Here is a 49,670-nt window from a genome sequence, read left to right as displayed (position 1 = left end):
AAAAATATTAATGGTGGAGACTAGCGGGATCGAACCGCTGACCTCCTGCGTGCAAAGCAGGCGCTCTCCCAGCTGAGCTAAGCCCCCATTATTCAAATAAGAGTCGGGAAGACAGGATTCGAACCTGCGACCCCTTGGTCCCAAACCAAGTGCTCTACCAAGCTGAGCTACTTCCCGTATATAAAATGTAATTAAAAATATAAAATGGCGCGCCCGATAGGAGTCGAACCCATAACCTCTTGATCCGTAGTCAAACGCTCTATCCAGTTGAGCTACGGGCGCATTTTTTATAATATATATGGTGCCGAGGACCGGAATCGAACCGGTACGGTAATCACTTACCGCAGGATTTTAAGTCCTGTGCGTCTGCCAGTTCCGCCACCCCGGCAACATAAAAATAAAATGGAGCAGAAGACGGGATTCGAACCCGCGACCCCAACCTTGGCAAGGTTGTATTCTACCGCTGAACTACTTCTGCATTATTAAAATTGGAAAACTGATGAGCCATAGAGGATTCGAACCTCTGACCCTCTGATTAAAAGTCAGATGCTCTACCAACTGAGCTAATGGCTCATAGCTTTAAGATGGTGCCGGCCAGAGGACTTGAACCCCCAACCTACTGATTACAAGTCAGTTGCTCTACCAATTGAGCTAGGCCGGCTCCTAAATGGTGGAGAATGACGGGTTCGAACCGCCGACCCTCTGCTTGTAAGGCAGATGCTCTCCCAGCTGAGCTAATTCTCCGAATTATATTGCCTGGCAACGTCCTACTCTTGCGGAACGTAAGTCCGACTACCATCGGCGCTAAAGAGCTTAACTTCTGTGTTCGGCATGGGAACAGGTGTGACCTCTTTGCCATTGTCGCCAGACAATATATTACTTATTTAATTAAGCGGTTTTCAATAACTCACTTAAATTATTTTAACTTGTTTTGTTAACATTTGCAATGGTCAATTTTACACTCAGTTAAAATCTTTTTTACAAATGTGTAACGCGTTCTTTTTGACGACCCTTTAATATTACTACTTTATGAATCGTTTGTCAACACTTATGTATCATCTTTTTTGATTCTTTTATAATCATACAAAATCTCTCATAAAACGTTGCTTTATTTCGTAGAACAATTAACAATTATACAGGGTTTTCAAAATAATGCAAGTGGTTTTTCAAACTTTTTTAAAGTTATTTACATTCACTGCCTCTTTCTCATCTGATTGCTCTATATTACCGCTTTTCAATGCATTATAAAAGCAGGCGGCCTTCTGTTTAAAAGGCTGCCTGCTTCTTGATTTCAATATTAATTTCATCTTAATATCGCTGCTGATCTTATTTTTGACGCATGTATGGGAATAATAATACGTCGCGAATAGATGGTGAGTTTGTTAACAACATTACTAATCTGTCGATACCGATACCTAGTCCGCCTGTTGGAGGCATACCGTATTCAAGTGCTTCGATGTAATCTTCATCCATCTCATGCGCTTCGTCATTACCTTGTTCTTTTTCTTTTAATTGTGCTTCGAAACGTTCTCTTTGATCGATTGGATCATTCAACTCAGTGAACGCATTCGCATGTTCGCGTCCGACAATGAATAATTCAAAGCGATCTGTAAAACGAGGATCTTCTGGATTTTTCTTAGCCAATGGTGAAATTTCAATAGGGTGACCATACACGAATGTAGGTTGAATTAAAGTTTCTTCTACTTTTTGTTCGAAGAATTCATTTAAAATATGACCGTACGTCATGTGATCTGTAATTTCGATACCATGTTCTTTTGCTAATGCACGTGCTTCATCGTCAGATTTAACATCATAGAAGTTTACACCTGTCGCTTCTTTAACAGCATCTACAATATGCACACGTTTCCAGTCAGATTCTAAGTCGATTTCATAATCTCCGTAAGGTACAACTGCTGTACCTAATACTGCTTTAGAAATATGACGGATTGTACCCTCAGTAATATCCATGATGTCATGGAAGTCTGCATATGCTTCGTATAATTCAATCATAGTGAACTCAGGGTTATGTCTAGTTGACACACCTTCGTTACGGAATACACGTCCGATTTCATATACTTTTTCTAAACCGCCGACAATCAAACGTTTTAAGTGCAATTCGATTGCTATACGCATATAAAGTGTCGCATCTAACGCATTGTGATGTGTTACGAATGGACGTGCTGCTGCACCGCCAGGAATTTGATGCATCATCGGCGTTTCAACTTCTAAGAAACCTTTGCTGTTTAAGTAATTACGCATTTCTTGAATGATTTTACTGCGGTTGATAAATGTTTGTGTACTTTCTTGGTTAGTAATCAAGTCTAAATAACGTTGACGATAACGTTGTTCAATATCTTGAAGACCATGGAATTTGTCCGGTAACGGACGTAATGATTTTGTAAGCAAGATGAATGATTTAGCTTTTACGCTTAATTCACCTGTGTTTGTTTTGAACATAACACCTTCGATACCGATAATGTCGCCAAGGTCAGCCATTTTCCAAATATCGAATTGTTCTTCTCCGACTTGGTCTTTACGTACATAAATTTGGATTTGTCCTGATAAATCTTGCACATGCGCAAATCCTGCTTTACCTTTACCGCGTTTTGTCATTAAACGGCCAGCAATCGCTACATGGCTTTCATCTTCTTTTTCTTTTAATTCATCTTTAGAGAATTCTTCCCATTTTTCATGTAATTCAGCCGCACTTGCTGTACGATCAAAGCGTTGGCCGAAAGGATCAATTCCTAAATCGATTAATTCTTGTAATTTTTGACGACGGACCTGCATTTGGTCATTCATTTCTTCTGACATGTTATCTCTCCTTTAAGCTTCTTGAGTTGCTTTAGCTGCAGTGGCTTCTTTTTGGAAATCCTGCAGTATATCAATCATTTCTTGTTCAGTGTTGGCTTGATTCAATGCTTTACGCGCTTTCCCGTTACCTTTCACACCTTTAAGATACCAAGATGCATGCTTGCGCATTTCCATAACGCCAACCTTCTCACCTTTTAATTCTACTAGTCGGCGCAAATGTAATAAAGCAATTTCTACTTTTTCTTTCACTGTAGGTTCATCCATCAGCTCGCCAGTCTCTAAATAATGCACTGTACGATAAATCATCCAAGGATTACCTAAAGCTTCGCGGCCGATCATTACCGCATCTACACCTGTTTCTTCCAGCATTTTTTCAGCAAGTTCCGGACTTGTGACATCTCCGTTGCCGATAACAGGAATATTAACCGCTTCTTTCACTTGTCTGATAATATCCCAGTCTGCTTTGCCTTCATACATTTGGACACGTGTACGGCCATGCAGCGAAATCGCTGATGCTCCGGCACGTTCTGCTGCTTTAGCATTCTCCACTGCATAAATATGGTCTTCGTCCCAGCCGATACGCATTTTGCATGTCACAGGTTTGTTTACTTTCTCTACTACGGCTGAAACCATCTCATATATCTTATTAGGGTCAAGCAGCCATCTTGCTCCGGCTTCGCAGCGGATAATCTTATTAACAGGGCAGCCCATATTAATATCGATAATATCTGCTGTCGTATTCTGATCGACATAAACTGCCGCTTCAACTAAACTTTCCTTTTCACCGCCGAAAATCTGCAATGATAACGGTCGCTCGTTTTCATCGATATACAACATATTCATTGTTTTCGGGTTATTGAATAAAATGGCTTTGTCGCTTACCATTTCGGCACATACTAATCCTGCGCCGAACTCTTTAACCGTCAGTCTGAATGCAGAGTTGCACACACCCGCCATAGGCGCAAGCACGACTCTGTTGTCGATTTCGACATCTCCAATCTTCCACATAATAATTACCTCTCAATCTATCTCTCGCATTTAATGAAATTTCTTCACAGTTTCGTCTGGAACAGTTATCTCTTTAATCTTTTTCTGCGTTCTCGGCTCTACCTTGTCCGGCGCAATCTCTTGCAGCGGAATCAAGACAAAAGCACGTTCTGTCATTCGCGGATGCGGAATACTCAAATCTTTTGTTTCAATAATCTCATCGCCGTATAATAATATATCAATATCTAAAGTACGCGGACCCCAACGTTCTTTGCGTACACGATGCAATTGCTGTTCTATCGCTAAACCGCGTTCTAATACTTCATGCGGTGATAGTTCTGTTTCTATTTTTATACATAAATTCAAAAAGTCAGGTTGATCCACATATCCGACAGGTGCTGTTTCATAAAATGAGGAAACTTTGATAACTTCTATATCTTGCTGTTCATCCAGCAAATCGATGGCTGCTTTTAATTGCGCTTCTCTATCTCCGACATTGCTGCCGAGTCCTAAAAATACTTCAGTCATTTTGATTCACCCTTGTTATCTCTATTCCCACTCCGTCATAATGGCCTGGAATAGGTGGTGTTTCTTTCGTAATTCTCACTTTAGTTTCCAATACCCGATTATAGTGTGAATTTATACGTTTTGCAATAAGTGCTGCGAGATGTTCGAGCAATTTTTTAGGTTCCCCTTCCATCACAGACTTAACATCATTATAGACTTCAGCGTAATTCACAGTATCCATAACATCATCTGATTCTCCTGCTGCTGTTAAATCTGTCTTCAACTCGACATCCACTACAAAGATTTGTCCGATTTCATTTTCTGCTGCTAAGACACCATGATAACCATAGAATCTCATACCGTTTAAAAATATACGATCCTTCATCGTTCATTCTCCTTTAAGTAATCGATACCGTGCGCAATACGGGCATTCATTTTCACATTATGTACGCGCACCGCTTGCACACCTTTCATGACACCATAAGCTGTCGTTGCTGCAGTCATTTCATCTCGATCTTCTGGCCCGTCATCTTCCCCCATCATTTCTTTGATGAAACGTTTGCGGCTTGTCGCTAGCAAGACTGGATATTCCGTCGCAACTAATTCGTCCAATCTTTCCATTACTTCACGTTCTTCTGCTCTGCTTTTCGCAAAACCGATGCCTGGATCCAACCAGATTTTATCAGTCGCAATACCAGCTGTTTCAGCTCTATGCGCTTGTTTTAATAAATAGACCAGCATTTCATCCATAATCGGCGTTTCTCGTTTGCCATCGCCGTTATGCATCAATACAATTTCAGCATCATATTGTGCCACAGTCTCAAACATTTTAGGGTCGTATAAGCCTGCCCATTGATCATTAATCATCGTAGCACCAGCTTCCAATGCCTGTTTTGCGACTTCACTGCGAAAAGTATCGACAGACAATTGAACATTCAGCTCAGAGAGTGCTTTCACTACAGGAATCACACGTTCCAACTCATCTTCAAGTTCTACCTCGCTGTGGCCTGGACGTGTAGAAACACCACCGATATCAATGATATCTACCCCTTCATCCATCATAACCTTAGCGCGTTCAACCGCCGCATCAACAGAATTATATTTTCCGCCGTCAGAAAATGAATCAGGTGTTACGTTTAAAATACCCATTATTTTTGTATGTGCCATGTCTATCTCCCTTTCACCATAACTGTGTTATATTATATCAAATTTTTGATTAATGACCGACCCCGAGTGTTCGATCAAGACCTTCAATAAAAAAACTGCCGTGCAATTCCTCAAAGAGGAATTTAACCGGCAGTTGTGATACTATCTCATTATTTTTCTTCGAAAGAATATAAAGGTGTTGATAGGTAACGTTCACCATTACTTGGTAATACAGTTACAACTGTTTTGCCTTTACCTAATTCTTTTGCTTTTTGAATTGCAGCATGGATTGCAGCACCAGAAGAAATACCTGCTAAGATACCTTCTTCTTTCGCAACTTTGCGTGCAGTTTCCATCGCAATATCGTTGCCTACTTTAATTACTTCGTCATAAATTTCAGTGTTCAATGTGTCAGGAACAAAACCTGCACCTAAACCTTGTAATTTATGAGGACCTGGTTCTCCGCCGCTTAATACAGGTGAGCCTTCAGGTTCGATAGCTACAATATCAATGTCAGGATATTTTTCTTTTAACACTTTGCCTGCGCCTGATAAAGTACCGCCAGTACCTACACCTGCTAAGAATGCATCGATTGTGCGGCCTTCGAATTGTTCTACAAGTTCAGGACCAGTTGTTAGTTCGTGAATACGAGGGTTAGCTGGGTTTTCGAATTGTTGCGGTTCATAGTAACCGTATTTTTCTTTTAATTCTTTTGCTTTTTTGATTGCGCCTTTCATCGCTTCTGAGCCCGGTGTTAAAACAACTTCTGCACCGTAAGCTTTTAATAAGTTGCGACGTTCAAGACTCATTGTTTCAGGCATTGTAAATACAGCTTTATAACCTTTTGCTGCTGCAACGAATGCTAAACCGATACCTGTGTTGCCGCTTGTAGGTTCAACAAGTGTGTCTCCTGGTTTGATTTTACCGTCTTTCTCAGCTTGTTCAACCATTGCTAATGCGATACGGTCTTTAACTGAGCCGCCTGGGTTTTGATATTCTAACTTAACGTAAATGTCAGCTGCATCTTCAGGTACAACATTGTTTAATTTAACAACTGGTGTATCCCCAATAATTTGAGTAATGTTATCTACAGGTTTCTTTGCCATAAAAAACGCTCCTTTATTCTTGAAAGTTATTTAAATAAGCTACCAGAACCTTGTTATCCATTACACCCCAAAAACAACGCCATTCTGATACTTAAATATATGATTTTATTTCTACTAAACCTTATCTATCTCATCGGATATTGTTATTTTATCAAACTTGTATGACATTCTACAAGTTCATTGTCTCTACTCTTAATTATTTCCTATTTTGTAAAAAAGAAACCTTTTGAAAAATCAGCTGAAAAAAGCAAAAAAGCCAGAGCCTTTTATGCCCCAGCTTTAAAAAATATTTATTTTGCTTGCAGCTCTTCAATCAAACCTTGAAGTTCCGCTTCACTGTAATGATATTTCGAACGGCAGAAATGACATTCTGCTTCTGCCCCGTGATCTTCATCAATCATGCTTTGGATTTCCGCTTCGCCTAACCCTTTGATCGCATTCAAGAATTTTTCATGACTGCAGTTGCATTCAAATCTTACCGGTGCTGTTTCTAAGAATTTCACATGCTCTTCTCCCAAAATTTCAATTAACAATTCTTCAGGAGACAAGCCTTGGTCGATTAATTGAGAAACAGGTGTCATGTGTGTAATTGCCTGTTCTACTTTTTCGATTGTTTCTTCTTTGGCATTCGGCATAACTTGGATGATAAAGCCGCCTGCTGCTTTGATTGAATTATCCGGATTGACTAATACACCTAGTCCTACTGATGAAGGAACTTGTTCACTTGTCGCATAATAATATGTGAAGTCTTCACCTAATTCGCCTGAAACAATCGGACTAGATCCAGAGAAGTAATCTTTCATACCGACATCTTTAACTACTGTTAAGGTACCATCTGTACCTACAGCACGGCGTACATCCAATTTGCCCTGGTCATTAAGCGGGAAGTGTGTTTGCGGGTTCGTTACATATGCACGAATATCCCCTTTTGCATTAGCATCTGCGACAATACGTCCGATTGGTCCGTGTCCGTCTACTGTTACAGTTAATTTCTGATCGCCTTTTAACATTGCGCCCATCATAGCTGTCGCAGTCATCGTACGGCCTAAAGCCGCTGAAGCAGTCGGCCATGTGTAATGTCTTGTTTGTCCTTCTTGCACTGTATTCGTAGTGACTGCTGCATAAGCTCGGATATCACCATCAAATGCTAGTGCCTTTACTATATAATCTTGAGTCATTTGAGCTACTCCTTTTTCCTTTGAAATTTCTATTTTCACTGCGTCTGCATGTTCATTTCAGCTTAAAAAATCTCTTTCTGCGTATTCCTAATCATAGCAGAAAGAGATTTTAAACTACATTATTTAGTTTCAGACAATAGAACTGTCTTATTTGTCAGTACGTCTGTCAGAATCATCAGCATCATGGTTATCATGCTTTGTTTCATCTTCAGATGATTCATCTGCATGAGTAGATCCATCTTGATGTGCTTCTTCTTCTTTTTGACGTTTTTCTTGTTCATCTAATTCAGCATCTTCTGCTTGGTGTTTCTTGTCATCTTCGCGCACTTCATCAAGGATTTCGTCGTAAGATTTTCCGAATTTGCCTTCTTGGAATTCTTCGCCGCCTTGTTTCACAACTTTTGCATCTTCATAATTCACTTCAGGCAATTTGCCTTCGTAGAATAATGAATGGATTTGTTCGCGAACCAATGTTTCCTCTGTTAACAATGTCTTCGCAATCAATTTAAGCTGATCTTCGTGCTCAAGCAAGATTTGTTTACAACGTTCATATTGTTCTTTAATGATACGTTGAACTTCTTTATCGATTTCATATGCGATTTGACCAGAGTATTCTGGTTCGCCTTGCATATCTTTACCTAAGAAGACTTGACCGCCGCTCTTCGTAAACTGCATCGGTCCGAGTTTCTTACTCATACCGTATTCAGTTACCATTGAGCGCGCAATTTGTGTTGCACGTTCGAAGTCGTTTGAAGCACCTGTAGACACTTCATTAAAGTTGATATCTTCAGATACACGACCACCGAGCAATCCGCAAATCTTATCAAGCAATTCTGGTTCTGTCATTAAGAAACGATCTTGCTTAGGCAGCATCATTGCATAGCCGCCTGCTTGACCACGCGGTACAATCGTAACTTTATGTACGACTTCCGCTTCATCCAGTACCATACCGATAATTGTATGACCTGCTTCGTGGTGTGCAACGATATTGCGTTCTTTTTCAGAAATAACACGAGATTTCTTAGCTGGACCTGCAATAACACGGTCAGTTGCTTCTTCAATATCTCGCATATCGATTTTCTTCTTGCCGTCGCGCACTGCAATTAATGACGCTTCGTTCAGCAAGTTTTCTAAATCGGCACCAGAGAAACCTGGTGTTCTTTGCGCAATCGCTTTTAAGTCTACTGTTTCATCAAGCGGTTTGTTTCTGGCATGTACGTAAAGAATCGCTTCACGGCCTTTAACATCCGGACGACCCACTTGAATTTGACGGTCGAAACGACCTGGACGAAGTAAGGCTGGATCAAGGATATCAGGACGGTTTGTTGCCGCAATCATGATAATGCCTTCGTTTTCGCCGAAGCCATCCATTTCAACTAATAATTGGTTCAGCGTTTGCTCACGTTCATCGTGACCGCCGCCGACACCGGCACCACGTTGACGACCCACTGCGTCAATCTCATCAATAAAGATGATACAAGGTGCGTTTTTCTTCGCATTTTCGAATAAGTCGCGGACACGGCTGGCACCGACACCAACGAACATTTCTACGAAGTCAGAACCGCTGATAGTGAAGAACGGTACACCCGCTTCACCAGCTACAGCACGGGCAAGCAATGTTTTACCTGTACCTGGAGGGCCCACTAAGAGTACCCCTTTAGGGATTCTTGATCCCATTTCCTTAAATTTCTTATTATCTTTCAAGAAGTCGACAATTTCGATTAATTCTTGTTTTTCCTCATCTGCACCGGCTACATCAGAGAAACGTACACGGCGTTTTTGGTTGTCGTACATCTTCGCTTTGGATTTACCAAAGTTCATCATACGTCCGCCGCCTCCGCCGCCTTGTGCTTGACTAAGGAAGAATATGAATAATAAAGCAATAACCAATACTGGAATCAACGTTGAAAGAATACTTACAAATACACTTTGTTTTTCTTCTTCTTTAACTGTAAATTTTAAATCTTTTTGTTTTTGTGCTTCATCTGTGACTTTCTGCAAGTCTTTTTCGTTATTATATAACATCGTTGAAGAATAATCTTCACCGTTCTTGGTCTTTCCAGTTACCATATAAACGTTCTGCTCAGGCTGGATTTCTAATGATTTCAAATCGCCTTTTTCGAGTTTTTCGAAGAACTGTGAATATGATAGTTGTTTCGGCATATTGCCGTTACCATTCAGCCAGGAAAATAAACCGAATATAAAAACGCCAATGATTGCGATTACAAGCACATTGCGAAAAGCTTTCTGCATGCGTTTTTTCCTCCTACTCCAATAATAAAACTAACAAAAATTGTAACACAATATAACTTTTAATGGCTAGTATTTCAACTTTGTAGAAAAAGTAAGCCATCTATGTTATTCGAATGTTTATTTGTTTTGGTAAACTTCCGGTTTCAACGCTCCGATGTACGGAAGATTACGATAATACTCTGCATAATCCAAACCATAACCTACCACAAATTCATCTGGAATTTTGCGGCCGACATATTTTGCTTCAATGTCTGCTTTACGGCGGTTAGGTTTATCTAATAACGTTACGATTTCTAACGAATTCACACGACGTGATTTTAACAATTCAGTAATCGATTTCAAAGTTGTACCTGTTTCAAGAATATCTTCGACAATCAATACATCTTTATTTTCGATTGAACTGCCTAAATCTTTTAAAATTTTAACTTCTCCTGTTGATTCTGTTCCGCCGTGATAACTTGATACATCCATAAAATCAATGGAAAGATGCGTATCAATACGCTTGATTAAATCCGACATGAACATTGCTGAACCTTTTAAGATACCTATACAAACAAGATTTTTATCCGCATAGTCCTCTGTGATTTTTGCACCTAATTCACGACAAATCTGTTGAATCTCATCTTCTGTCATTAGTACTTCTTTTAAATCGTCCTTCATTTTCGGCTACACTCCTATTTTTATTATCTCTAATTTCCCTTCGTATTTCGGTGCAGTGTACAATGTACCCACTGCGATAATCTCCCCTTGTTTATTCAGCAATATGGGCAACCGCTCACGTTCGTATTTCGGAACTTTGCGGTTGATCATCAAGCGATTGACTTTCTGATGGCCTTCTAAGTTGGGCAATACAAAACGGTCTCCAGGTTGTCTGGTTCGTATTGCTAATGGGAAGTCCTCATGCGCAATTTCATCATGAACTATAATTTGATATGTACCAAAATCATAATTGCCTGGTTGTAGCACCCGTTGTGTTGATAACGCTTCTTTTGTGAAACCCATTATTATAAATTTATCATACACAATTTGAATATTCCATTTATCTGACGAATAAATTACTGCTTGTGCTTGAGAATTTTCAATTTGCGCAAACCATGCTTCATAAGCATGTTCTGAAATCGGCGCTGCTTTTGTGTACCCTGCTAACAATTCATCCATTACAATTGTTTTTTGTGCATGGTTCAACGCATTAAATGCGGTGCGCTCAACAGAAATACTATGCTCGGTTTGAACTGTATGCTGTTTAAGAAATGCTGCTGCGTTTTGTTTTAATGCATCGAATTGTGCATCATGCCACGCTTTGAGCTTCAGCAGCTGCTCTGTATCCAACTGAGGATTCTCATTAATCATCGGAAAGATACGATTGCGGATATCATTACGCACATAATGATTATCTTGATTAGATGCATCTTCATAATAAGGCACTTGGTGTTGTGCTTGATAGACTTGAATGTCTGCTTTACTGACATTCAGCAGCGGACGTACTAAACGATAACCTTCTCTTTGCTCAACTGCTTCCATCCCAAGACGGCTTCTGGTTGTTCTTCCGGTCATCACACGATAAAAAATGGTCTCTAGCTGATCGTCTTGATGATGCGCTGTCATTAAGACATCTGCATTCAAAGCTTTGATGACTTCTGTAAACCATGCATAACGCTGCTGTCGTGCTTCATGCTGAATACTCTTACCTTGTTCTGTTAAGGCAGAAAGGTCTAGATGGTGTACGCGAAGCGGGATATGATGTGTTGTGCAATAACGGCTCAAAAAGGCTTCTTCCTCCGCTGAAGCGTCACGCAAACCATGATTGACATGCAAGACGGTCACTTGCCGATATGTATGTTGTAATTTCGTTATTAATAATTGCAGCAGCACCATACTATCTATACCTGTGGAAACTGCTACGACCAGATGGTCGTTTTTCGACCAGCCTTCTGTATAAATATTCATATCTGCACCTCTTCATTGGTTTGCTTAATGCTGTTGTGCTGACAGTGTGTATTGTTCCAAACATTAAAACTTTAAAATGACGAAAAAATAAAAGAAGACTGTTCCATCGCGAAACAGTCATCTTCTGTATGTTGAATTATCGTCTTGAACCTCTTCCGCCGCGGCGTGATTCAGCTTGGCGTTTGATAGACGTCATTTTCTCTTCGCTATCTTTTAAGAAGTTGCTTAATTTCTTTTCAAAGTCCTCTGGTTTATTGTGCGCAGGTTTGCCATGACCATGGCCGCCGCCTCTATGATGTTGTCTTTTTGGACGATCTTTCGCTTTTTTAATTGAAAGACTAATCTTGCCGTCGTCAGCAACAGATAGTACCTTAACTTCTACTTCATCTCCAACAGACAAGTGATCCTCTACATTTTCAACATAATTGTCTGCAACTTCACTGATGTGAACTAAGCCACTTTTCCCTTCAGGCAATTCTACAAACGCACCAAATTTCTTGATACCAGTGACTTTCCCTTTAAGCTTGCTTCCTACTTCGATTGACATATCCTAAATAAATCCTCCGATTTCTTTCAATTTTACTTAACTCTATTATATGCTTGTTGTCTTAATTTAACAATGGCATATCAGTTAATTCAATGAGATATTATGATTTTATCATTTTTAACACACGCATGACCTTACTTTTTGTCTTTTTTCCTATCTTCAGGAAGCTTGAATATCACTTCTCCGTCGTTGCTTAAATAATAATCATCTCGTGCGACTTTCTCAATATATTCTTTGTTATTCAAATTGTTCAGCTGTTCCTTCAACGCAATTTCTTCATCTTGTTGTTTTTGGAACTTTTCTTCTTTCGCTTTACGTTCTTTTGCATCATCTGCATTACTTTTGGTTTGAGAGATAACCATAATAGAAAGGACAATGATAATTGCGAGCAAAATTCCCGCAAAGAGCATAATACGACGTTTAACCACGCGCTTTTTCATTTCGCGCTGCTTTTTCTTGCGGTTTTCATTTTCAATATATCTGTTTTCCATATGCTCTACTTTTCTATTCATGGTCCGTCACTCCTTAGTCATTCTCATTAATACGCTCTTCTTTTACTAATTCATACATGCCTTTCGCATTTTCTTTCGATGCATGTTCGCTTAATCCAGTGACATGAATAGTAATCACACGTTGCCCGAAACGAATGACAATTTCATCACCGATTTTGACATCCGTACCTGCTTTAGCTGTATTGCCGTTGACCTGCACACGTCCTTGGTCGCTGACTTCTTTCGCTAAAGTACGGCGTTTGATTAAACGAGATACTTTTAAATATTTGTCTAATCTCACGTTATTCCCCTTCTTTCTGTTGTAAAAAGGCCTTCAGCTGTGCCTCATCATAGTCTTTATTTTTGACTTCATCATACAACGCCATAAAATGGTCTGCAAATACTTTCTCAAATTTTACACGCGGTGTTTTGCCTTCTTTTGCTTTCGCATTAGACCATATTGCTTTTAAATCATCGATATTTTCTGCATTTTCGCTTCCGAATACATGCGGATGGCGTCGAATCATTTTATCATTCAAACTTTCAATCACTTCACTGATATCGATATAACCTTCTTTTTTGCCGATACTTGCATGCAGCAAGACTTGCAATAAGATATCGCCAAGTTCTTCTATCATATGCCAATCATCTTCATGATCAATCGCTTCAAACAACTCAAAAGTCTCTTCTAACAGATAACGTTTCAGTGTTTCATGCGTCTGCACTTTATCCCATGGACAGCCTTTTTCATCATCCACTAATGTATCAATCACTTCTGTCGCATAATCAAAGTCGCGGTGCATCAGCGCCTCATCTTCAACACGCGGCAAGAACACACTCGTTAAATTACTGAATACATCGTGATGATCCAATTCATATAAAGGTGTTTCGATTACCGTTGCCCCTGTATTACGTGCACCGTCTACGATGTATACTTGGTAATCATCGGCATAGCGTTCCATCAATGTTAATTTCAAATCTCCTGCAGTCATCGCACTGAACACTTGTGTAATCAATGTGTGTGTACGAATATTCAATTGGTTCGCACTTAATGCTGTACCGTCTAATAAAGTAAATCCTTCGTTAGGATCAACTTTCACCGCTTCAAACACATCATCAATAAAACTTTTGCCGCCTAACACTTCGACTTTTATATCATCATGTTGTTGTGCATACGCCGTCAGCAATGCAGTTGTAGTTTCTGCTACACGCGGATGACCGGGCACAACATAGACAATATCTTCTTTTTGTGCCGCAGCAATCAATTGATCAACAATCGTTTGATAGACATTGCTGAAAGCATCGTTGTCTTCATATACTTCATCAAAGCTCGTCCACTGCAATTGTGTGGCTTGCTCTTGCAGTGCTTTGACAACCGGATGCGACAGTGTACGTGCATAAATATGTGTTTGCTTTGTTAAATAATTATAAATGCCTAACGGCATCTCATCTAATCCATAGTTGCCTAAACCTGCAATTGTAATGGTATGACTCATGATTTTCGTCCTTTCTTTATGCGATACAATTTATGTCCGAACGGCATATGCTGCAACTCTCGATACGTTAATAAGTTTAAATACACAATAGCAGCTATCACCACAATGACACCTGCAGCCGCTGCCGACAGCAGCTCTGCCATACCTATTAAACGACCGCCTGCCGGCCATAGATACATCACCGCTTGTACTGCAACAGTCATGGCTAACATCGCAGCCGCAAGCTTCCATACAAAGTACGACATATTGCGTAAACGGTAAAACTTTAATGTTCGATACTGCAAGACACAGGCAAATAAACACAGCGAACTTACAGTACTGATACTTGCACCGACAATACCGATCTTAGGTATCAATAGAATGTTCAATCCTAATTTTATAACTGCTCCTATCGCAAATGCAAAAAGAATCAAACGAGATTGTTCCCGTACTTCCAACAATGCAATATTCACCATAATCAGAGATACACATATCACCGTAATCATATAAATTACTAATGTTACTGTTAAAACATCATTTTTAAAGAAGACACGGTTCATAATCGGTAATAGGTTCATTAAACCGACACCTGCTGCAACACTGATCGTAACCGTGATTTTCAACGTCGCATCCGCATAGCGGTTCATACGTTCAAAACGCTGTTCTGAAAAGGCATTGGTTAACAACGGAATCAGCACAAAACAAAACGTTGTCGTTACAATTAAACCAATTTGGATAAAAGATGCCCCGCGATCGTAAATGCCTTTTTGAACAATTGCTTCATGAAACGACAAGCCGTAATGCTGCAATGTGCGGATAACCGAGAAACTATCCATCAACTGCCATGTCGTCACAATCAAGTGACTGACCGAAAAAATTATAATCGCAGCGGCTAAACGGCCCCAAACCGCTTTTGGCATCGTTGCTTCGCGCCATGTCCATTGAAAACCAAACGGACGTTTCCAGCTCAAAAAGATTGTTGCAGCTAAGAAACCAAGTCCAGATGCTAAAATCGACCATTTGCCTACTTGATAAATCGACCAATCATACAGTGCAAACACCGCAATCATTACCAAGATGATGCCTACACGTACAATTTGCTCGATAACTTGAGAGTAAGCCGGGTATTCCATTTGCTGTCTTGCTTGAAAACTGCCGCGCAAAACACCTAGGCAGCCGACAACTAAAAAGCTGCAGCTGGCCATACGAATCATCGGTGTTAAATGCTGATCACCCATAATATGGGCAATCACAGGTGCGCCAAGACAAATCAGTACGAACAGCACAAAACATGTACCCTGAATCCAAATCATCGCATGACTCATCCGCTTCGCTGTCGCATGCGCCCCGAAATTTTGCGTGACTGCACTCGGTATCGCATTCATAGATAATATCGTCGCAAGCGATAAAAAAGGATACACTTGCTGATAAGCATAAAGTCCTGCATCGCCTAATACGTTTTGGTACGGTACACGATAAATCGCACTCAGAACTTTCACCGCAATCAAAGCTAAAGTTAAAATGATGACACCGCTAAATGCTGATTTACGCTTCATCTGGGATGACCATGCTTTCTTCTAAAGCTTTCATCAAGAATTTCAAGCGGTCAAACCACGCGCCTGCCTTTTTATTTTTATTCAGCGTTACCGTCATCGCATTTTCAGACACGCCTACCTTCATATCGCGTCCAAGCGGCAAGGTTTGTTTGAATAATGCTTCACCGTTGATATCTTCTGTACCTTTTTCAGACAGATGGATGTCTACTGCTTTTCCGGTATCTTTAATACGTGTGACACCGACATGCAAGGCATGGATACGGATTTCTACAATATCCAGCAAGCGTTCGACTTCAACCGGATACTCGTTGAAACGATCGAATAATTCATCCTTAATATCCATCAGCTGATCTGCCGTTTCAATCTGACGCAATTTCTTATAGATTTCAATTTTAGATTGTTCGTTCGGAATGTAACTTGTCGGCAAGTATGCATCAATATTCAATTCGATTTCAATTTCAGGTGTGTCGTTTTCTTGTTGGATGCCGCGTTTTTCATTCACAGCTTCTTCTAGCATTTGTGAGTACAAGTCGAAGCCGACAGAATCAATAAAGCCGTGCTGCTGCTTGCCCAGCAAGTTGCCTGCTCCGCGGATATTCAAATCGCGCATTGCAATTTTAAAACCGCTGCCGAGTTCTGTAAATTCTTTGATTGCTTGCAGACGTTCTTCTGCAGTCTCAGACAATACTTTGTTTGTCGGGTGCAGGAAGTATGCATAACCGACACGTGATGAACGGCCGACACGTCCGCGCAATTGATACAATTGGCTTAAACCGAAGCGGTCTGCTTCTTCAATAATCAATGTATTCGCATTCGGTACATCGACCCCTGTTTCAATAATCGTAGTAGTCACTAAGATATCGTACTCTCCGTTAACAAAGCCGATCATTGTATCTTCTAATTCGCGTTCAGTCATGCGGCCATGCGCAACACCGATATTGGCATCCGGCATCAGCATTTGAAGCTGTTCGCGTTTCTCATAAATAGACTGTACTCTGTTATAAAGATAGAAAGCTTGTCCGCCGCGCGACAATTCACGCTCTAATGCTTCTTTGATGAAATTAGTATTTTGTTCTAAAACATAAGTTTGAACTGGGAAACGGTTTTCCGGCGGTGTTTCAATAACAGACAAGTCGCGCACCCCAAGCATACTCATATGCAATGTACGCGGAATAGGTGTCGCAGTTAACGTTAAAACATCCACATTCGTCTTCAATGTTTTGATACGTTCTTTATGGCGTACACCAAAGCGTTGTTCTTCATCGACCACTAATAGACCTAAATCTTTATACTGCACATCTTTTGCGAGCAGTTTATGCGTACCGACTACGATATCAATCGTACCGTCTTTAAGACCTTGTTTCGTTTCTTTGATTTCTTTTGGTGTACGGAAGCGGCTCAATAATTGAATATTGACCGGAAAATCCTGCATACGTTCTATCAATGTTTCATAGTGCTGCTGCGCTAGGATGGTTGTCGGTACTAAGAACGCGACTTGTTTGCCTTCCATTACCGCTTTGAACGCTGCACGCAATGCCACTTCTGTTTTGCCGTAGCCGACATCACCGCATAATAAGCGGTCCATCGGACGTTCTTTCTCCATGTCTGCTTTGATTTCATCAATAGACTTCGCTTGGTCGGCTGTTAAATCATATGGAAAGTCCATTTCGAATTCATGCTGCTGCTCAGTATCTGGACCAAATTGATAGCCTTGTGCCATTTCACGCTCGCGGTATAGTTCAATCAATTCATCTGCGATATCTTCAACACTTTGTTGGACTTTCGCTTTGGTTTTCTTCCATTCTGTGCCGCCGAGTTTGTTTAATTTCGGTGTTTTGTCTTCAGATGCTACATATTTTTGCACTTGATCCATTTGATCAACAGGTACAAACAGCTGGTCTGTACCCTTGTATTGAATTTTAATGTAGTCGCGATGCACATCTCCGACTTCAAGTGTTTCAACACCTAAATAACGTCCGACACCATGGTGAACGTGTACTACATAGTCGCCGATTTTTAAATCTTGGTACGATTTAATACGCTCAGCATTGGTCATCGTCGGTGTACGTTTTTTGGCCTTTTTCTGTTTTGATTTGAATAATTCGCGCTCTGTTACAACTGCCAGCTGCATATACGGCAGTTCGAACCCTTCAGATAGACTGCCTTCTACTATTACCGCATGGCCGCCCTGAACTTTGTCGCTTGCGCCTGCTTCGACAATCGGAATATGCATTTCGTTCATCATGGCTTTAACGCGTTCTTTCTTCGTTTCTGTTTCCACCAAGACAACTACGGTATAACCGTTATTGATATAGCGTTGGAATTCCGAACGCATAATATCATATTGGCCGTAGAACTGCTGCACCGGTTTGCTTGAGAATTTAATAATGTGATCCAGTTTAACCGGCATACTTGCTGTAAAGAGTGTGAAGAATGTGATTTTGCGTGATTTGATTAAACGCGCAAATGCATCATCATCCATAAATTTTTGACCGATAAAGCCTTTTCCACTTTCAATCAGCTGTGAAATAAAATCATTGACTTCGGTTGTTAATGTTTCTTCAGTATCCTTCACACGATTATATTCATCTACCACAATAATCGCATCGTTGCCGATATAATCGACAAGCGTTGCAGGTGTTTCGTACATGAAAGCCACTAATCTGCGAATCACTTGGTGATCAATAAAGTTCGTATCAAACTGCAAGAAGCTTTCATACGTATCTTTGACATCATTGCGGACAGATTTATCAATTTTAGGACGTGTTGTTTCATAAGCCGCTTTCAATTCTGATTGAATCCGTTTTAAGACATCTTTCGTAATGATATAGTCGCTCGCTGAAGTAATATGTGCTTCTTCTTGATTTTCTTTTGAGCGTTGGCTTTCTACATCAAATTCGCGAATCGAATCGACTTCAGTATCAAACAATTCAATACGTACCGGTGCCCCGATTAACGGATAGATATCAATGATACCCCCGCGGACTGAAAATTCGCCGATATGCGAAACAACGCTTTCTCTGCGGTAGCCCATATCTACCAATGTGTTTAAGAAGTCGTCGACATCAATATCCTCGCCGACTTTTAAATGTACTTGATGGGATTGCCATATATCGACAGGTGTCTGGAGTTTCTTCAAGCCGTTTAAAGGTATGATAAAGAACCCTCGCTGGCCTTGTGCTAAGGCAGTAAGGGTACGCACACGTTCACTCATCAGCTGCGGACTTTGTGTGGAGAACTCTTCAGTCATGATGTCTTGAAGCGGATATTTATAAATCTCTTCAGCATCTAAATATTGCTGCAAATCTGCTTCTAACTTATCAGCTTGATACAAGTTGTTCGTCACAACGACCATAGGACGCTGAGATGACAAATACTTCTCAGCCATCATCGTCGCTTTAGCCGCACCTGCTAATCCTGTAACCAATACATTTTCTTGTCCGAATACATCATTTAACTCTTCATATCGTTTATCTTTGTTTAAATAATCTGTAATTATTGATTTCACTTAGCCTCACCATTATATTCATTCATCACATGGTCGAAACGCGAACTTGCGATATAATCTTCAACAGCACGTGCAGAATGTTCTATTACTTTGTTCATTGTTTCCATTTCTTGCTTAGAGAATTTTTGCAATACATAATCCGGTACTGACATCCCGTTAGTCGGTCTTCCTATACCGATACGGATACGTTTGAATTGATCTGTACCTAAATGCTGGATGATAGATTTCATTCCATTATGTCCGCCGGCACTGCCTTTTTGACGTAATCGCACTTGGCCTTGCGGTAGATCCAAATCATCATATAAGACCAATAAATCGTCTGGATCTACATTATAATAATCCATTAAAGGGCCGACTGCTTCACCCGATAAATTCATCATTGTCATCGGTTCAATCAAAAGCACCTTTTCCCCTGCAATGCGCTCAATCGTATAAGCACCGCGAAACTTTTGCTTGTCTAGTTTGATTTGATTAGCATCCAGTAAATAATCGATAACCTCAAATCCGATATTATGCTTGGTTTGTTCGAATCGCTTACCGATATTGCCTAATCCGACAATACATTTCATGCTTCTTTTCCTCCATCTCTTTACTTTTATCTTTTAGTTGGCATTGGTCATCTCCCAATGTCTATGTATCGCTTTACCACCTATATTAACACAAATCACCCTTAACCCTGACCTGAAAAGCTATGTATGTTTTCGAGTGTTGGTCATGGGTTTCAGTGAAATAAAAAAAGCCGGACACACATATAGTGTGAACGGCAATCATTAAAAACGAAATTATTCTTCTTCTTTTTCGTCTTCTTTGTCTTCTCCAACAACTTCTGGTTCAGGAGTATCCGCACTGCCTGCTTCAACTTCTTGAATTTCTTCTTCGCTTGGTCCTTGAGTTGGAGGTGTTACAGTTACAATTGTATCTTCAGGTTCGTTTTCGATTGTGAAGTCGCCTGTTACTTTCAAGTCTTGAACTGCGATAGTGTCGCCGATTTCTAATTCAGCGATATCTGCTTCAAGATATTCAGGAATGTTGTCTGGTGTTGCTGTAACTTCAACATAGTGTAATGGTTGGTCAACTACGCCGCCTTCTTTAGCGCCTACTGCTTCACCAACTAAGTGAACTGGTACTTCTACAGTACGTTCTTCAGTCATGTTGATTGCTAAGAAGTCGATGTGAGTGATTTGGTTTTTCAACGGATCGAATTGGTAGTCAGCTACCATTACTTTGATAGTTTTAGAACCTACGCCTAAATCGATAACACCGTTACGTCCAACTTCACGGATAACTTTGATGAATTCTACTTCATCAACTTTAACTGATACGTTTTTTTGACCGTAACCATACATAACTGCTGGTACTTTACCTGAGTTTCTGATTGCTGTTAAATCAGAACGTCTTTGTTTACCTTGACGGATAATAGACTTTAATGAAGCCATTTCCTTTTTCCACCTTTCGTATATGAGATTTTCTATCGTCGCCTATATCAGACTATAAATATTGAATCTCTCCGCACTTGCCCATCGGTTGTTTGACCGCTTGCAAGTGTTTGATATGTTCACGACAGAAAGTCGCGAACGGAATTATTATACACATTTTAACAAATTACGTCAACCGCTGTTTGCAGAAATCAAACAGATAACTAGAAGAAAAGCCGCAGCCTGAGTGGCTGCAGCTTCTTAAATATTAGTCGAATAATACACTTACTGATTCTCTTTCGTATACACGAACGATTGCTTGTGCGATTAATCCTGCTACTGATAATTCAGTTGTATTTTCTGGTTTGCGTCCGTCATCAAGACGAATTGAATTTGTAACGATTAATTCTTTAATCGCTGAGTTTTCAATACGTTCTTTTGCCGGACCAGAAAGTACAGCATGTGAACAGCAAGCATAAACTTCTTTAGCACCTTTGTCTTTTAATGCTTGTGCTGCTAATGTAATTGTACCTGCTGTGTCGATGATGTCATCGATAATAATTGCAGTACGGCCATCAATGTCACCAACGATATTCATAACTTCTGCTACGTTTGGTTTTGGACGACGTTTGTCGATAATCGCGATTGGTGTTTTTAAAATGTCTGCTAATTTACGTGCGCGTGTTACGCCTCCGTGGTCTGGTGAAACGACTACAGTTTCTTCTGGGTCGATTTCAGGGTTGTTTTTGAAGTATTCCGCTAAGATCGGCACACCCATTAAGTGGTCGATTGGAATATCGAAGAAACCTTGAATTTGCGGTGCATGCAAGTCTAAAGCAATCATACGATTTGCGCCTGCAACTTGGATTAAGTTGGCTACAAGTTTTGCTGTGATAGGCTCACGGCTGCGTGCTTTACGGTCTTGGCGTGCATAACCATAATAAGGAACCACAATGTTGATTGTTGCTGCAGAAGCACGTTTGCATGCGTCAATCATAATAAGCAATTCCATTAAGTGATCGTTAACCGGATTTGATGTAGGTTGGATAATGAAGACATCGCAACCTCGGATACTTTCTTCAATATTGATTTGAATTTCACCGTCGCTGAAACGCTTTACCGAACATTTTCCTAATTCAATTCCAATGTTATCTGCCACCTCGTTTGCAAGCGGCTCATTTCCTTTCAACGAGAAAATCTTTAAAGATGAATTTTTATATTCATTAGCTAACATTTATAGTCCTCCATTTATTTGCATTCATGCGTTGTTCAAGTCGAACTGATACATAACATCCTATTTAATTTTACTGAATTGGACACGAGACATCAATACTTGTTAGTTTTTATTTTTATTTAAATAGCCTGGTTTTGTTGTTTGTCTTTCACGCGCTAGTGCTAAGCTGTCGTTTGGTACGTCGTCTGTAATCGTTGAACCCGCTGCAATCAATACGTTATCACCTAATGTAACCGGCGCAACTAAATTTGTATTGCAGCCGATGAATGCATCTTTGCCGATTGTTGTTTTAAATTTATTTTTGCCGTCATAATTGACTGTAATCGAACCGCATCCGACATTTGTGCGTTCTCCGATTTCTGCATCGCCGATGTAGCTGAGATGAGAAACTTTAGCACCGTCTTTAATATCCGCTTTTTTCACTTCGACAAAGTTGCCGACTTTCACTTCATTGCCTAAGTTGGCTTTTGGTCTCAGTTGCGCAAATGGTCCGACTGTTGTATCTTCACCAACTGACGCATCATTGATAACAGATTGTTTAATTGTCGTACGGCTGCCGATACGGCTGTTGTTGATTTCTGAGTACTGACCGATGAAAGCGTCTTCACCAATTACTGTGCCTGTACCTAAATGTACCCCAGGTTCCACAATTGTATCCATACCGATTTCTACATCCGCTTCGATATACGTTGTTTCAGGATCAATTAATGTGACACCATTACGCATATGATATTCGTTTGTACGTTTTCTGAATGCCGCTTCTGCTTTGCTTAATGCAACACGATCATTAACACCCATGATTTCGTCGAAATCTTCAGTGCGGTATGCATCTGCTGTGTGGCCTTCTGCTAAAGCAAGTGTGATGACATCCGGCAAATAATATTCGCCTTGTGCGTTATCATTTTTCACTTCTTCCAGCAAACGGAATAATAAAGCATTGTCAAAAGCGAAGATACCTGTACTGATTTCATCAATGGCTTGTTCTTCTTTTGAAGCATCTTTTTGTTCTACTATTTTTTCCAAACGACCTTCTTGGTCTCTGACAATACGTCCATAACCAAAAGGATTTTCAGCTGTCGCAGACAGCACTGTCACACCTGTTTGCTGTGCTTCGTGATAATCTGCTAATGCTTTTAATGTTTCAGGTGTGATAAGCGGAGTATCGCCGCACACGACCAACGTTGTGCCTTCTTTGCCTTTCAATTCATCAGCTGCCATCTTCACAGCATGTGCTGTGCCGAGTTGTTCCTCTTGGAAACTGTATGATGATTGATCTCCTAAAGTTTCTTTTACACTTTCTGCACCGTGACCGACGATTGTGACAATTTTATCTGTGCCAGCTTGTTTGACACTGTCGACCACATGTTCAATCATACTTTTGCCTGCTACTTTGTGTAACACTTTGTAAAGTTTTGATTTCATTCTGGTACCTTTACCAGCTGCTAATACTACCGCATATCTCTGCATGACTGCGAACCCTCCAATAAATTTACACTTCTACATTATTATAAATTAAGCCGAGTTGCACTTTCAAGACTCACCCTCATTCTTATCTGCTGACTGTCATTCGGGTTGCGCTTATCATAACACATCCATTTAATATTTTACACAATATTGTTCTGCGTTAAAATTTCCAAAGAATTAAGCGCTTCTTCAGTATTCGGCGATAAAAAACCCTCGATCGCATGACCGAGGGTTGAATAAGCTTTATTTATCATCTTTAAGCTTTGAATTAAGCTTCTTCGTTACTATCTTCTTCTGATTCTGATGGTTTCGCATTCTTATCTGGAATGACTTCATCAGTTTCATCATATACTTTCATCACAGCATCTTGAATTTCTTGTCTCATGTCTGAATTGATAGGATGCGCGATGTCACGGAATTCACCATCTGGTGTACGTTTGCTTGGCATTGCGACGAATAGACCTGAGTTGCCTTCAATTACGCGCAAATCATGGACTACGAATGCGTCATCTAGTGTAATTGACACTAGTGCTTTCATTCTTCCATCAGTTTGTATTTTTCTAAGTCTTACATCTGTCACTTTCATGTAGTGAGCCCCCCTAGTATATCTCTCTATTGTCTTTATAGAAGCTTACAATATTTAATTAAAAATTATTTTCCTTTGACTTGAGCGATGACCTCGATCTCAACTTTTACGTCTTTAGGCAAACGCGCCACTTCTACACAGCTTCTCGCTGGTTTGTGCGCATTGAAATATTGTCCGTAGACTTCGTTGATTTCTTGGAAATCATTCATATCTTTAATAAAGATAGTCGCTTTAATCACTGAATCGATATCAGCACCCGCTTCTTGTAAAACCGCTTTAAGGTTTTCCAAGACTTGACGTGTTTGAACTGATACTTCATCACTGACAAGTTCATTAAATTCATTTAATGGAATTTGACCTGAAGTATAAACCATATCATTCACTACAACTGCATGTGAATACGGTCCTAAAGCTTCAGGTGCTTTATTAGTGTGTATTGTCTTCATGTTGCAAATCGCTCCTTTTATGAGAATTTAGATAAAACGTTGCCTTGCTCAACTTTAAAGTCTTGATTGTATTCATCTACATCAGACAATTTGACCAAGGAAGTATAATCTTCAATCAATCTTTGTTTCACTTCTTTAGATTCTACAAGTACTGATACCCCCTTGACATGTGCTTTAAACTCATTCATCAAATTCATCACGCCGTTAATCGAGCCCCCGGCACGCATAAAGTCATCAACAATTAAAACGTTCGAATTTTCTTTAAGTGTGCGTTTTGACAAGACCATCGTTTCGATCTTGCGCGAAGAGCCTGAAACATAGTTGATAGAGACTGTAGAACCTTCTGTTACTTTATTATCCTTGCGAATAACAACTACTGGTAAATTTAATACATTTGCTACTGCATTGGCAAGAGATATCCCTTTTGTCGCAATTGTCACAATCGCATCGAGCTCTTCATCCATATAAATTGTAGCGATTAATCGCCCGACTTTATTTAATAATTCCGGGTTTCCCATTAAATCTGAAAGGAAAAGATATCCTCCCGGAAGCAAGCGTTCTTTTTCTTGCAAGAGCACAATTACTTCATTAATAACTTCCTCAGCTTCTTCTTTGCTCATTGTCGGGCGATACGTGACACCTCCGCTCGCACCTGCCGTAGTAATGACTGTTCCCAATTTCTCCTTATGCAAAGTTTCGCGAACAATGTGGATGTCTTCGCTGATAGAAGACTTAGCTTGTTTAAACTTCTTCACAAAGTGCGTTAAGGGTATCAGTTTATTCGGGTGACACATTAAATAATGCGTCATGTACACAATGCGCTCGCTTCGTTTATAACGCAAGAGAATCCTTCCTTTCTTATCCTAATAATCTTACTAAATAGACCTCGTTGCAGCACCCATGCACTGCATTATAAATATTTTGTGCTTGCTTGTAATGCTTTGCCAAACTATAAACGGTCGGTCCGCTGCCGCTCATCAATGCACCATCTGCACCGCTGTTCAGCATATTCTGCTTTAATTTCAAAATATCCGGATGCATCTCCATAGAGATAGCTTCTAAACTATTAGATAAAGCCGAACAAATCTGTTCATAGTCGCCTGATTCAATCGCTTCAATACACGCAGCTGAATGTGACGCTTTCTGCTGCACCGCATTCAGTTTCAATTCTTGGAAGACACAAGGCGTCGAAATCCCTACATTCGGTTTTGCAATGACAACCCATGCCTTCGGAGGCCGTTTAAGCAAACGCACCTTCTCGCCATGCCCTGTACATACAGCTGTCTTGCTGTAAATACAAAACGGAACATCTGAACCTACTTGCTCAGCTAATGTACTCAATTCATCCAGCGTCAAATTCAATTCAAATAATCGATTCATCGCACGCATGGTCGCAGCCGCATCTGCCGACCCTCCGCCAAGACCTGCCGAAACAGGAATCTCTTTATCCAGCACAATCGTTACACCTTGCGGGATTTGATAAGTTTCTTTCATCAGCATCGCAGCTTGAAACGCCAGGTTCTTCGCATTCTCAGGCACAAAATTATAATCCACCTTCACAACTACACGCTGATCCTCGCGTTTTTCAACAGTAACGCGGTCATTCAAGTCCACCGTTGTCATTACCATTTCAACTTCATGAAACCCATCATTTCTTTTATAAAGTGCATCTAAAGTGAAATTAATCTTGGCAGGTGCCTTTTCATATATCATATTACCGCCCACCTTTACTGTTCAATTTGCTTTAGTTCAGATATGTCTGCTTCACTAAAAAGTGATAAGAGGGTTCAATTTCCCTTGTACAAAAATAAAATGACGTACATCATCTGCATTATCGTTATTATAACACGAACATTGGCACACATTACAGTGGTTAATGTTATGAAATTGAAAAATATTTAAGTAATTTGTGAAGATACGTTATATTCTGCGCATATGATTGCCAACCGCAACAAAATCCCCTTATTTGTATGCTGCATTTTTCCTTTTCTTCTCAGCATCGCTTTTTATTTTGCATGTTCTATAACAGATGTAGCAGATATAAAAGTATAAAACACATAAAATGATTATCACTCAACGCAAAAAAAGAGGAATCCTTAAATCAGGATTCCTCTTTTTAAACGAAGCACATGGCTTCAACTCTATTATTTTCTAGTGTGCAACTGCATCCTGGTGATTTTCGTCTACAAACGAAACTTGGACGTTCTCCGTCAACACATCAGTGTATGTATAAGATACACGTTCAAAGTTATGTTTGTCTTGGTCTAATTCAACAATGAATACTGCAGGGTATGTTTCAGCTAACACTCCGCAACGTTCGATTGTTTTCTTACGACCACCATTCGCTTTAAGTACAATACGGTTTCCTAAATGACAATCAAGTGCATTTTTGATGTCCCAAATTGATTTTGGCATATTGCTCCACCTCGCTACAAATTGTATTATAACACATTTCCAGCGATTCAGTCAAATAAAATTTAAATTTTAACAATACCAATGCCCTATGTCAATATTTTAAAACTCTAATTCTGGGAATTTTTTCAAGTTATTGTACAAATGCGCAAATTCTTTTATAGATAATGTTTCACCGCGGCGTCTCGGGTCGATTTCACTGCTTTCCAACCAGTCTTTAACGCGACCTTTTTGTTGTTTGCCGTCAGTAAATAAACTTTGGTAATTATTCGCGATTGTCTTGCGTCTTTGGCTGAATGCAGCTTTAGTCATTTTAAAGAAACGATCTTCATCATCGACAGATACCACCGGTGCTTCTCGCTTCATCAATTTCACGACAATAGAATCTACATTCGGCGGAGGCATAAAGACTGTCTTAGGTACAGTTAATACTTTTGAAGTCTCTGTATAATACTGGGCTACAATCGATAATGAGCCGTAAGCCTTCGTACCTACTTGTGCATTTAAACGTTCACCGACTTCTTTTTGCATCATGACCACATAACCGTCAATCGGCAGTGTCTGCGACATTAAGTTCAACAATATCGGTGTTGTGATATAATACGGCAAGTTCGCAACAACCATAATTTTATCGCAATCTGATAAGTGCGCTTGTACCGCTTCTACTACATTCGCTTTTAAAATATCTTCATTAATCACCGTCACGTTGTCATAAGGAGATAAAGTATCCTCTAAGACAGGAATCAAACGCTGATCAATCTCAAATGCGACAACTTTTTTCGCATGTTTTGCGAGGTGTTCGGTTAATGAACCCATCCCTGGTCCTACTTCAATAACACCAGTATTTTCATCAATGGCACTGGCCTCAATAATTTTATGAATAATATTCACATCAATTAAGAAGTTTTGTCCCAAGCTCTTCTTGAAATCAAATTGATATTTATCCAGCAATGCACGCGTACGCGTCGGTGTTGCGATATCTTTATGCATCATTTATGCTCACTTCCTTTATCTTCGTTTAATGCTTCACGCACATCTTGTTCGGTATAGCCGAAAGCATTCAGTTTTTTTAACAGCTGCTTGCCATTTGAATGTCCAATATGTAATTTACGGCCGAGTACTGCACGCTTATGTCTTGCATCTGTACCGACAATCAAACCTAAATCAATTAAGACATCTTTGCTGATGGATTCCATGCCCTCTTCAAATGGAGATGACACATGCATCAGCGCTTCTTTAATCGCATCCACAGACGCATGTTCTACACCGATTTTACCGCGTCTGCTTTTTGCTTTTTCACGGTCAATATAAGCATGTTTCACACCCGGTACATGTTCGCGGATAGTATTACGTATCTTATCACCCGGGAAATCAGGATCAGTTAATACAATAACGCCTCTTGTTTCTTGCGCATTGCGAATGACATCTAAAGTTTCCCAACTGATTGCACTGCCATTGGTTTCAATTGTATCGCACTCTACAGCACGCTTCACACGTTCTGTGTCATCACGGCCTTCAACCACGATAAACTCATTTATCTTCATATTATTCGTCACCTCTCACGTGTTAACTTCAATACTATACCATATCTTCAAGCTTGAAAAATAAAACATTGTCACATTGAATCACATTTAGCTATAAAACAAAAGATGACTTCCTAAAAGCACTATTTAGGATAGTCAATGCACTCACCTAGAATTTAGTAAACTGTTTTATCAAAACACCTTTTATAAAGCGATAACACCTTCAATAATCATTCAACCTATACAGCTTGTACTGCACAAGCAAAAACACGTCATTGCATGTTTTCCCTTACATCAAGGCATTATAAAAGCACCCTTCTCGCGAACGGTGCTTTTAAGTGTTATTGATTTAAGTTAAATAACTTTTCCGCATTTTCTGTTGTCTGTTTAGCAACTTCTTCATAGCTGATACCGCGCAATTCCGCAATTTTTTCAGCAACTAACGTCACGCGCATCGGTTCATTACGTTTTCCGCGATAAGGATGCGGTGATAAATAAGGTGCATCAGTTTCAACAAGTAAACGATCAAGCGGTACATGTTTTGCGACTTCTTTAGGTTGTTTGGCATTTTTAAACGTCACAGGTCCGCCTAATGAAATATGGAAACCTAGTTTATTGATGACAACATCCGCAATTTCAGGCGAACCGCTGAAGCTGTGCATGATGCCGCCTACTTCTTCTGCATGTTCTTCCATTAAGATATCAATACAATCTTGTGTAGCTTCGCGGTTGTGAATCACGATCGGCAAGTTGACACGTTTTGCTAAGGCAATTTGTTTTCTAAACACTTCTTTTTGTACATCTTTCGGTGATTTATCCCAATGGTAATCTAAGCCCATTTCACCGATACCGATAACTTTAGGATGCTCAGATAACTTTTCAATCCATTGTTCGCGTTCTTCTGTATAGTCAATCGCATCTACAGGATGCCAACCGATAATCGCATATAAGAAATCATATTGGTCGATGAGTTCCATCGCACGTTCGATTGTCGGCGTATCAAAACCTACGACAAACATACGGTCTACCCCTGCTTCACGTGCACGATCAATTACTTCTTGCAAGTCTTCATCATATTGTTCCGCATTTAAATGTACATGTGTATCAATTAACAATGTTAAGTGCTCCTTTCACTACTGTATATAGCTGATGTATTGTCATTATACCCGTATTTACGAGAGGCATGACAATGAAAAGAAGCGGCTGAAGCATTTCAATCTGCCGGCCGCTTTCTCTTTGTTTTCTTAAACTGTTTCAATCTTATTATTTAATCACTGCACCGTTAGGAATTGCATTAGGCAGACTTACAAGTGTAAGTACGCCGTCTTTTTCCGCTGATAAAATCATACCTTCTGATTTACGGCCCATTAATTTCGCTGGTTTCAAGTTTGTGACCACTGCGACTTTTTTACCGATAATATCATCCGGCTCATAGAATTTCGCAATGCCTGATACGATTTGGCGTTGTTCATCGCCTAAGTCTACTTGAATTTTCAACAGTTTATCTGATTTCTTCACGTTTTCCGCATCCATCACTGTTGCGGCTTTGATTTCTACTTTATCAAAGTCTTTAATTGTGATTTGAGGTTTAGAAGGCGCTGCTTCTTTTTCCTCTTCTTTTGCTGCTTCCTCACTTTCAGCTTTCGGCGCTGAACCTTGCATAGATGCTTTAATGAAGCTGACTTCTGCTTCTGTATCTAAACGCGGGAAGATCGGATGCGGCTTCTCTGTTACCGTAATCGGTTTTGTCAATGCGCCGTATGCTTTTAGACTGTCGAGTTCGAACAACTCAGGACTGTTGATGTGCAGTTGCGCAAAGATTTCACGCGGTGCGTTTGTAAGGAATGGGCGGAGTAATACAGCTGCGAAGCGGATATTCTCTACTAAGTGTGCCATTACATTACCTAACATTTCTCTTTGGCTGTCGTCTTTAGCAAGTACCCATGGTGTTGTTTCATCAATATATTTATTTGTACGGCTGATGAATTTCCATACTGTCGCAAGCGCAACTGAGAACTGAAGATTTTCCATATTCTCATGATATTCTTTGACAGTATCTAATGCGAATTGTTCCATTTCAGCATCCAATTCATGTTTAGGTCCTTGGTATGCCGGTAATTCACCATCAAAGTATTTGTTGATCATCGCAATTGTACGGTTCACAAGGTTGCCTAAATCGTTGGCTAAATCAAAGTTCGTACGATCTACGAACGCTTCAGGTGTGAAGACGCCGTCTGAACCGAATGGCAACTCTCTCATTAAGTAGTAACGTGTCGCATCTAAGCCGTAACGATCGATTAATACGTTAGGGTCTACTACGTTGCCTTTAGATTTACTCATTTTGCCGTCTTTCATTAAAATCCAACCATGTGCGAAGACGCGTTTTGGAAGCGGCAAGTCTAATGCCATTAATAAAATCGGCCATACAATTGAGTGGAAACGTACAATTTCTTTCGCCATTAAATGCAAATCAGCCGGCCAATATTTTTGGAACAGACTGTCATCATCTGATAAATAGCCAAGTGCTGAAATATAGTTCACCAACGCATCAATCCAAACGTAAACAACGTGTTTAGGATTAGACGGCACTTGTACACCCCAATCAAATGTTGTACGTGATACTGCCAAGTCTGTTAATCCTGGTTTGATAAAGTTGTTAATCATTTCGTTCTTACGAGAAGGAGGTTGAATGAACTCAGGGTTCGCATCATAAAACTCTAATAAGCGATCCGCATATTTTGAAATATTGAAGAAGTAGCTTTCTTCTTTCACTAATTCTACTTCATGTCCAGAATCAGGGCTTTTACCGCCGATAATGTGACCATCTTTGTCATATTCTGGATCTTCAAGTTGAGATTCTGTGTAGTACGTTTCATCCGGTACAGAGTACCAGCCTTCATATTCGCCAAGGTAAATATCGCCTTGAGCAAGCAAACGTTCAAAGACTTTCTCTACAACTTCCTCATGACGTCTTTCCGTCGTTCTGATGAAGTCATCGTTAGAAATCTCTAATTTTTCCCATAAAGCTTTAATACCTGCAATCATGTCGTCCAGGTATTCTAATTCTGTAAGGCCTGCTTTATGTGCCTTTTCTTGAATTTTTTGACCATGTTCATCTGTACCTGTTAAATAACGTACATCATAGCCTTGCATGCGTTTGTAGCGCGCAATAACGTCGCCTGCTACAGTTGAATAGGCATGCCCAATGTGTAGTTTACCGCTTGGGTAATAAATAGGTGTTGTTATATAAAATGTATCTTTCGCCATTCCATGCTCCTCCTTGTATCTTACATATTTAATATATCTAAATTCAGTGTTGATTTCAATGCAGAGTCCTGTCACGACAGTATCACACGTACAATAAGCAACGCTTTCGCAAGACGTTTTCACTACATAATTGTCATGTACCCTTCACATGAGTTCGACTGATTTTTATTCCATATGTATATATTGTAACAATTCTAAGTTGCGGTGCATATAGTGAGGGTGTTGAATCTTTCGTATTTGTGTTTAGATTTCACTGCGATTGAAAGAAAAAAGCAACAAGGCGCTGCTGATAATAAGATATAAGATACAAACCAACCAAGGTACTGCATGAAATGTCTGACCTTGTATCATTAATTGATTCAAACTTGTTAGTGGCGGTAATATCCAGAGGAATAGTTTCATAAAAGAAAACTGTTCTATGAATATAGGCTTTAAAAAAGTGAGTAAGCCAAACAAGATCAGCAATAGCCAAATATACTTACGTTGTTGAAGATATGAAAGCAGGACATAACTCCCAATCACAACACCAAAAAGCGCTGAAAGCATGTGTGTAATAACAGCCGTTACGGTTTCAGCCACTGTAGGCATCTGACTAAAAACACGAATCACAATCGGATAAACAATCGCAAACAAGACCAGAGGCAGCGCGATAACAAAAGACGTCCGCAATGTCCCTAATACATACTTATAACGCTTGCTTTGCATATGAATTAATAAAATATAACGTTCATTGGACGAATCTTGTTTGGCCACTATAGCAACTATCCATAGTGCGATAGGAAACAATAACATGTGACTCAAAGTGTAACTCGAAGTTACTTGAACACCTTTGTAACTATAAAGCATGACGATGCTTACTATATATAAACAATATGCAGGAAGTATTTGTGGCCTTCTTATTAATTTATGTAACTGATAGGACATCAAACGCATCAATATCCTTCCCTCCTAACTTCAATAATGTCACACTGCTGCTTTATTAAATAAGCCAGTGTCTGATTAACGCTATCTGGACTCACTTTAATCATATAGCCTTCTGCAATGGTCTCTATATGTAGGTGCTGCGCTAATTCTTGAGGATAATCTGTACTAAAATATATCATTGTAGATGGTGATTTATTGACTCGACCCCTTTTCTCACTTCGACTATCTAATTTAATATGATGTACTGAAGTTTGCTATTCTGCTTGTGCTTCATGATTCGTAAAAATGATTGTCGTATGTGTCTTTAAATCATTTAACACCTCAATGAGATATGCTTTTGCACGCCCATCCAGTCCAGTAAAAGGTTCGTCTAAAATCATTAAATCCGCTTCAAGCATCAAACATTGAATTAAATTAACTTTCTGTCTTGTCCCCTTAGAACAATGAGCAATGGGTGTTTTCAAATAAGGTGATAAACCAAAAACCTCTATGTATGTATTTAAACGTGTGCTGTCATGGTGTCGTCCACGCTTTGTCATTAAAGTGTTTAAAAATGCTTCAACAGATAATGGAATGTTATCTGGTAAATCATCAGGCGCATAACTGATGGTCTTCAGAGACTTAGCAAATGTGATTTGGCCAGAGGTCGGATGAGAAAAACCTGCAATGATTTTTAAAAGGACGCTTTTGCCTGCACCATTGGATCCAGAGATTTCAGTTAGGGTGTGAAGTGATATAGTTTCGGTGATATTGTCAAAAATAGTCTATTTACCAATTTTTTTACTAACAGTATCTAATTGAACTGCAACATGATTCATAAAGACACCTCTTTATATGGAGAAATCAAACAAGATCAGTATAATCTTATATTACTTTTTCAATAAAGCAAGCTACCTTATGCATTCCCCACTGCGCTAATGATATTAAACATTTCACTTCACTGTTTGTTAATTAAAAAATGCATCCGCATCGTCCAATTCATAATCTGATAGTACTTGGGTGTAATGTATATAAAGCATGAGGACAATAAAATATATTATCGGCATAATTATACCAACTGTTGAAATTATAAATTTAGATTCATTGACATTCGGTATCAATATATATTCTATAATTTTTTGAACCACTACCAACAAACTAAATAGCCACAAAATTATGATAGCGATGATTTTCCCTGATATTTTCTCTTCTTTTTTCTTACCTTTTAACCAAAATGGTGTATTACTCAATAAATAAACACCATAAATAAATGCAATCAGGCACACAAACATTGTAATCATTCCTACTGTCCAATATGCAGTAAGATAGATAGCATAATTAGCTGCCAAAAAAAGTATATGTTGTAGGAAGATATAATCATACAATATAAAATTGCAATATCTAAAATCATAAGTTTAAATGCTTTTTTTTCATATCTTCATGATTCTTAGGTTTTGGCAAAAATAATACCAAAAAGCACAACACAGAAATGATAATTGTTAATATATTAGTGATCAATAAATACAAAGGTGTATTTCCTATTGTTAAATCATAAAAGTATTGAACAAAACCTAAAAAAGAAAGCATAATCGAAAATACTGCTAAAATTTGCGGAAGTGGATTTCTTAATTTTTTATATGCATCATTCAAATTGATAACCTCCCATTTTCTCTTTAATTCCAATTGATATAAAAAGCTATGAACCATCAATTCAAAACCGAAAATGATGTAGACATTTTTATTTTGTTAATATTTATGCACTAGATAATTTCAGCTTTTTTCAACTATTAATTGTTCTATAGTTACTTGCTATCATTTATATTATATTTGTTTCTATAATCTATTTCCGCCTTGATATATTCATTGAAAATAACAAGGCAAAATGCATTTATAGAAAGTATGGTGAAATTAGTAACGTTAATCATAAAACTATTATCCCAAACATTCGGAACCAAAATGAACTCTACTATTTTTTGAACATAAACTACCCATGATAAAAGTTGCACACCGATTATCCATATAAATTTTCTATTGTTTCTGTCTTTTCTCGTTTTTCCTTTATATTTATCAGGATGTCTCAAAAAAAGTAAAATACTTCCTACATTAGCAAAATAGCTTAATAACATGGCAGATATCCCAATAATCCAGATTCTAAACAAATCATATCCTTGATGCGACGCAATTATATAAAATAAATTGTATAACACAAATGTGAAATTATAAAAAGTTAGCACACATACACCAGTACTAATTCCTAAATTCTTTTTGAAACTTCTATAATCTTTAGGATGTTTTTTTATAAATAAAGGTAATAAACTGATTACTATAATTACAATTTCTATTAGTGTTACAATTTTGATATAATTGGGTAATTCTACCATTTTGGGTTTACCATCAAAATACGGTATAAAACTAAATAATAAAAACCCCAAAGTGAACAAAGCTACAATTTGAGAAGCTGGTGTTCTTAATTTTCTATATAAATCTTTCATCGATCCCTTCCTCCATTTATAAAATATGCTGATTTTCCTAACAAATATATTACTACCATTTTCAACCATATTTATATTTCATTATTTTAGTCACTTTAAAAAAGCACTTCTACTGTTTCAAATAAATGTCGCTCATTTACTTTCTAACATCTCAATTCAAAACTATTTCTTTATCTAATGCCATTATTCTCTAATTCAACGTTAGACCTTTGTTCCACCATTTATGATATTTAATGATTGATAGTATTGATCCCGTTGTATAAGCCAGTATCCCTAAAACAAAAAATACATATTGTAGCGTAATTATATTTGTTCCATAGATTATTGGCCCAAATTCCGCACCGATATGCAATGTTATAAAGGTTGTTAATACCATGAACATTGTAAATACATAAAACATACTCACAGTTATATAAAAGAAGACATTGTTCACTTGACTAAATATATTTGTTTTAGAGGGAAAAGTGAATAATGGCCAAACCAGCCCTACTATTAAAGCACCTAGGTAACCCACACTCAGTATAAAACCATCTATACTTAATATATCCATTACAAGTCCAATAACTAATAATATCCCTGCTACTAACCACCCTACAAAACCTACAATGTTAAATGTTAAGACTCCAGCAATGATATGTAAGATGCCGCTAACTTCGTTATCTTTACCTATCTTGCGAAACGCCATAAATCCTAGTGATTCTGAAACAAATAATAAAACCAATCCAATTATGGATGCACGTAAAATAGAATACTCGCAGCATCAAAAAATGTTAGACTTCTTTACTTTTCATTTTAAGAATAAAACAACAGAGCATAGTTAATAACTGTTACTCTGTTATATGAATTGTTATCTCATTAAGTTTTTCATAATAACATATACTAAACTAACAACTGTCACAATAATTGCTATGTATAGAAGTTTAGCGCCTTTTTCTTGATTGTGTTTTTTGTAGTTCACTGCACAAATGATACTACCGATTCCAAAAATCGGAGTAATTAATGAAAGTACAATTAAAATCCATGTCCATACTTTTAGCGTTTTACCTGGTTCTCTAGTTTTTTCCGCCATGTTTTATTCTCCTATCTCTATTTTTTTAATCCTGACTATGGGAACAGGACACACATGCATGTTTGAATGAAACACAAATGTGTGTCCGTTCCCATTAAATTTTTATTTCATCTTTTTGAACTTGCCATTTTTATCGCGTATTAAATCAAAGTTATATTTTTTACCTTTTAATTTATATTTCACAACGGCTTCCTTTACCTCTTTATTATCTGTGTATCGTTGAGTAGCTATATCCGTTACAAGATCAGAAGGTAATTCAACTGGATCATTAAACTTAAGTGGTAGTGTTAGTTTTTTTGTATCCTTGTCATAATAAACTACATTTTTACGATCTAATTTAAATATTTTAATTACGTCCATTTTTTGTTCACTTTTATGCATATCATTTTTCACTGACCTTGGTAGAGGATCCCCTTTTGAACATCCAACCGTAATCAATACAATGACAGTTAACAGTACGATACTTAATTTTTTCATAGTCATCTCCTATATCAGTTATATTTATTAGACAATGATGGCAAATATAATCAGCCAAATTAAAGTACCTAAAGGTCTTAAAGTAATAAATGCAAACTTGCCTCTTTTTACAGCGAGCACAATATCAATGATTAAATAAACAATAATCATCAAAAATAGGATAAGGCCTAATGTAATTAAACCGCCCTCTAAATCCTGCTTTAATACAGGAGTTAGCTTTAACTTAATCGCAATCATACAAACTACCGATATCACACCTGAAATAATGCCTTTATACTTCGCAGAAACCAAATCGATTTTAATACTTTCAGCTTCTTCATATTTAGTCTTTGTTAAAATATGATCATGTACAGGTCCCATACTCTCTAGTTTGACTTTATAAGGTCGATTCCAGAATGATTTAATTGCTATCCACCCATAGACCACAAAAGCCACGATTAATACAAATATGTAATTCTGCAAAGAACTGAAACTTGGATTCACAAAAATAAATGTTATTAAAAAGATCAATGCTGCAATACCATAAGCAATCCATTGCAGTAATTTAATACCTTCCGCATACATCACAGCAGTAATATACACTACATAATATAAACCTGCCATTAGCAGTAATAATAATATAGTCATGTTTCTCTCTATTCCTCCATTACTTTAACTTTGATGTCTACCCAACTCATATCAACAATTTCTTTATTATTTATCAAGTGAAATCACCTCCAACATTCTTACTAAAAACTTTTGTTCCTAGTCCAACCATATTTTTATTCACATTACTAATGTTACTAGTTACTTTTTTAGTGGCTTTCCATCCATCAACTTGCCTTATTGAGCTTACTGCTTTATCTTTAGCTAAGTCTGTTAAATATTTCCCATTAAATACTTTCACGTCTGTCATGATACTCATCCCCCCCAACTATAGCTCCTAAATCCACAGATAATCCAACTAACTTTTTCTTAGTTAATTCTTCAGAGGAAAATTTAATGCTATTACTAAAACATCACCGATTCAATTTATGTAATAAAATTAAGACCATACGCATGAACATCTTCCTAAGTTCCTACATGTTTAGTTGACTTATATTAACTAAAAGATAATAAGATTTAATCCCATTTTATTGAATGAAGTTAATTTTCGGACAAATGAAGCAAGGTCTCCTAGCTGATTCTTTGCTGTATGGTCTTGAAAAATGGTTATTGTAAACCGAAATTTTGTGATAATTGTTGGTCTGTTTCTTCAACAGTATCTGCTATACTGTTTAATTGTTGTTTGATTCCTTCTAATAATTGAGCGAATTGCTCTACTTTAGAGCTAAGTTGGTTAAACTGTTCTTCAAAGCGATTAAATGCTTGTCCTTCCCAGTTCGCTAAAATTTCACCTTGAGCGCGTGTTAAATCAGATAATATTTGTCTAATTTGTTCTGATCCATTACCGTAGGATTGGGAATTCGCTCTAATCTCTTCGAGTGACATTTTAATTAAAGCCCTTGCACAAAAAATCCTCTTTTGCTATCTTAAGTTTTAGAAAACACTATTAATTTCTTTAATAGTTAATAGCGTTTTCTAAATAAGCATATATAACTTTTGTAATTTTGTATAGACCCTTTACAAATTATTTACGATTATCTTTTTAATCATTTTGATTATAACAATTAAAAAAGTAAAGGAAACAATTGAAATGAACAAACATCAATCAAAATTACCATTTTTATCACTTGTCCTAATTAACTCTTTATTTTTAAATACTATTGCTTCTGCTGAAACTTTAGATGAAGCAAAAAAGCACACCCAAATACTGACTTCAAAGTAAATTCATCGGATGAATTATTTACATATGCATACGGAAACAATAATGAATCGGTGTAAACTCCAAAGAATAACACTCAGTCATCCAAAGCAAATCCACGCCGAAATTCTTCTCCCAGCACACAGCCTAATCAATCACTTCAAGTAAACACACCACAAGAAAAACATGGGCGATCACAGCAATCACACAGCTCATTACCAATTCAACCACAGGCGATACAGCCGGAATCTAACAACGTAACTTTACAGCCACCTCCACCACGAGAAACTGCGCCAAGTGTACCTGTACAAGAAAAAACTATACCTTCTACTTAAAATATAAGCACTAATGCTTATGGTAAAGATGAACGCGGATTTATTAATTCCATAAATGTAGACTTGCAATATGATGAACTATCACTGCAAGAGTTTAATAAAAAAGCGAGAACACCTGAAGGTAAACCCCTAGCAATGGATAATGGAAAAATAACCTCAAACCCAAATTTCACTAATAAAAATAATCTATATACTCCAGGCCAATGTACATATTATGTGTTTGACAAACGTGCCGCTGACGGTAATACCATCAGTACATTTTGGGGGATGCGAACAACTGGGCAAGCCAAGCTAAAGCTGCGGGATTTAGAGTAGATAACCAACCTGAAAAAGGTGCAGTTTTTCAAACACCTATTGGAGTATGGGGACATGTAGCCTACGTTGAACGCGTTAATATTGATGATAGTGTATTTATCTCAGAAATGAACTTCATAGCTCCTTATATAACGTCAACACGTACTATTTCAGCTGCAGAAGCAAAAAAATTATTATTACATCCATTAATTATCGCAATGTTCCTAAATATCAATACTTAATCATATCTTTACGATAATTTTTAATTAATTAAAACAATATTAGTATAATTATTTCTAATGACTTAAAAATGATCATTCTTATCAACCAATGAGGTGACCTATGAAAAAGCTGCTATACACAATTATAATTTCAACAACTCTATTAGGGGGATGCAACACATTGAAAGATATAACAACTAAAAATAACGTTCCGCGTACAATGCCTGTCAATGAATATAAAGGACAAGGTTTTCAGCCTAAGGCTGAAAAAGATGCGATTGAATTAGCCGAAAAACACAAAAAAGAATTTGCGGACTTGGGTGAGCGTTTCTTTAAAGATAATTTTGGTTTGAACGTCAAACCCACGAATGTCGTTGGGAACGAAGATGGCATTGAAGTTTTTGTTCATTGCGACGATCATGATATAGTTTTTAATTCTAGTATTCTACTCACCAAAAATTCTTTAGGTCATAAAGGAAACATGCGCGCAAGCGAAGAAAGCGATGAACTTGCTACTCAAATTGGTAAAGTAGTCAGTGGGTTTGACTACAAAGCAAACAAAAAAGAATATGATGAACTCTACCAATACTTTAAAGATAATCAAAAGAACTATGGTTATTACGGATATACCAAAGAAGCGATTAATAAAACTCAAAACTCTGGTTATCAAAATGAATTCTTTTGGATAAATGGCAGTCCTACAACACTAGAAAACTATGATAAGTATTATAAACCATTAATAAAACAGAAAAACAATGAATTTAAACAGTCCTATTTAAAAAATCGCAAAATCGCAATAAATCAAGAAAAAAGTGAACTTATTACAAGTCTATTTTCCAAAAGCACTCAGTATAATCCAAAAAAAGAGAGTTATAAACTACCTATAATCGCAAAAGATATTAATCAACTTTCTATTGGTCCCTCTGAAAAAGAAGTTTCAATTTTTCTCTTTTATACAGAAAACAAATTAGAAACATTTAATGCTAGACCATATCAAAACCATAAGGCAGTTTATGAGGTGTACCCAAATGAAAAGCACGATTACTGAAAGAGATAAGATTGAATTAAGTAGTTATTGGGCATACCAAGATTATATAATGCCAAAAGATTTTAATTTTAATGGCAAAAAGTTTAAAGCGCACCGCAATCACTAAGATTACGGCGCGCTTTATTTTATGCTTCTAATTCCTCTACACGCATCATATTATTGATAAGTCCAGCATAGAAACCTTGAAGTTCTTGTCCTGTATGTTTAAAGTCTAACGTATCTAAACCGACAAAATCTAAGTGGTCCCAGCCTTTCATAACTGGTGTTACTTGCCAAATGCCTTTTTTAAGACCATCTGTAAAATCAGTAAAAGCTTGTCCTGTCGGATAGAGTGATGAAACAACTGAAACAATACCGTCATTCGGGCGCAATGATTGATCTGGTTCGCTTCCGATTACACGACTTGTCGCATCAAATAAGAAGAATTGTCCTATATCCGGCACATAATTGCCTGTTAAGCCTTCATGACTGGCTAATCCTGTATATGTTGTATAAACAATATTAGGATTCATAGGTGTCATTTGATTCAGTTTTTCTGAGCCTTCTGAAGTTAAATCATACATTGCATTATCGTCTGTATGCCATAAATTGCTTTTAGCGACACGATTGGCATAATCAATATATGATTCATTTTCTCCTTGTTTAAAGCCCCACTTTTCAAAACCGAAATCTACATTGCCTAGTTTTCCGCCGCCCATTCTGCCTAACGCATAAACAATATCTTTAAATGCTTTTTGGTTACCGATACGATCTGCGGCAGCTGAACCGTTGTGCGGCGTACCAAGTGTAGTAATTGAGGCAATTATATTATCTTTTCCGCCTTCAAATAACGGAGAACTTGTACCGCCATGCTGGCGTTGGTAATCGATTTCTTCTTGGTTGCCAAAACGTAAGAAATGTTCTAATAAACGGATCGTTTGTCCGCCCATACTATGCCCTACCATGTGTACTTTTTTACCAGGTTCCCAATCATGAAAGACACCAGTATATGTACGTCCATAGCGTGCATGACCATACTTTTCTGCATGTGCTGCACCGTAGTCTACAGTACCGCCTTTAATATAATAATAAAGTTCGACTGCACGATCATAGTTGCTGCTGAAAGCACCGACACTTGCTTCATAAGCATCATAGCCCTTTTCTCTTAAACCGTCGACAATACGATATTTATCGCCGCCCCAATAATTAGGATATAAGTCAGGCTTAACATCTCCGGTAAAGCCCATAAAGCCGTGTACAAAGATAACTGGATATTTATTGATAGACTGTTGTTGTGTCGTTTTCGATAATGTTTCTTGCTTTTGTTCTGCAGGCTGTTGAGTAGAACGCAGCGCAGTTGCTTGAGGACTTTCTTTGTCTATATGCGATGATTCAGGTGTCGGTTCAGATTGCGTTTCGCCCGTTCCAGGTGCAGAAACAGGTTTTACACGTGTCACAGCTGTTTCTTGTTGCTTTGTTGTCTTATCAACCGGCGCAGGACTCACCTTCGGTGATAGCTCATCTGTACTTGGACGTTTAAATGTATTATCCTTTTCTTTAACTTGTGCTGCCGCAATTTGTGCGACATCCTGACTTTCTTGCTGGTCGCGTCGAACCACAGAAAATCCTTCATCCAGCTGTTTCTGATTCTCTGTTGTATTGTTCACACCCTGTTTTGAACTATCTGTTTCAGAAGACTGCTCTTGTGACACGTCACCTTCGCTGATCGATGGCACTTTTGGCAAATGTGGACGTTGAACATATGAAAATTCTGGATCAATCACTGTTTCAGATGAAGCATTAGCGTCATCTTGTTCCGTTTTTGGTGCTGATGATGAATGCACATTGTCTTGAGGTGCATCTTCACGTTGGACATGTGAAAATTCTGCATCCAAAAGCGGGTCATTATGTTCTGATGTTTCAGTTTGTGCCGCCTCAGATTGTTGTGATGATGTTGGGGGTTCAGACTGATTGGTACGTTGAACATGCGAAAAGCCAGAATCCAACACTGGCTCTGATTCTCCTTGAGGCACTGCTTTATCTGTATGCTCAGTTTGAACAGATACTTCTGGTTGGGTTGCCGCAGGCTGCACTTCTTCTGCATGTGCTGATGTACTTAATCCCACGAAGACAAAAGAGGCAATTAAAGCAGAACTTGCACCTGCTGTATATTTTCGAATGGCATATGTGTTATATTTTGAATTATTTTTCTTCATCTAAGATTTCTCCTATTCTGACGGTGTTGCTCACTAAAGAAAAATAATAACGGGTTCCCTAATTAATAGATATTAACTGTACCCTTCTAAAATAACATAGTTTTATGCAGTCCGGCGCAAATTACGCTTAATTTTATATTAATTTTACATATTGCTTATTTTATTCCATGATAGATATCGTAAACTTCACCTGTTTTCATCTGACGGTCTTCAGCTGTTTGTTTAATTGCTTTTTTGGGTTTCATATTCTGACGAATATAGTGCGCTACATGTTCGTGAATATCTAATTCGCTGAACCATTCAGTTTCTTCTTTTTGTTCTGCACCTTCGATAAGAATCACAAATTCACCTTTAGTCAAAATATCGCCATTTGCTAGTGCAGCTATTAATTCAGAAACCGGAGCTGTTTGTATCTCTTCGAACTTTTTAGTAAGTTCTCTCCCTACTGCGACAGGACGATTTTCATCTATTTCCGCAATTGCTTTTAACGTATCTGCAACACGAAACGGACTTTCATAAATAATCACAGTTGAATCTTCAAACATTCTTTGTTCAAGTACTGCTTTCTTTTCTTTCGCTTTTCTAGGCAAGAAACCGATAAAAGTGTACACAAATGAAGGCAAACCGCTTCCCATCAACGCCGTCAACCCGGCATTCGGCCCTGGAATCGGCACTACCTCAATACCTGCTTCGCGTGCACGCACGACTAACTCATATCCCGGATCACTGATTAAAGGCAATCCGGCATCAGATACTAAAGCAATAGATTGCCCCTCTAACAAGGTCTCAATCAACGGTTCTGTTTGTGAAGCTTTATTATGCTCATGATAAGATTTCAACGGTGTTGTAATCTCATAATGATGACACAACTTCTTAGTTACACGTGTATCTTCACAAGCAATGACATCTACTGCTTTTAAAGTGTCTACAGCACGAAATGTAATATCTGCTAAATTTCCGATGGGTGTCCCGACTAAATAAAGTGTTCCCATATTAGATTCTGCCCCTTTCAATGAGCTGAAGTTTTTGCGTTCTTGAATATGTTTTGATTTCATATTCTCGACGCATCGCTTCTGATTTTGTTTCATAACCTTCTTGATACATTAAGACGACCGGCCGTCTTGTTTTGGTATATTTTGCGCCTTTGCCGGCATTATGTTTTTGTATACGTGCTTCAACATTATTGGTATACCCTGTATATAACGTGCCGTCTTTGCATTTCACAATATAAATAAAGTGTTTAGCTTCCATAATAAATTGCGCTCATCTCTTTGGTATAATCTCCATTGGTTTCATACATATAAAACGGAGGCGCAATATCTAAGCCGGGGTTACCGGCTTTACGCCCTTCAACAATAATGGCATGGGCTGCTTTTCCTTGTTTACTATAAACCATGGTTAATCGTTTCGGTTCAATCTGATGCTGACGAAATTCAAACAATACATCCATCAGCCTTTCTGCACGGTGGACCATTACCAATCGTCCGCCTTGTTTCAATAAATGCTTCGCCGCATTAACACAGTCTGCCAATGTACACATAATTTCATGACGTGCAATTTTATGTGCTTCTTTTTGGTGCTGATGCGTTTGAATGGTTTTAAAATACGGTGGATTGCATGTCACCACATTATAACTTGAAGGTTTAAAAGTTTGCTGTACCTCTCTTAAATCCATCTCATACATGCGGATGCGTGTTTCTAAACCGTTATGTTGAATACTGCGCTTTGCCATATCCGCAAGTTGCGATTGAATTTCTATTGCATCAATTTCATGTGTGCCTTTATCCGACAGCAACAACGGTATCACACCATTACCTGAACACAAGTCCATCACTTTATCGCGTTTTCTTAAATGCGTAAAATGCCCCAGTAATAACGCATCAGTAGAAAAGGAAAAGACTTCATCGTTTTGAATAATTTCTAACTGCTCTTTTAACAAACAATCCAAGCGTTCATTTTCTTTCAACATCATGATTCTCCAATTTTTAATATGTATAGGCGAGCGTTGTATGAACGCTCGCACTTCAATTGAACTCATTCAATTTTACTTTCTATATGTGTCTTCAAAGAAGTATGTCTGTTTACGACTGCTCTTCTAAAGTTTGTAAACAAAATAAGCAATCTTCGCCATTACGATGTTTACCGAACAAATCGCCTTTACAGATATGGAAACCTTCTTGATATAAAATCGCTAAGTTTTCTTTACTGCTTAAACGCGGTTTCTTTTTCTCTTTTGACTTTTGTTCAAGCTTAGTATCATCTGTATCAGGTTCTGATGTTCCTTCTTGAGAACGTCCGATTAAACGCTTCAAATGATTATTTTCCACTTCTAAAGCCACGTTCTCTTCAATCAGTTCCACCGCAATCGTCTTCAACTCTGCCGTATCTTGATACAATTGCTGTACATTGGTTTCAAGACGCAATAGTCTCTCCATTAAATCTTTGCGTTCCAACAGCCTACGGCCTCCTTAATAGATTGCTTCTAAATCTTCTACTGAATATTCTAAAGGTTGTTCTAACCCTTCGACTTTAACTTGCATTGAAATATCAAGCATATTCAAACCGACAACTGTCCCTTGCCCTTCTGGTGTCTCGATTTTCGTTCCGACATCCGGCAGCTGCTCTCTTGCAGCTTCATAATGATCGTTTTCATATTTTAAACAGCACATTAATCGGCCGCATGCACCGGAAATTTTTGTAGGGTTCAATGACAGGTTTTGATCCTTTGCCATTTTAATAGAGACAGGTTCAAAGTCACCTAAGAATGTCGAACAGCATAATGAACGGCCGCAAGGTCCGATGCCGCCTAACAATTTAGCCTCATCGCGCACCCCGATTTGCCGCAATTCAATACGTGTTCTTAGTCTTGATGCTAAGATTTTAACTAACTTTCTAAAGTCGATACGATCATCAGCTGTAAAGTTGAAAATGACCTTTGATTTATCCAATGTATATTCACAATTGACTAAACGCATTTCTAACCCTAATTGTTCAATAGATTCCTTACAGAAATCCAATGCTTTTTCTGCGTCTTCCTCATTGCAGGCACACTGTTCTAAATCATTCTCAGTCGCTACACGGATAATCGGTTTTAACGGTAATGTGACATCTTGTTCATCTACTTCTAAAGCAGCATCCTTCACATCACCTACTTCTACACCGCGCTTTGATTCCACAACTACTCTGTCACCGCAGCAAAGTTCTGCTTCTTCTGCAGGTGCATAGTATTCTAATTTTCCGGCTTTTTGGAATTGAACGCCAACGACTTGAAGCATTTAGCCCACCCCCTTGATTACGATTTGTTCAAATACAAGTGTCGGATTCACATTTTGAGTTAATTTCTTATGTGCTTCCGTTATATGATCATACATATGCGTCAATTGACCATATGTTAAACGTTGTGCATATTGCTTAATGTCTGTTTCCAATTCAGAAAAGACGAGATGTCCTGGTGTTTGTGCTTTCTCATGCATAATATCTTGAAAGAAGGCGTTGACTACTGATAGTGTCAATTGCTGCAGCTTCTTATTCTTAGCTGCTTTCATCAAATCTACCAATGCAATCAGAGCCATTGTGCGATTTGTCAGCAGCAACTGGCACCAGTTGATAATATTCTTGCGCAAATTCGCTAAGTCATATTCTTCATTCAATGCGCGTGCCTCTTCAATCTGTGTGGTATATGTACTTAACATTTGTGCAATCGGCTTTGAAATCTCTTGTTCTTTCAAACGCTCGACCAGCTGAGCTTGCGACATCGGTTTGAAGTACACATGCTGACAGCGGGAATGAATCGTACTCAATATTTGTTCAGGCTTTGTAGATAACAATAATGCAATTGTATTTTCAGGCGGTTCTTCTAAGAATTTTAAAATACTGTTTTCACCTTGAACTGTTAATTTTTCAAATCCATTAATGATATATACCTTATGCGAACCTTCCACAGGAAGTTGATTCATCGCGTGAACCAATGTTTCAATCTTTTCCTTCTTCAGATTGGTTTCTTCAGTTGTTACATATCTGAAATCCGGATGGTTGAAGGCATCAACTTTCGCTTGGCATGTCTCATTGTCATTACATAATATCAACTTCGCAAAGGCCATTGCCGTCTGCTGCATTGTTTGTGCATCATCGCCTTCAAACAAATAGGCATGCGAAAGCTTTCCAGATTGATACGCATTGGTCAATCGTGATAATTCATCCATTCGCGTCGTCACCTTTCCATAATGAAAAAGGGCAGGACATCGAGAGTTCATCCTAGATTGTTCAATCAACAACCTCCGATTACACACTCGTCCCGACCCCCACTATTTATAAAGACTGTATTCTGCGTTAATCTTTCTTTAACGTCTTATGCATTAAAATCTGTGGAATGCATCAACAGGCATAACGAAAACTGTTGCGCCGCCGACTTCTACTTCTACTGGATATGGAATGTATGAGTCTGCGCTGCCGCCCATTGGCGTAATTGGCGATACAAGTTGTTCTCTGTTTCCGCATGTTTTGTTGATGACGTTAAGTAAATCATCTACTTTGTCATCGTCAACACCGCAAAGGAAAGTTGTATTTCCTGCGCGAAGGAATCCACCTGTAGTTGCGAGTTTGGTAGCTCGGAAATTATTTTTGACGAGTTGGTCAGACAACTCTTGACTATCTTGGTCTTGAACAATTGCAATTACCATTTTCATAACTAACACCTCTTTGTAATATTATAGCATATTCTGATGGTAGAGCTTGTTTGAAACTTAATAGATTTTTACTAAAAGTGATGTCTGATTACTTGATGTTTTCTATTAAAAACTATATTAATCTTTAGGGCTCGCTGTAAATAAAGTTGAACAAATTATACTATGCAAACACGCTTTCTTGCAACAACTTCCAAGTTGTTTCCTATGACACGATTCTGTTATGCGTCTTTTTCTAAGTATTGTGTGATTGCTTTATATGCCGCATCGACCACCGCATCAATTGATTGATTCGCATCAATGACAGCGTAACGTTTTGAGTCTTGTTCAATTAATTGATGGTACCCTTCAATTACCCTTTGATGAAAGGCGATACTCTCATGATCTAAACGATTCATGTTGCGGGCATTGCTTTGAATACGTTCTCTTCCTGTTTCTGCAGTGATATCTAAATAAATTGTTAAATCTGGGTAGAGACCATTAATCGCAAATTCATTAATCGCACGTACTTCGTCTACACCAATACCTCTTGCATAACCTTGATATGCAAGCGAACTGTCAATGTAACGATCGCAAAGTACAACTTTCCCTGCGTTTAAGGCAGGGATGACTTTCTCAACTAAATGTTCTCTGCGCGATGCCGCAAACAATAAAGCTTCCGTACGGTCATCGACAGCTTCGCCTTCTAATAAAATTTCACGAATCTGTTCTGCAGCCGGCACACCTCCCGGTTCTCTTGTCGTCAATATATCAAACTGTTCGTTTAAACGTTCAGAAACGCGCTGTAAAATTGTGGTCTTGCCAGAACCCTCCGGTCCTTCAAATGTGATAAATGCTGACATATTATTCATCCTTAATCTTTATAGTTCGATTTGTGATACCTTCAACTCTGATGCCTTGTGCTAACCAATTTTCCATAATCTCAATCATTTCACCGCTGACAACCTCACCTTTATAAAAGACTGGAATGCCTGGCGGATAAGGGACAATATGCTGTGCGAGTGTTTTACCGTCGGTTGTCTCAAGTGCGGCACTTTTCATATGTGTAATTGCTGCCGGCTGATAAATCCCTGCAGTTTTCGGCATAGAAGGACATGGTGTATTTTGCCCTTTTATCGCATGCGGCAATTGTATCGCTTGAATACGTTCTAACAATAAATCAAACGGGAAGCGATCCCCTTCATGCCACATCGGCAAGACTAACAATCCTTGCTGCTCATCTGCCAATTCAAGATAAATATTTTGTGCTTCCAGCCATTGCTGCACTTCATAGCCAGAATAACCTGGATATGTCACCGTTAACTTCAGCGGATCATCCATTTCGCAAACCTCAAACCCTTTCGCTGACAATGCATACATGAGACGGCGGCGCTTTTCAAAAAACTGCGTACTACCATACATTTTGTAGAAATGATGGGCACGTTCTAAACCAGCCATCAATAAATACGACGGACTGGAAGATTGAAAATACGTTAAGTACTCAAGCACTTGTTCGCGATAAGGTGCTGATTTATGTATAAAGATGACCGAGCTCATTGTCAGTGCAGGCAGACTTTTATGATACGACTGCACCACATAATCTGCCCCATAAGTTAATGAGGAATGTGGAAATCCAGGCAATCCAAAATGCGCACCATGTGCTTCATCTACTAGTACAGGTGTATGACACGCATGCTGCTGCTGAATAAAGGTTTGTATATCAAACGTTTCGCCGTAATAGTTTGGATACGTCACTATCGCAAGACTATGTTTCTCTTGATTATCCATTGTCAGCGGTGCTTTATATTGTTGTGTAGTTTCACTCAGTGTCATCGGCAAGATATCAGCTGTTTTTTGTGCTAAGTCCAAACCATGAAAAACTGATTTATGTACATTACGTCCCATGATTATCGGTTGTTGTTGCTGTGCAGCAGCTTGAATCACTGACAGTATTCCTGAAGTTGTACCATTCACTAAATAATATGCATCATATTCAGGATGTTTATCTATCGTTGCCATACTTTCTTTTAATACTGCTTCTGGATGATGGAGATCATCAAAATCAGTGATTTCGGTAATGTCCATCGCTAAATCCATTGCATTTAATGAGCCGATTGTCATATTTTTATGTCCAGGGACATGAAACGAAATCGGTTGTTCTTCAAGCCATGTCTCTAGCTTATGATTCAAGGGCAAATTCATTTTTTTCACTGCCTTTAATTATGTAATTACCTCTTATTTTAACATATACATTGGAAAGAATTTGGACAGAAATGAAAGAAATTCTGTTTCCACTTGCCATAAAAACTAATTTATTACAAGATTGCTTC

General features: G+C 38.5%; 51 protein-coding genes, 8 tRNA genes, 1 rRNA gene and 1 pseudogene. 2 read left to right on the top strand and 59 right to left on the bottom strand.

Going from position 1 to position 49,670, the window contains the following annotated elements:
• Positions 1-11 precede the first annotated feature (11 nt).
• The 49 genes from C7N65_RS11745 to C7N65_RS11505 all read right to left on the bottom strand — a co-directional run bounded on the left by C7N65_RS11745 (position 12) and on the right by C7N65_RS11505 (position 38,273).
• Positions 12-87: transfer RNA gene (locus C7N65_RS11745), tRNA-Ala, on the bottom strand.
• A 16-nt stretch (positions 88-103) separates the two neighbouring features.
• Positions 104-177, bottom strand: a tRNA-Pro gene (locus C7N65_RS11740).
• A gap of 28 nt (positions 178-205) precedes the next feature.
• Positions 206-282 (bottom strand) — tRNA-Arg (locus C7N65_RS11735).
• A gap of 17 nt (positions 283-299) precedes the next feature.
• Positions 300-388 (bottom strand) — tRNA-Leu (locus C7N65_RS11730).
• Positions 389-403: 15 nt separating this feature from the next.
• Positions 404-478: transfer RNA gene (locus tag C7N65_RS11725), tRNA-Gly, on the bottom strand.
• Between the two features lie 22 nt (positions 479-500).
• Positions 501-573, bottom strand: a tRNA-Lys gene (locus C7N65_RS11720).
• Positions 574-585: 12 nt separating this feature from the next.
• Positions 586-661: transfer RNA gene (locus C7N65_RS11715), tRNA-Thr, on the bottom strand.
• A 7-nt stretch (positions 662-668) separates the two neighbouring features.
• Positions 669-744: transfer RNA gene (locus C7N65_RS11710), tRNA-Val, on the bottom strand.
• Between the two features lie 10 nt (positions 745-754).
• A 5S ribosomal RNA gene (gene rrf, locus C7N65_RS11705) occupies positions 755-869 on the bottom strand.
• 457 nt (positions 870-1,326) lie between these two features.
• Positions 1,327-2,814, bottom strand: coding sequence for a lysine--tRNA ligase (gene lysS, locus C7N65_RS11700; RefSeq protein ID WP_105994628.1), 1,488 nt, complete (start codon positions 2,812-2,814; stop codon positions 1,327-1,329).
• A gap of 12 nt (positions 2,815-2,826) precedes the next feature.
• Positions 2,827-3,822: a tRNA dihydrouridine synthase DusB gene (dusB, locus tag C7N65_RS11695; protein WP_105994627.1), complete on the bottom strand. Its 996-nt coding sequence runs from the start codon at positions 3,820-3,822 to the stop codon at positions 2,827-2,829.
• 30 nt (positions 3,823-3,852) lie between these two features.
• A complete protein-coding gene (gene folK, locus C7N65_RS11690; RefSeq protein ID WP_105994626.1) occupies positions 3,853-4,329 on the bottom strand; it encodes a 2-amino-4-hydroxy-6-hydroxymethyldihydropteridine diphosphokinase in 477 nt (158 codons plus the stop codon).
• Positions 4,322-4,693 carry a dihydroneopterin aldolase gene (folB, locus tag C7N65_RS11685; RefSeq protein ID WP_105994625.1) on the bottom strand — a complete coding sequence of 124 codons (372 nt, stop codon included), beginning with the start codon at positions 4,691-4,693 and terminating at the stop codon, positions 4,322-4,324. Before folB ends, folK begins: the two co-directional genes overlap by 8 nt.
• Positions 4,690-5,475 (bottom strand): dihydropteroate synthase, encoded by a 786-nt coding sequence (folP, locus tag C7N65_RS11680; protein ID WP_105994624.1) that lies wholly within the window; start codon positions 5,473-5,475, stop codon positions 4,690-4,692. Before folP ends, folB begins: the two co-directional genes overlap by 4 nt.
• 149 nt (positions 5,476-5,624) lie before the next feature.
• Positions 5,625-6,560: a cysteine synthase A gene (gene cysK, locus C7N65_RS11675; RefSeq protein WP_105994623.1), complete on the bottom strand. Its 936-nt coding sequence runs from the start codon at positions 6,558-6,560 to the stop codon at positions 5,625-5,627.
• A gap of 290 nt (positions 6,561-6,850) precedes the next feature.
• On the bottom strand, positions 6,851-7,738 hold the full coding sequence (gene hslO / locus C7N65_RS11670) for an Hsp33 family molecular chaperone HslO (protein WP_105994622.1): 888 nt from the start codon (positions 7,736-7,738) through the stop codon (positions 6,851-6,853).
• 147 nt (positions 7,739-7,885) lie between these two features.
• Complete coding sequence (gene ftsH / locus C7N65_RS11665; RefSeq protein ID WP_105994621.1) at positions 7,886-9,991, bottom strand: ATP-dependent zinc metalloprotease FtsH; 2,106 nt, start codon at positions 9,989-9,991, stop codon at positions 7,886-7,888.
• A 117-nt stretch (positions 9,992-10,108) separates the two neighbouring features.
• On the bottom strand, positions 10,109-10,651 hold the full coding sequence (hpt, locus tag C7N65_RS11660) for a hypoxanthine phosphoribosyltransferase (RefSeq protein ID WP_105994620.1): 543 nt from the start codon (positions 10,649-10,651) through the stop codon (positions 10,109-10,111).
• Positions 10,652-10,657: 6 nt separating this feature from the next.
• Entirely contained in the window at positions 10,658-11,938 is a 1,281-nt protein-coding gene (gene tilS / locus C7N65_RS11655) for a tRNA lysidine(34) synthetase TilS (protein WP_105994619.1), read from the bottom strand.
• 136 nt (positions 11,939-12,074) lie between these two features.
• Entirely contained in the window at positions 12,075-12,485 is a 411-nt protein-coding gene (locus tag C7N65_RS11650; protein WP_105994618.1) for a S1 domain-containing RNA-binding protein, read from the bottom strand.
• A 134-nt stretch (positions 12,486-12,619) separates the two neighbouring features.
• Positions 12,620-12,997 carry a septum formation initiator family protein gene (locus C7N65_RS11645; protein WP_105994617.1) on the bottom strand — a complete coding sequence of 126 codons (378 nt, stop codon included), beginning with the start codon at positions 12,995-12,997 and terminating at the stop codon, positions 12,620-12,622.
• A 13-nt stretch (positions 12,998-13,010) separates the two neighbouring features.
• A complete protein-coding gene (locus C7N65_RS11640; RefSeq protein WP_105994616.1) occupies positions 13,011-13,277 on the bottom strand; it encodes an RNA-binding S4 domain-containing protein in 267 nt (88 codons plus the stop codon).
• A 1-nt stretch (position 13,278) separates the two neighbouring features.
• On the bottom strand, positions 13,279-14,472 hold the full coding sequence (locus tag C7N65_RS11635; protein ID WP_105994615.1) for a MazG nucleotide pyrophosphohydrolase domain-containing protein: 1,194 nt from the start codon (positions 14,470-14,472) through the stop codon (positions 13,279-13,281).
• Positions 14,469-16,007, bottom strand: a complete 1,539-nt coding sequence (locus C7N65_RS11630; RefSeq protein WP_105994614.1) for an oligosaccharide flippase family protein — start codon at positions 16,005-16,007, stop codon at positions 14,469-14,471. The genes C7N65_RS11635 and C7N65_RS11630 overlap by 4 nt, the downstream gene beginning before the upstream one ends.
• A complete protein-coding gene (gene mfd, locus C7N65_RS11625) occupies positions 15,997-19,515 on the bottom strand; it encodes a transcription-repair coupling factor (RefSeq protein WP_105994613.1) in 3,519 nt (1,172 codons plus the stop codon). Before mfd ends, C7N65_RS11630 begins: the two co-directional genes overlap by 11 nt.
• Positions 19,512-20,084: an aminoacyl-tRNA hydrolase gene (gene pth, locus C7N65_RS11620; protein WP_105994612.1), complete on the bottom strand. Its 573-nt coding sequence runs from the start codon at positions 20,082-20,084 to the stop codon at positions 19,512-19,514. The genes mfd and pth overlap by 4 nt, the downstream gene beginning before the upstream one ends.
• A gap of 213 nt (positions 20,085-20,297) precedes the next feature.
• A complete protein-coding gene (locus tag C7N65_RS11615) occupies positions 20,298-20,951 on the bottom strand; it encodes a 50S ribosomal protein L25/general stress protein Ctc (protein ID WP_105994611.1) in 654 nt (217 codons plus the stop codon).
• A gap of 247 nt (positions 20,952-21,198) precedes the next feature.
• Positions 21,199-22,164: a ribose-phosphate diphosphokinase gene (locus tag C7N65_RS11610; RefSeq protein ID WP_105994610.1), complete on the bottom strand. Its 966-nt coding sequence runs from the start codon at positions 22,162-22,164 to the stop codon at positions 21,199-21,201.
• 102 nt (positions 22,165-22,266) lie between these two features.
• Positions 22,267-23,631, bottom strand: coding sequence for a bifunctional UDP-N-acetylglucosamine diphosphorylase/glucosamine-1-phosphate N-acetyltransferase GlmU (gene glmU, locus C7N65_RS11605; RefSeq protein ID WP_105994609.1), 1,365 nt, complete (start codon positions 23,629-23,631; stop codon positions 22,267-22,269).
• A 265-nt stretch (positions 23,632-23,896) separates the two neighbouring features.
• Positions 23,897-24,214 carry a septation regulator SpoVG gene (gene spoVG / locus C7N65_RS11600; protein ID WP_105994608.1) on the bottom strand — a complete coding sequence of 106 codons (318 nt, stop codon included), beginning with the start codon at positions 24,212-24,214 and terminating at the stop codon, positions 23,897-23,899.
• A 65-nt stretch (positions 24,215-24,279) separates the two neighbouring features.
• Positions 24,280-24,660, bottom strand: coding sequence for a RidA family protein (locus C7N65_RS11595; protein ID WP_105994607.1), 381 nt, complete (start codon positions 24,658-24,660; stop codon positions 24,280-24,282).
• 17 nt (positions 24,661-24,677) lie between these two features.
• On the bottom strand, positions 24,678-25,502 hold the full coding sequence (purR, locus tag C7N65_RS11590) for a pur operon repressor (protein ID WP_105994606.1): 825 nt from the start codon (positions 25,500-25,502) through the stop codon (positions 24,678-24,680).
• A 16-nt stretch (positions 25,503-25,518) separates the two neighbouring features.
• The gene (gene ispE / locus C7N65_RS11585) at positions 25,519-26,373 is read right to left on the bottom strand and encodes a 4-(cytidine 5'-diphospho)-2-C-methyl-D-erythritol kinase (RefSeq protein WP_105994605.1); all 855 of its coding nucleotides are present in this window, start codon (positions 26,371-26,373) and stop codon (positions 25,519-25,521) included.
• A 438-nt stretch (positions 26,374-26,811) separates the two neighbouring features.
• On the bottom strand, positions 26,812-27,075 hold the full coding sequence (veg, locus tag C7N65_RS11580) for a biofilm formation stimulator Veg (protein ID WP_105994604.1): 264 nt from the start codon (positions 27,073-27,075) through the stop codon (positions 26,812-26,814).
• 99 nt (positions 27,076-27,174) lie between these two features.
• Positions 27,175-28,065, bottom strand: coding sequence for a 16S rRNA (adenine(1518)-N(6)/adenine(1519)-N(6))-dimethyltransferase RsmA (gene rsmA, locus C7N65_RS11575; protein ID WP_105994603.1), 891 nt, complete (start codon positions 28,063-28,065; stop codon positions 27,175-27,177).
• Complete coding sequence (gene rnmV, locus C7N65_RS11570) at positions 28,062-28,616, bottom strand: ribonuclease M5 (RefSeq protein ID WP_105994602.1); 555 nt, start codon at positions 28,614-28,616, stop codon at positions 28,062-28,064. Before rnmV ends, rsmA begins: the two co-directional genes overlap by 4 nt.
• Before the next feature lie 320 nt (positions 28,617-28,936).
• Positions 28,937-29,710 carry a TatD family hydrolase gene (locus C7N65_RS11565; RefSeq protein ID WP_105994601.1) on the bottom strand — a complete coding sequence of 258 codons (774 nt, stop codon included), beginning with the start codon at positions 29,708-29,710 and terminating at the stop codon, positions 28,937-28,939.
• 148 nt (positions 29,711-29,858) lie between these two features.
• Positions 29,859-31,862 carry a methionine--tRNA ligase gene (gene metG, locus C7N65_RS11560; RefSeq protein ID WP_105994600.1) on the bottom strand — a complete coding sequence of 668 codons (2,004 nt, stop codon included), beginning with the start codon at positions 31,860-31,862 and terminating at the stop codon, positions 29,859-29,861.
• Positions 31,863-32,105: 243 nt separating this feature from the next.
• On the bottom strand, positions 32,106-32,798 hold the full coding sequence (locus tag C7N65_RS11555) for a hypothetical protein (protein WP_158698136.1): 693 nt from the start codon (positions 32,796-32,798) through the stop codon (positions 32,106-32,108).
• 242 nt (positions 32,799-33,040) lie between these two features.
• Entirely contained in the window at positions 33,041-33,535 is a 495-nt protein-coding gene (locus C7N65_RS12835) for an ATP-binding cassette domain-containing protein (protein ID WP_267894457.1), read from the bottom strand.
• Between the two features lie 198 nt (positions 33,536-33,733).
• The gene (locus C7N65_RS11545) at positions 33,734-34,114 is read right to left on the bottom strand and encodes a DUF5079 family protein (protein ID WP_158698135.1); all 381 of its coding nucleotides are present in this window, start codon (positions 34,112-34,114) and stop codon (positions 33,734-33,736) included.
• A gap of 58 nt (positions 34,115-34,172) precedes the next feature.
• Positions 34,173-34,415, bottom strand: coding sequence for a DUF5079 family protein (locus C7N65_RS11540; RefSeq protein ID WP_158698134.1), 243 nt, complete (start codon positions 34,413-34,415; stop codon positions 34,173-34,175).
• Between the two features lie 152 nt (positions 34,416-34,567).
• A complete protein-coding gene (locus C7N65_RS11535; RefSeq protein WP_158698133.1) occupies positions 34,568-35,257 on the bottom strand; it encodes a DUF5079 family protein in 690 nt (229 codons plus the stop codon).
• A gap of 190 nt (positions 35,258-35,447) precedes the next feature.
• Positions 35,448-35,942, bottom strand: a complete 495-nt coding sequence (locus C7N65_RS11530; protein ID WP_105994594.1) for a hypothetical protein — start codon at positions 35,940-35,942, stop codon at positions 35,448-35,450.
• A 162-nt stretch (positions 35,943-36,104) separates the two neighbouring features.
• Complete coding sequence (locus tag C7N65_RS11525) at positions 36,105-36,326, bottom strand: hypothetical protein (RefSeq protein WP_105994593.1); 222 nt, start codon at positions 36,324-36,326, stop codon at positions 36,105-36,107.
• Between the two features lie 102 nt (positions 36,327-36,428).
• Entirely contained in the window at positions 36,429-36,803 is a 375-nt protein-coding gene (locus C7N65_RS11520) for a hypothetical protein (RefSeq protein WP_105994592.1), read from the bottom strand.
• 27 nt (positions 36,804-36,830) lie between these two features.
• A complete protein-coding gene (locus C7N65_RS11515; RefSeq protein ID WP_105994591.1) occupies positions 36,831-37,430 on the bottom strand; it encodes a DUF5080 family protein in 600 nt (199 codons plus the stop codon).
• A gap of 73 nt (positions 37,431-37,503) precedes the next feature.
• A complete protein-coding gene (locus C7N65_RS11510) occupies positions 37,504-37,698 on the bottom strand; it encodes a hypothetical protein (RefSeq protein ID WP_105994590.1) in 195 nt (64 codons plus the stop codon).
• A gap of 296 nt (positions 37,699-37,994) precedes the next feature.
• A complete protein-coding gene (locus C7N65_RS11505; RefSeq protein WP_105994589.1) occupies positions 37,995-38,273 on the bottom strand; it encodes a WXG100 family type VII secretion target in 279 nt (92 codons plus the stop codon).
• 660 nt (positions 38,274-38,933) lie between these two features.
• Here C7N65_RS11505 and C7N65_RS12870 point away from each other — a divergent pair.
• Both C7N65_RS12870 and C7N65_RS11495 read left to right on the top strand, forming a co-directional pair.
• Positions 38,934-39,425, top strand: a pseudogene (locus C7N65_RS12870) (CHAP domain-containing protein); the annotation flags it as partial.
• A 192-nt stretch (positions 39,426-39,617) separates the two neighbouring features.
• Positions 39,618-40,484, top strand: coding sequence for a DUF1672 family protein (locus tag C7N65_RS11495; protein ID WP_234019091.1), 867 nt, complete (start codon positions 39,618-39,620; stop codon positions 40,482-40,484).
• A gap of 125 nt (positions 40,485-40,609) precedes the next feature.
• Here the strand turns inward: C7N65_RS11495 and lip are convergent, their stop codons facing one another.
• The 10 genes from lip to C7N65_RS11445 all read right to left on the bottom strand — a co-directional run bounded on the left by lip (position 40,610) and on the right by C7N65_RS11445 (position 49,542).
• Entirely contained in the window at positions 40,610-42,679 is a 2,070-nt protein-coding gene (gene lip / locus C7N65_RS11490; RefSeq protein ID WP_105994587.1) for a YSIRK-targeted triacylglycerol lipase, read from the bottom strand.
• A gap of 155 nt (positions 42,680-42,834) precedes the next feature.
• On the bottom strand, positions 42,835-43,671 hold the full coding sequence (gene rsmI, locus C7N65_RS11485; protein WP_105994586.1) for a 16S rRNA (cytidine(1402)-2'-O)-methyltransferase: 837 nt from the start codon (positions 43,669-43,671) through the stop codon (positions 42,835-42,837).
• A 1-nt stretch (position 43,672) separates the two neighbouring features.
• Positions 43,673-43,930: a GIY-YIG nuclease family protein gene (locus tag C7N65_RS11480; protein WP_105994585.1), complete on the bottom strand. Its 258-nt coding sequence runs from the start codon at positions 43,928-43,930 to the stop codon at positions 43,673-43,675.
• The gene (locus C7N65_RS11475; RefSeq protein WP_105994584.1) at positions 43,920-44,648 is read right to left on the bottom strand and encodes a tRNA1(Val) (adenine(37)-N6)-methyltransferase; all 729 of its coding nucleotides are present in this window, start codon (positions 44,646-44,648) and stop codon (positions 43,920-43,922) included. Before C7N65_RS11475 ends, C7N65_RS11480 begins: the two co-directional genes overlap by 11 nt.
• 112 nt (positions 44,649-44,760) lie before the next feature.
• Positions 44,761-45,132, bottom strand: a complete 372-nt coding sequence (gene yabA, locus C7N65_RS11470; protein WP_105994583.1) for a DNA replication initiation control protein YabA — start codon at positions 45,130-45,132, stop codon at positions 44,761-44,763.
• A gap of 15 nt (positions 45,133-45,147) precedes the next feature.
• Positions 45,148-45,954 (bottom strand): stage 0 sporulation family protein, encoded by an 807-nt coding sequence (locus C7N65_RS11465; protein WP_105994582.1) that lies wholly within the window; start codon positions 45,952-45,954, stop codon positions 45,148-45,150.
• Positions 45,955-46,881, bottom strand: a complete 927-nt coding sequence (locus C7N65_RS11460) for a DNA polymerase III subunit delta' C-terminal domain-containing protein (RefSeq protein WP_105994581.1) — start codon at positions 46,879-46,881, stop codon at positions 45,955-45,957.
• A 153-nt stretch (positions 46,882-47,034) separates the two neighbouring features.
• The gene (locus C7N65_RS11455) at positions 47,035-47,364 is read right to left on the bottom strand and encodes a cyclic-di-AMP receptor (RefSeq protein WP_002481885.1); all 330 of its coding nucleotides are present in this window, start codon (positions 47,362-47,364) and stop codon (positions 47,035-47,037) included.
• 218 nt (positions 47,365-47,582) lie between these two features.
• A complete protein-coding gene (gene tmk / locus C7N65_RS11450; protein WP_105994580.1) occupies positions 47,583-48,203 on the bottom strand; it encodes a dTMP kinase in 621 nt (206 codons plus the stop codon).
• A gap of 1 nt (position 48,204) precedes the next feature.
• Positions 48,205-49,542, bottom strand: coding sequence for a lysine decarboxylase (locus C7N65_RS11445; RefSeq protein ID WP_105994579.1), 1,338 nt, complete (start codon positions 49,540-49,542; stop codon positions 48,205-48,207).
• Between the last annotated feature and the right edge of the window lie 128 nt (positions 49,543-49,670).

The sequence above is a fragment of the Staphylococcus simulans genome, assembly GCF_002994445.1.
Taxonomy (GTDB): domain Bacteria; phylum Bacillota; class Bacilli; order Staphylococcales; family Staphylococcaceae; genus Staphylococcus; species Staphylococcus simulans_B.
Note: the sequence above shows the minus strand (reverse complement) of the source record. Positions and strands in the feature narration are given on the sequence as shown.

Bases quoted from the DNA above. Each gene is read 5' to 3' on its own strand.
- folK (WP_105994626.1), bottom strand. From the start codon at position 4,329: ATGACTGAAGTATTTTTAGGACTCGGCAGCAATGTCGGAGATAGAGAA.
- C7N65_RS11530 (WP_105994594.1), bottom strand. From the start codon at position 35,942: ATGGCGTTTCGCAAGATAGGTAAAGATAACGAAGTTAGCGGCATCTTA.
- C7N65_RS11645 (WP_105994617.1), bottom strand. From the start codon at position 12,997: ATGAATAGAAAAGTAGAGCATATGGAAAACAGATATATTGAAAATGAA.
- C7N65_RS11650 (WP_105994618.1), bottom strand. From the start codon at position 12,485: ATGTCAATCGAAGTAGGAAGCAAGCTTAAAGGGAAAGTCACTGGTATC.
- C7N65_RS11520 (WP_105994592.1), bottom strand. From the start codon at position 36,803: ATGAAAAAATTAAGTATCGTACTGTTAACTGTCATTGTATTGATTACG.
- C7N65_RS11480 (WP_105994585.1), bottom strand. From the start codon at position 43,930: ATGGAAGCTAAACACTTTATTTATATTGTGAAATGCAAAGACGGCACG.
- C7N65_RS11635 (WP_105994615.1), bottom strand. From the start codon at position 14,472: ATGAGTCATACCATTACAATTGCAGGTTTAGGCAACTATGGATTAGAT.
- tilS (WP_105994619.1), bottom strand. From the start codon at position 11,938: ATGAATATTTATACAGAAGGCTGGTCGAAAAACGACCATCTGGTCGTA.
- ftsH (WP_105994621.1), bottom strand. From the start codon at position 9,991: ATGCAGAAAGCTTTTCGCAATGTGCTTGTAATCGCAATCATTGGCGTT.
- C7N65_RS11465 (WP_105994582.1), bottom strand. From the start codon at position 45,954: ATGCTTCAAGTCGTTGGCGTTCAATTCCAAAAAGCCGGAAAATTAGAA.
- rnmV (WP_105994602.1), bottom strand. From the start codon at position 28,616: ATGAAGATAAATGAGTTTATCGTGGTTGAAGGCCGTGATGACACAGAA.
- C7N65_RS11525 (WP_105994593.1), bottom strand. From the start codon at position 36,326: ATGGCGGAAAAAACTAGAGAACCAGGTAAAACGCTAAAAGTATGGACA.
- cysK (WP_105994623.1), bottom strand. From the start codon at position 6,560: ATGGCAAAGAAACCTGTAGATAACATTACTCAAATTATTGGGGATACA.
- rsmA (WP_105994603.1), bottom strand. From the start codon at position 28,065: ATGATGCATAAAGATATCGCAACACCGACGCGTACGCGTGCATTGCTG.
- C7N65_RS11535 (WP_158698133.1), bottom strand. From the start codon at position 35,257: ATGAAAGATTTATATAGAAAATTAAGAACACCAGCTTCTCAAATTGTA.
- C7N65_RS11510 (WP_105994590.1), bottom strand. From the start codon at position 37,698: ATGACAGACGTGAAAGTATTTAATGGGAAATATTTAACAGACTTAGCT.
- lysS (WP_105994628.1), bottom strand. From the start codon at position 2,814: ATGTCAGAAGAAATGAATGACCAAATGCAGGTCCGTCGTCAAAAATTA.
- glmU (WP_105994609.1), bottom strand. From the start codon at position 23,631: ATGCAGAGATATGCGGTAGTATTAGCAGCTGGTAAAGGTACCAGAATG.
- hslO (WP_105994622.1), bottom strand. From the start codon at position 7,738: ATGACTCAAGATTATATAGTAAAGGCACTAGCATTTGATGGTGATATC.
- folP (WP_105994624.1), bottom strand. From the start codon at position 5,475: ATGGCACATACAAAAATAATGGGTATTTTAAACGTAACACCTGATTCA.
- pth (WP_105994612.1), bottom strand. From the start codon at position 20,084: ATGAAATGTATTGTCGGATTAGGCAATATCGGTAAGCGATTCGAACAA.
- hpt (WP_105994620.1), bottom strand. From the start codon at position 10,651: ATGAAGGACGATTTAAAAGAAGTACTAATGACAGAAGATGAGATTCAA.
- C7N65_RS11475 (WP_105994584.1), bottom strand. From the start codon at position 44,648: ATGTTGAAAGAAAATGAACGCTTGGATTGTTTGTTAAAAGAGCAGTTA.
- veg (WP_105994604.1), bottom strand. From the start codon at position 27,075: ATGCCAAAATCAATTTGGGACATCAAAAATGCACTTGATTGTCATTTA.
- tmk (WP_105994580.1), bottom strand. From the start codon at position 48,203: ATGTCAGCATTTATCACATTTGAAGGACCGGAGGGTTCTGGCAAGACC.
- ispE (WP_105994605.1), bottom strand. From the start codon at position 26,373: ATGATATATGAAAAGGCACCTGCCAAGATTAATTTCACTTTAGATGCA.
- C7N65_RS11455 (WP_002481885.1), bottom strand. From the start codon at position 47,364: ATGAAAATGGTAATTGCAATTGTTCAAGACCAAGATAGTCAAGAGTTG.
- folB (WP_105994625.1), bottom strand. From the start codon at position 4,693: ATGAAGGATCGTATATTTTTAAACGGTATGAGATTCTATGGTTATCAT.
- C7N65_RS11515 (WP_105994591.1), bottom strand. From the start codon at position 37,430: ATGACTATATTATTATTACTGCTAATGGCAGGTTTATATTATGTAGTG.
- metG (WP_105994600.1), bottom strand. From the start codon at position 31,862: ATGGCGAAAGATACATTTTATATAACAACACCTATTTATTACCCAAGC.
- C7N65_RS11610 (WP_105994610.1), bottom strand. From the start codon at position 22,164: ATGTTAGCTAATGAATATAAAAATTCATCTTTAAAGATTTTCTCGTTG.
- C7N65_RS11505 (WP_105994589.1), bottom strand. From the start codon at position 38,273: ATGTCACTCGAAGAGATTAGAGCGAATTCCCAATCCTACGGTAATGGA.
- rsmI (WP_105994586.1), bottom strand. From the start codon at position 43,671: ATGGGAACACTTTATTTAGTCGGGACACCCATCGGAAATTTAGCAGAT.
- C7N65_RS11615 (WP_105994611.1), bottom strand. From the start codon at position 20,951: ATGGCTTCATTAAAGTCTATTATCCGTCAAGGTAAACAAAGACGTTCT.
- C7N65_RS11445 (WP_105994579.1), bottom strand. From the start codon at position 49,542: ATGAATTTGCCCTTGAATCATAAGCTAGAGACATGGCTTGAAGAACAA.
- lip (WP_105994587.1), bottom strand. From the start codon at position 42,679: ATGAAGAAAAATAATTCAAAATATAACACATATGCCATTCGAAAATAT.
- C7N65_RS11460 (WP_105994581.1), bottom strand. From the start codon at position 46,881: ATGGATGAATTATCACGATTGACCAATGCGTATCAATCTGGAAAGCTT.
- C7N65_RS11630 (WP_105994614.1), bottom strand. From the start codon at position 16,007: ATGAAGCGTAAATCAGCATTTAGCGGTGTCATCATTTTAACTTTAGCT.
- C7N65_RS11595 (WP_105994607.1), bottom strand. From the start codon at position 24,660: ATGAAGACAATACACACTAATAAAGCACCTGAAGCTTTAGGACCGTAT.
- dusB (WP_105994627.1), bottom strand. From the start codon at position 3,822: ATGTGGAAGATTGGAGATGTCGAAATCGACAACAGAGTCGTGCTTGCG.
- spoVG (WP_105994608.1), bottom strand. From the start codon at position 24,214: ATGAAAGTGACAGATGTAAGACTTAGAAAAATACAAACTGATGGAAGA.